This window comes from Pseudomonas sp. Z2-11 (assembly GCF_054161305.1).
Window position 1 is genome coordinate 2,159,176 of the sequence record NZ_CP096395.1, and the last position, 56,204, is coordinate 2,215,379.

Sequence of the window (56,204 nt, forward strand, 5' to 3'; positions counted from 1 at the left end):
GGCAGTTGCGCGGATTTACCGACAGCACCGCCCAGCAGCATCAGGGTCGCCAGGACGATCCAGAAATCACCGGCCTTGAAGTGCTCCGGAGCACGAACCAGCAGCTCCTGGATGTTCAGCGTGCCCAGTTGCTGGAACAGGATGAACAGGCCGATGGCCATGAACACGTCGCCGATGCGGGTCACGATGAATGCCTTGAGCGCGGCGTTACCGTTGTTGCGGTTGCTGTAGTAGAAACCGATCAACAGGTACGAGCACAGGCCCACGCCTTCCCAGCCGAAGTACAGGAACAACAGGTTATCGCCGAGCACCAGGAACAGCATGCTGGCGATGAACAGGTTGGTGTAGGCGAAGAAACGCGAGTAACCGGCTTCACCGCGCATGTACCAGGACGCGAACAGGTGGATCAGGAAACCCACGCCAACCACCACGCCAAGCATGGTCACTGACAGGCCGTCCAGGTAGAGGGCGAAGTTCGGCGTGAAGCCTTCCACCGCCATCCACTGCCACAGCACCTGCACGTACCGGCCACCTTCCGGTGGGGCGACGTTGAATTGCCAGATCACATAGGCGGTGACGAGGGCGGACAGGCCGATCGAGCCCACGCCGACCAGCGCCGAAAGGTTTTCTGACCAGCGTCCACGGGAGAACGACAGCAGCAGGAAACCGATGAGGGGAAATACGAAAGTCAGGAAGAGAAGGTTCATCCGCGCATCTCGCTGGCAGCGTCAATATCGAGAGTGTGGAAGCGGCGGTACAGCTGCAACAGGATCGCCAGGCCGATACTGGCCTCCGCGGCTGCCAGGCTGATCACCAGGATGAACATGATCTGTCCATCCGGTTGCGCCCAGCGCGCGCCCGCGACGATGAAGGCCAGGGCGGAGGCATTCATCATGACCTCCAGGCTCATCAGCACGAACAGAATGTTGCGGCGGACCATCAGGCCGACCAGACCGAGACAGAACAGGATGCCGGCAACCGCCAGACCATGCTCGAGAGGGATAGCAGGCATGTGATTACTCCTTCGCCTCGTTACGGCCCAAATGGAACGCCGTGACGACTGCGGCAAGCAGCAGCATCGAGGCGAGTTCGACCACCAGCAGGTACGGACCGAACAGGCTGATGCCCACGGCCTTGGCGCCTACGGTGGTGTGGCCGATGGCCTGGCCGCTCTGGTGGGCGAACAGCACATACAGCAGTTCACCCAGCAGCAGCGCGGAGAGAATCACCGGCCCGGCCCAGATGCCCGGCTTGAGCCAGGAGCGTTCCTGCTGGACGGCCGCCGGACCCAGGTTGAGCATCATCACCACGAATACGAACAGCACCATGATGGCGCCGGCGTAGGCGATCACTTCCAGGGCACCGGCGAACGGTGCTCCGAGAGCGAAAAAGGTCATGGCCACGGCGATCAGCGAAATGATCAGGTAGAGCAGGGCGTGCACGGGGTTGGTGTTGGTGACCACACGAAGCGTGGACACCACCGCGATACCCGATGCGAAATAGAAAGCGAATTCCATCTTTCTTCCTTAAGGCAGCAAGCTCTTCACGTTGATCGGTTCGGCTTCGTTCTGCGCGGCGCCTTTCGGCTTACCGGCAATGGCCATACCTGCAACACGATAGAAGTTGTAATCAGGGTTTTTACCGGGACCGGAAATCAGCAAGTCTTCTTTCTCGTACACCAGGTCCTGACGCTTGAAGTCGGCCATTTCGAAATCCGGCGTGAGCTGGATCGCGGTGGTCGGGCACGCTTCCTCGCACAACCCGCAGAAAATGCAGCGCGAGAAGTTGATACGGAAGAAGTCCGGGTACCAGCGACCGTCTTCGGTCTCGGCTTTCTGCAGCGAGATGCAACCTACCGGGCACGCCACGGCGCACAGGTTGCAGGCCACGCAGCGTTCCTCACCGTCGGGGTCGCGGGTCAGGACGATACGGCCGCGATAACGCGGCGCCAGGTAGACCGCTTCTTCCGGGTATTGCAGGGTGTCGCGCTTGCGAAAGCCATGGCCGAAGATCATGACCAGGCTTCGCAGTTGGGTACCGGTACCCTTAACGATGTCGCCAATATATTTGAACATGGGTCAAATCCTCACTGAACCGCGGCCGCGGGCGCGTTCATCAAAACGATCGCAGCGGTCACCAGCATGTTGATCAGGGTCAGCGGCAGGCAGAATTTCCAGCTGAAGTCCATCACCTGGTCATAGCGTGGGCGCGGGATCGAGGCGCGCAGCAGGACGAACAGCATGATGAAAAACGCGGTCTTCAGGGCGAACCAGACGAAGGACAGTTGCGGCAGGATGCCGAACGGACCGTGCCAGCCACCGAAGAACAGCGTTACCAGCAGCGCCGAGATCAGGATGATGCCGATGTACTCGCCAACGAAGAACATGCCCCATTTCATGCCGGCATATTCAATGTGGTAACCGTCGGCCAGTTCCTGTTCCGCTTCCGGCTGGTCGAACGGGTGACGGTGAGTCACGGCCACGCCGGCGATGAAGAACGTACAGAAGCCGAAGAACTGCGGAATGATGAACCACAGGTTCTGGGCCTGGTACTCGACGATGTCGCGCATGTTGAACGAGCCGGCCTGGATCACGATGCCCATCAGCGACAGGCCCATGAACACTTCATAGGACACGGTCTGGGCCGAGGCCCGCAGACTGCCGAGCAGGGCGAACTTGTTGTTGCTCGACCAACCGGCGAACAGCACCGCGTACACCGAAAGACCGGCCATGGCGAAGAAGAACAGCAGTCCGATGTTCAGGTCCGCCACGCCCCAGGTCGGGGTGATCGGGATAACCGCGAAGGCGATCAGCAAGGCGCTCATGGCCACGACCGGTGCCAGGGTGAAAATCACCTTGTCGGCAAACGGCGGGGTCCAGTCTTCCTTGAAGAACATCTTGATCATGTCGGCGGCGATCTGGAACATGCCGAACGGGCCGACGCGGTTCGGACCGTAGCGGTCCTGCCACCAGCCGAGCAGGCGACGTTCGACGAAGCTCAGCAACGCGCCGCAGACCACCACGGCCAGCAGGATCACGATGGCCTTGAGGACCGTCAGGATCACCGCGATCACTTCAGGGGTGAACCAGCTCATTGCGCTGCCTCCTGCAGACCGTCGACAGTCTTGCCGAAAATCGCCGGTGGAATGCCCGCCAGGCCAGCCGGCAGGGCCACCAGGCCGGCGCCCAGTTCTTCATTGATGCGCAGCGGCAGACGCAAGGTCCGGCCCGCAACGTTCAGGCTCAGCAAGGCGCCATCGTTGACGCCCAGGCGATCGGCTTCGGACTTGGCCAGCGACACGTAGGCCGCCGGGATGCGCTCCTGCACCGGCTCGGCCTTGGAAGAGTTCTCTTCACTGCCGAACAGGTGATGGAACGGCACGACCTGCCAGGTGCCCGGTGCCGGATTGAAGGCGCGTGGCACGCTGGCGAACCAGCCGAGGCCATCGCCCTGGCTTTCGATCAGGCGGGTGCCCGGATCACCGGCGCGCAGGTGACCGCCGACTTCGTCCTGGAACTTGTTCCAGGCTTGCGGCGAGTTCCAGCCCGGCGACCAGGCGAACGGCACCTGGGAGCGCGGTTCGGCGGAGCCCGAGTAACCTTCCATGGAGAAGGCGAACGCGGTGTCCTGGTCCTGCGGCATACGCGGTTCGTGCACGCTGATGTTCGCGCGCATCGCGGTGCGGCCGGAGTAGCGCAGCGGTTCGCGCGCCAGCTTCAGGCCCTTGATGCGGAACGCGGCGGACGGCGCGGCGTCGACGATGCGGTTCAACTGCGGGCTGCTCGAGGCAACAGCGGCGGTGACGTGGTCCAGCTGGGTCCAGTCGATCGGCTGGTTCAGCAGGGTCGCGCGCAACGCGTGCAGCCAGCGCCAGCCTTCGTGGACCAGGATGCTGGCGTCCAGGTATTGCGGGTCAAAGACCTGGAAGAAGCGCTGGGCGCGACCTTCCTGGCTGACCAGCGTACCGTCGCCTTCGGCGAAGCTCGCCGCCGGCAGCACCAGGTCGGCGCGGTCGGTGGTGGCGGTTTTCTGATGGTCGGCGACGATCACTACCTTGGCAGCGTTCAGCGCAGCATCGACCTTGGCATTGTCGGTGCGGGTGAACAGGTCGTTCTCCAGCACCACGATGGCATCGGCGCTGCCGTCGATCACTGCTTGCAGGGCGGCATCGACCGATTCGCCACCGAGCATGGCCAGGCCGAGGCTGTTGGCTTCCGGCACGACCAGGCTGATGGAACCGTTCTTCTCGCGCAGCTTCAGGGCCTTGGCGATGTTGGCGGCGGCTTCGATCAGCGCCTTGGAACCCAGCGAGGTGCCGGCGATGATCAGCGGGCGCTTGGCCGCCAGCAGGGCGTCGGCGATGCGCTGGGCCAGGCCGGCGGCTTCGCTGTCCAGGCCGTCGACGGCCGGGGCGCTGGCGTCCAGGGCGTGGGCGACGGCAAAACCGATGCGCGCGAGGTCGTCCGGAGCGGCGTGGACGCATTCTTCGGCGACGTCGTCGAGCTTGGTTTCAGCGAGGCTGGCGATGAACAGCGGGTTCAGTGCGTGCTGGCCGATGTTCTTCACCGCAGCGTCGAGCCATGGCTGGACGCGCATGGCGTCGGCCATGTCCTCGGCCTTGCCTTTTACCGACTGGCGCAGGGCCAGGGCCATGCGGGCGGCGGTCTGGGTCAGGTCTTCGCCGAGGACGAACACCGCGTCGTGATCTTCGATGTCGCGCATCGTCGGCACGGGCAGCGGGCTGTCCTTGAGCACTTGCAGCACCAGGCGAATACGTTCCAGCTCGCCGGCTTCGATGCCGCTGTAGAAGTGCTCGGCGCCGACCAGCTCACGCAGGGCGTAGTTGCTTTCCAGGCTGGCCCGTGGCGAACCGATGCCGACAATGTTGCGACCGCGCAGCAGTTCGGCGGCCTTGTCCAGGGCTTCGTCCAGGCTCAGCTTGGCGCCATTGGCGAGCAGCGGCTGGCGCGGGCGGTCCTTGCGATTGACGTAGCCATAGCCGAAACGGCCACGGTCACAGAGGAAATACTGGTTCACCGAACCGTTGTAGCGGTTCTCGATGCGACGCAGTTCGCCGTAGCGTTCGCCCGGGCTGATGTTGCAGCCGCTGGAGCAGCCGTGGCAGATGCTTGGCGAGAACTGCATGTCCCACTTGCGGTTGTAGCGCTCGGAGTGAGTCTTGTCGGTGAATACACCGGTCGGGCAGACCTCGGTGAGGTTGCCGGAGAACTCGCTTTCCAGGGTGCCATCTTCAACGCGACCGAAGTACACGTTGTCGTGGGCGCCGAACACACCCAGGTCGGTGCCGCCGGCGTAGTCCTTGTAGAAACGCACGCAACGGTAGCAGGCGATGCAGCGGTTCATCTCGTGGGAAATGAACGGGCCGAGGTCCTGGTTCTGGTGGGTGCGCTTGGTGAAGCGATAACGGCGCTCGTTGTGGCCGGTCATCACGGTCATGTCTTGCAGGTGGCAGTGACCGCCTTCCTCACAGACCGGGCAGTCGTGAGGGTGGTTGGTCATCAGCCATTCGACGACGCTGGCGCGAAACACTTTCGCTTCTTCGTCGTCGATGGAGATCCAGCTGCCGTCGGTGGCGGGGGTCATGCAGGACATGACGATCCGACCACGCTTGTCGTTTTCGTCGGTGTACTGCTTGACCGCGCACTGGCGACAGGCGCCAACGCTGCCAAGGGCGGGGTGCCAGCAGAAATAAGGAATGTCGAGGCCCAGCGACAGACATGCCTGTAACAGGTTGTCTGCGCCATCGACTTCGAGCTCTTTGCCGTCTACGTGGATAGTGGCCATGGTTCAAAGTTCTTCGTTGGCCCGGTGTCAGCGGGCGTGGCTAATGGAATCTTGTTGTTCGTCCGAATCCAAACAGCCTCGGTGAAAAGGCGTCATCGAACGAAAGGCGAAGGGCACGGACCCTTCGCCTTGTTAAGCGTCGTTACGCGCCGACCATGGTCGGCGTGACCACCTGATTGAGATCGCCCGCGCGGGTTGGCGCGATGCCGGCCTCGAACTCAGGGCGGAAGTATTTGATTGCGCTGCCCAACGGCTCCACGGCACCCGGTGCGTGAGCACAGAAGGTCTTGCCTGGGCCGAGGAAACCGACCAGCCCCAGCAGGGTCTCGATGTCACCGGCCTGGCCCTGGCCGTTCTCGAGGGCCATCAGCAGCTTGACGCTCCATGGCAGGCCATCGCGGCAAGGGGTGCAGAAACCGCAGGACTCGCGGGCGAAAAACTGCTCCATGTTGCGCAGCAGGGAGACCATGTTGACGCTGTCGTCCACCGCCATCGCCAGGCCGGTACCCATCCGGGTGCCGACCTTGGCGATGCCGCCGGCGTACATTTGTGCGTCCAGGTGTTCCGGCAACAGGAAACCGGTACCGGCGCCGCCGGGCTGCCAGCACTTGAGCTTGTAGCCGTCGCGCATGCCGCCGGCGTAGTCCTCGAACAGCTCGCGCGCGGTGACGCCGAACGGCAGTTCCCACAGGCCAGGGTTCTTGACCTTGCCGGAGAAGCCCATGAGCTTGGTGCCCATGTCTTCGCTGCCGTCACGGGCCAGGGATTTGTACCAGTCCACGCCGTCGGCGATGATCGCCGGCACGTTGCACAAGGTCTCGACGTTGTTCACGCAGGTCGGCTTGCCCCACACGCCAACAGCGGCGGGGAAGGGCGGCTTGGAGCGTGGGTTGGCGCGACGACCTTCCAGGGAGTTGATCAGCGCGGTTTCTTCACCGCAGATATAGCGCCCGGCGCCGGTGTGGACGAACAGCTCGAAATCAAAACCCGAGCCGAGGATGTTCTTGCCCAGCAGGCCGGCGGCCTTGGCTTCTTCGACGGCACGGTTCAGGTGCCTGGCGGCGGTGGTGTATTCGCCGCGCAGGAAGATGTAGCCACGGTAGGTTTTCAGCGCGCGAGCACTGATCAGCATGCCTTCGATCAGCAGATGGGGCAGTTGCTCCATCAGCATGCGGTCTTTCCAGGTGTTGGGCTCCATCTCGTCCGCGTTGCACAGCAGGTAGCGGATGTTGATGGACTCGTCCTTGGGCATCAGGCCCCACTTCACGCCCGTGGGGAAGCCCGCACCGCCACGGCCCTTGAGGCCGGCGTCTTTCACGGTCTGGACGATGTCGTCGGCAGCCATGTCGGCGAACGCCTTGCGCGCGGCGGCATAGCCGTTCTTCGCCTGGTATTCGTCCAGCCACACCGCCTCGCCATCGTCACGCAGGCGCCAGGTCAGGGGATGGGTTTCGGCCGAACGCTGGATGCGGTTGGCGGGCCCGAAGGAAGTCAGGGTCATACGTAGCCCTCCAGCAGTTTGGCGACGCCATCCGGCTTGACGTCACCGAAGGTGTCGTCGTCGATCATCAGCGCCGGTGCCTTGTCGCAGTTGCCCAGGCAGCACACCGGCAGCAGCGTGAAGCGGCCGTCGGCGGTGGTCTGGCCCAGGCCAATGCCCAGCTTGCCCTGGATTTCGCTGACCACCGACTCGTGGCCGCCGATGTAGCAGACCATGCTGTCGCAGACGCGAATGATGTGGCGGCCCACCGGCTGGCGGAAAATCTGGCTGTAGAACGTGGCGACACCTTCGACGTCGCTCGCCGGAATGCCGAGGATTTCGCCGATGGCGTAGAGCGCGCCATCGGGCACCCAGCCACGTTCTTTCTGGACGATCTTCAGGGCTTCGATCGACGCCGCGCGCGGGTCTTCGTAGTGATGCAGCTCGTGCTCGATGGCCGAGCGCTCGGTTTCGCTCAGGGCGAAACGGTCTGTCTGGATAAGCGTGCTGTTCATGCTTAGCGGTCCACGTCGGCCATAACGAAATCGATACTACCCAGGTACGCGATCAAGTCCGCGACCATGCTGCCTTTGATCACCGAAGGGATCTGCTGCAGGTGCGGGTAGCTTGGGGTGCGAATCCGGGTGCGGTAGCTCATGGTGCCGCCATCGCTCGTCAGGTAATAACTGTTGATGCCCTTGGTCGCTTCGATCATCTGGAAGGATTCGTTGGCCGGCATGACCGGGCCCCACGAAACCTGCAGGAAGTGCGTGATCAGGGTCTCGATGTGTTGCAGCGTGCGCTCTTTTGGCGGCGGCGTGGTCAGCGGGTGGTCCGCCTTGTACGGGCCTTCCGGCATGTTGCGCATGCATTGCTCGATGATCTTCACGCTCTGGCGCATTTCCTCGACGCGAACCAGGCAGCGGTCATAGGCATCGCCGCTGGACGCCAGCGGGACTTCGAACTCGAAGTTCTCGTAGCCGGAGTACGGGCGCGCCTTGCGCAGGTCGAAATCGAGGCCGGTGGCGCGCAGGTTCGGGCCGGTGACGCCCCATTCCAGTGCTTCCTTGGTGTTGTACGCGGCGACGCCGACGGTACGACCCTTGAGGATGCTGTTCTGCAACGCTGCCTTGGTGTATTCGTCCAGGCGCTTGGGCATCCACTCGACGAAATCCTTGACCAGCTTTTCCCAGCCGCGCGGCAGGTCATGGGCAACGCCACCGATGCGGTACCACGCCGGGTGCAGGCGGAAACCGGTGATGGCTTCGATCACGGTGTAGGCTTTCTGGCGGTCGGTGAAGGTGAAGAACACCGGCGTCATGGCGCCCACGTCCTGGATATAGGTACCCAGGAACAACAGGTGGCTGGTGATCCGGAAGAACTCGGCCATCATGATGCGGATCACGTTGACCCGGTCCGGCACCGTGATGCCCGCCAGTTTTTCCACCGACAAGACGTACGGCAGGTTGTTCATCACGCCGCCGAGGTAATCGATGCGGTCGGTGTATGGAATATAGCTGTGCCAGGACTGACGCTCACCCATCTTCTCGGCGCCACGGTGGTGGTAGCCGATGTCCGGGACGCAATCGACGATCTCTTCACCGTCCAGTTGCAGGATGATACGGAACGCACCGTGGGCCGAAGGGTGGTTCGGGCCCAGGTTGAGGAACATGTAGTCCTCGTTGGCGCCGGAACGCTTCATGCCCCAGTCTTCCGGCTTGAAACGCGCGGATTCTTCCTCGAGCTGCTGCTTGGCCAGGGTCAGGCTGTACGGGTCGAACTCGGTGGCGCGGGCCGGGAAGTCCTTGCGCAACGGGTGACCTTCCCAGGTCGGCGGCATCATGATGCGGGTCAGGTGCGGGTGGCCGGGGAAGTCGATGCCCAACATGTCCCAGACTTCACGCTCGTACCAGTTGGCGTTCGGCCAGATGCCGGTCACGGTCGGCACGCTGAGGTCGCTCTCGGACAAGGCGACCTTGATCATTACGTCACTATTACGCTCGATCGACAGCAGGTGGTAGAACACGGTGAAGTCGGCGCCCGGCAGCCCCTGGCGCTTGGTGCGCAGGCGCTCGTCCACGCCGTGCAGGTCATAGAGCATGACGTACGGCTTGGGCAGGTTGCGCAGGAAAGTCAGGACTTCGATGAGCCTGGCGCGGGCAACCCAAAGCACCGGCATGCCGGTGCGGGTGGCCTGGGCGGTGAACGCCTCGGCGCCAAAGCGGTTGTTCAGTTCGACGACCACATCCTGGTCGTCTGCCTTGTAAGGCGGGATGTACAGAGCACTGCCTGTAGTCATGGTTATTTATCGCTTTCGGTCAACGTAAAGAATGAAGCCAGGTTCTCGTTTCTTCTACAGAACAGAGCTGGATCAGACTTCGTCGGGGCTGCGCAGGTTGGTGACTGCGATTCGCTGTTCGCGGCGCTGTTCCTTTTGCGACGGCATGTCGGCGCGATAGACGCCTTGATCACCGACGACCCAGGACAGTGGGCGACGCTCCTGGCCGATGGATTCCTGCAGCAGCATCAGGCCTTGCAGGAACGCTTCGGGGCGGGGCGGGCAGCCGGGCACGTAGACATCCACCGGGAGGAACTTGTCGACTCCCTGGACCACGGAATAAATGTCGTACATGCCGCCGGAGTTGGCACACGCGCCCATGGAAATGACCCACTTGGGTTCCAGCATCTGTTCGTACAGGCGCTGGATGATGGGAGCCATTTTCAGGAACGGCGTACCGGCGATAACCATGAAATCCGCCTGGCGCGGCGATGCCCGGATCACCTCGGCGCCAAAGCGCGCGATGTCGTGGGGCGCCGTGAAGGCGGTGGTCATTTCCACGTAGCAGCACGAAAGGCCGAAGTTGTACGGCCACAGGGAGTTCTTGCGACCCCAGTTGACCGTGCTGTTCAGCACGTCTTCGAGCTTGCCCATGAAGATGTTCTTGTGAACTTGATCCTCTAACGGATCGGAAACGGTTTCCCGCTTGCCGATCGGATACTGCTCGTTAGGAGCATCGGGGTCGATCCTGGTGAGATTGTATTGCATTGCCAAAGCCTCATTGTTTCAGCTTCGCCTGCCGCTTGCGCCGAGCTTCCGGAGCCCAATCAAGAGCCCCCACCCGGTAAAGGTAGACAAGACCTGCCAACAGAATTGCTATGAAAACGAGAGCTTCGACGAATCCGGTCCAGCCGCTTTCGCGGACGGACACAGACCATGCAAAGAGAAAAAGGGCTTCGATATCGAAGATCACGAAGAGCATCGCGACCAGATAGAATTTGGCTGAGAGCCGCAAGCGGGCGCCACCGGTAGGCAGCATGCCGGACTCGAACGGTTCATTCTTGCTGCGGCCCCAGGCTTTTGACCCGAGCAGGCTCGACACGCCGAGCATGAAGGCACACAGGCCGACAACACCCAGAAGGAAAATGGCAAAGCCCCAGTTGTGGGCCATGAGTCCTGTCGCTTCGGGCATGCTGGAAATCCTTAACAGAGAGCAAAGGTCTCTGAGCTTGAAAAGAAATAACGCAGTGACGATATGTCGCAGCAATCAATCGCGGTGATTTTATGGCTAAACACCGGGCAAGTAAAATTCCTATAGCGAAATTATTTATTGGAATAAGGACATAGCGCGCCTCCACGACCTCGCGAGCCCGGCCCCGTGGGGATTGGCTGTCGAATCCACAATGGAATTTCGTTTTGGATGTAACAATGAAAACGCCCTTCAAATGATAATTATTATTGTTTGGCCCGCGATCGCCGTATGGGCTCGATGCAACAACTGAGAACATGTCTTATATAGCGGTGACCGCAGTTGTCAGCGCCGGCCGTTTTACTCTTTTTCAGACTGCCCGTTACTGCGTTCGATCAATCTTTTTGTTTTTTCTGCGGTAGTGCTTCCTTGAGGGCTGTCTGGATCCTTGTGGCGAGGGAGCTTGCTCCCGCTTGAGTGCGAAGCGCTCACAAAAAGGCTGCTGCGCAGCCAGCGGGAGCAAGCTCCCTCGCCACAATATCCTTTCATGTGACGACGTTGCTGCTAAAGCATAGGCAAAAAAAAGCCCCGAACCAGTCGGGGCTTCAAATCGTCGGCTTTGCGGTTAGCTTTTATTCGGTCCGCAAGGGCCGTTTACGCGTGCAATCAGTGGAACTGTTCTTCTTCGGTCGAGCCGGTCAGTGCGGTCACCGACGAGGTACCGCCCTGGATCACCGTGGTCATGTCATCGAAGTAGCCGGTGCCGACTTCCTGCTGGTGGGCCACGAAGGTGTAGCCTTTGGCGGCGTCAGCGAACTCCTGCTCTTGCAGCTTCACGTAGGCGGTCATGTCGTTGCGGGCGTAGTCGTGCGCCAGGTTGAACATGCTGTGCCACATGTTGTGGATGCCGGCCAGGGTGATGAACTGGTGCTTGTAGCCCATGGCGGACAGTTCGCGCTGGAACTTGGCGATGGTCGCGTCGTCCAGGTTCTTCTTCCAGTTGAAGGAAGGCGAGCAGTTGTACGACAGCAGTTGGTCCGGGTATTCCTTCTTGATCGCTTCGGCGAAGCGACGAGCTTCGTCCAGGTCCGGCTTGGCGGTTTCGCACCAGATCAGGTCGGCGTACGGGGCGTAGGCCAGGCCACGGGCGATGGCCTGGTCGAGACCGGCGCGCACCTTGTAGAAGCCTTCCTGGGTACGGGTGCCGGTGACGAACGGCTGGTCGTACGGATCGCAGTCGGAAGTCAGCAGGTCAGCGGCGTTGGCGTCGGTACGGGCCAGAATGATGGTCGGTACGCCGGCAACGTCGGCGGCCAGGCGCGCGGCGGTCAGCTTCTGTACGGCTTCCTGGGTGGGAACCAGTACCTTGCCGCCCATGTGGCCGCATTTTTTAACCGAGGCCAGCTGATCTTCGAAGTGCACGCCGGCGGCGCCTGCCTCGATCATGCTCTTCATCAGTTCGTAGGCGTTCAGTACGCCGCCGAAACCGGCTTCGGCGTCAGCCACGATTGGCGCGAAGTAGTCGATGTAGCCTTCGTCGCCCGGGTTCTTGCCGGCTTTCCACTGGATCTGGTCGGCACGACGGAACGAGTTGTTGATGCGCTTGACCACGGTTGGAACCGAATCCACCGGGTACAGCGACTGGTCGGGGTACATGGACTCGGCGGAGTTGTTGTCCGCGGCCACTTGCCAGCCCGACAGGTAGATGGCCTGGATGCCGGCCTTGACCTGCTGCACAGCCTGGCCGCCGGTCAGGGCGCCCATGCAGTTGACGAAGTCTTTCTCGGGACGGAAGGCTGGCTTGGCGCCCTGGGTGACCAGGTTCCACAGCTTCTCGGCGCCCATTTTCGCGAAGGTGTGCTCAGGTTGCACCGAGCCACGCAGACGGACGACGTCAGCAGCCGAATAATTGCGCGTCACGCCTTTCCAGCGCGGGTTTTCAGCCCAGTCTTTTTCAAGGGCTGCAATTTGCTGTTCGCGTGTCAGTGCCATGGAAATAAACCTCGTCGCGTCTTGTATGGATGGTCGTTCCGGGCTGGAAGGTTCCAGCTCGTCAATCGCACCAGTCATTGGTGTGAAGGGCTGCTCGCTGACCAGGAGGCTGGCGTACAAGTCGGTTCAGGCGGGGAGGCGACGGGATGAACGATGGGCTCGAGGGGAAAGTGAGCAGGTAGGGGCGAGCTGCGGGCGCATTCGGGCGTCGTGGGCCTTCATACGAACTCAGAGTGATGCCGGGTTACCTAGTTACGCTTCCGTCCCTCGGGACAACTTCGTTCCAGTCGCAACCTCGTCAAACACACCTTGTGGGCGGTACAGACACGAATCGGCTCGCAGGGTAGTTGCAAGCGTCGACCCGAAGGCCCTTGCCAGGGCCCCTGATTAGCGGGAGCGAGGCCATCATGCCTTCGGTTTTTTGGCTCGTCAAACGTTTTGTAGTGCTTTTTTTCAGGCACTACATCTTTGGTCTAATACGACTTATCAGTCAGTTTCTGGTGCTTCAGTTCAGCGTATCGACCTTGACCCGCAAAATCATGTCATCCCGGCCTTGGGTCGAGTAGCTGCGGGTCAGGCCTTGTTTATCGGCCTGATTCTGCCGATTCACCCCGGCCAGGGTGATCCACTCGCCCAGGCGCCCGCTGACGGTTGTGTCGGTGCTTTGCACGTTCACTACATCGGGACGTTCCTGGCTCATGCGGTCACGGTTGGTGCTGATGCTCAGATGAACGGTCTCGCCGGTGACGCTGGCCGTTACGTAAAAACCTTGGGTGACGTTGCGGTATTCGGTCTGGCTTTGCATGCGCCCATAGCCGTCGGTCTGGTTGCTGGTGAAGGGCACGCTCTGGCCCACCTGGATCAGCGCCGGCTGGCCCTCGCTGGCCTGGATCTGCTGCACGCCGCCGTCACGGCTGGCGGTGCTGCGGTTGATGATGCGGGTCTGGCTGGGTGCGGCTCCGTTGATCGAGTAACCCTGATCGCCTTGCAGGTTGTTTTCATTGGTGTCGACCGTGATCAGCAAGCGCTTGGGAGCCACGTCGAGCTGCGCCAGGAATTGTCGAAGTTCTTCGATCTTGCCGGGTTCGGCGTTGACGATCAGTTGGTTGCCGTAAGCGCTGACCTGGCCATCCTTGCCGATGAAGTTCTGCGCCACCGGCAGCAAGTCCGCGCTGGTGCGGTAGTTCAGCGGCACGATTTCGGTAGCCGCCATGACTGACAGGCTGCAACCGAGCAGCAGGGTGGTCAGCAGGGTACGTAGGGACATGTCCATTTCTCCGCGAGACAAAAGCTGGATATTGCCAGTTTGTCGGCCCCGGGTGGGGCAAGTTGAATGGTAGACGGCAAAACGCCCCGGCATCGGTGGATGGCGGGGCGTTTTGGGCGTTGCAGGATGTTGTTGCAGGCTGCCTTTGTGGCGAGGGAGCTTGCTCCCGCTGGGTCGCGAAGCGACCCCAAAAAGCGGGGGCCGCTGCGCAGCCCAGCGGGAGCAAGCTCCCTCGCCACAGGGGTATTAGGTCGAATGACGGACCATGTCCACGTGAGGAATCCCGGCTTCGAGGAACTCCTCGCTGACCACCGCAAACCCCAGTCGCTCGTAGAACGGCGTGGCGTGTACCTGGGCGCTGAGCATCTGCTGCTTGAGCCCGCGCTTCTCGGCCTCGGCGATTGCTGCGTGCATCAGCGCATCGCCGACTTTCAGGCCGCGCCAATCCTTCAGGACCGAGACGCGGCCGATATGGCCATCGGTCAGCAGGCGCGCGGTGCCGATGGGAAAGTCGCCTTCGAAGGCCAGGAAATGCACGGCATCCTGATCGTCCGAATCCCACTCCAACTCCGGCGGCACGGATTGCTCGGCAATGAATACCGCTTCACGAATGCGCCGGATCTCGGCGTTATCCTTTTGCCAGTCTGCGACACGAACGTGAATTTTATTCATCGGCGAACCCCAGGCTACCTTGCTTGACCAATTCATGAATGAGGCCGCGACCGTCCTCGTCGGCCAGCCATGGGCCGAGGTTCTCGATGTGCAGCGCGTCGGCGGCACAGATCATCTTCAACAGGTCGCGCAATTTGCCCGGCAAATAACGGCTCTGGCCGCTGGCGAACAGCAGCAGGTCGTCATCGACTTCCGACCAGGCCAGGCGAGCGCTCGGGTTGCGAATGATCACCGCGCCCTGTTCCAGGCCGGCCAGCAAATCGTCTTCTTCCAGCTCCGGGCCGACGACCAGTTCCGGATAGCGCGGCTCGGTCATGAACTGGCCGAACCAGGTCAGCAGCAGGCGCTCGTCGCTCATGTGCTCGGCCAGCAGGCCCTTGAGCCGGTCCAGGGCGTCATGCTGGATCTGATGCGGGTCGGCGACAGGCCGCGCGTCGGCGTCGGTGTAGCGCTCTTCGTCCGGCAGGAACTGGCTTAGGAAGTCGGTGAAATGGGTCAGCACCTCGGCGGCGCTCGGTGCGCGGAAACCCACCGAATAGGTCATGCAGTCATCCACGGCGACGCCGCAGTGGGCCAGGCGCGGTGGCAGGTAGAGCATGTCGCCAGGTTCAAGGACCCATTCCTCGGTCGCCTCGAAATCGGCGAGGATGCGCAGGTCCGCATGGGGCAGCAGCGAGCTTTCGGAGTTGCACATCTGGCCGATTTTCCAGTTGCGCTTGCCGTGGCCCTGCAGCAGGAACACATCGTAGTTGTCGAAATGCGGGCCGACGCCGCCACCTGGGGCAGCGAAGCTGATCATCACATCGTCGATGCGCCAGCTCGGCAAAAAGCGGAAATGCTCCAGCAGCTCGCTGACTTCCGGTACGAACTGGTCGACCGCCTGCACCAGCAGGGTCCACTCGCGCTCCGGCAGTTTGCTGAACTCGTCTTCGGCGAACGGGCCGCGACGCAATTCCCAGGGGCGCTCGCCGTGTTCGATCACCAGGCGTGACTCGATCTCTTCCTCAAGCGCAAGGCCGGCCAGTTCGTCGGCATCGATCGGGCTTTCGAAGTCAGGAATGGCCTGGCGGATCAGCAGGGGTTTCTTCTGCCAGTAGTCGCGCAGGAACTCCCGTGCCGTGATACCGCCCAGGAGTTGCAGTGGAATGTCAGAATTCATGTGTAACCTATTGAAAAAATATACTTTTCAGACGCGAATAAAAACGCCCGGCGCGGCCGGGCGTCTCAAAGGTGAAGCGATGTGTCAGATGCGCTTGGCTTGTGCCGCCGCGTTGCCGATGTAGCTGGCCGGGGTCAGCTTCTTCAGCTCTGCCTTGGCCTCGGCAGGCATGTCCAGGCCATCGATGAAAGTCTGCAACGCGTCCGGGCTGATGCCCTTGCCACGGGTCAGTTCTTTCAGCTTTTCATAGGGGTTTTCGATGTTGTAGCGACGCATCACGGTCTGGATCGGCTCGGCCAGGACTTCCCAGCAGGCATCCAGGTCGGCGGCGATTTTCTGCTCGTTCAGTTCCAGCTTGCTGATGCCCTTGAGGCTGGCCTCATAGGCGATGACGCTGTGGGCAAAACCTACGCCCAGGTTGCGCAGCACGGTGGAGTCGGTCAGGTCGCGCTGCCAGCGGGAAATCGGCAGCTTGCTCGCCAGGTGCTGGAACAGCGCGTTGGCGATGCCCAGGTTGCCTTCGGAGTTTTCGAAGTCGATCGGATTGACCTTGTGCGGCATGGTCGAGGAACCGATTTCGCCGGCGATGGTGCGCTGCTTGAAGTAACCCAGGGAGATGTAGCCCCAGATGTCACGGTCGAAGTCGATCAGGATGGTGTTGAAGCGCGCGATCGCGTCGAACAGCTCGGCGATGTAGTCATGCGGCTCGATCTGGGTGGTGTACGGGTTGAAGCTCAGGCCCAGCTCGTCTTCGATGAAGGCGCGGGCGTTGGCTTCCCAGTCGATGTCCGGGTAGGCCGACAGGTGGGCGTTGTAGTTGCCCACGGCGCCGTTGATCTTGCCCAGCAGTGGCACGGCGGCTACCTGGGCGATCTGGCGCTCCAGGCGATACACCACGTTCGCCAGTTCCTTGCCCAGGGTGGTCGGCGAAGCCGGTTGACCGTGGGTGCGCGACAGCATCGGCACGTCGGCGAAGCGGATCGCCAGTTCGCGGATGGCCTGGGCGGTCTGGCGCATCAGGGGCAGCATCACCTCGTCGCGGCCCTCGCGCAGCATCAGGGCGTGGGACAGGTTGTTGATGTCCTCGCTGGTGCAGGCAAAGTGAATGAACTCGCTGACGTTTGCCAGTTCCGGCAGCTTGGCCGCCTGCTCCTTGAGCAGGTATTCGATGGCCTTGACGTCGTGGTTGGTGGTGCGCTCGATCTCTTTGACGCGCTCGGCGTGCTCCAGCGCGAAATCGTCGGCCAGGGCGTTCAGTACCGCGTTGGCTTCGGCGGAAAAGGCCGGTACTTCGCCAATCCCAGGGTGAGCGGCCAGGCGCTGGAGCCAGCGCACTTCAACCAGAACGCGGGCACGGATCAGGCCGTACTCGCTGAAAATAGGGCGCAGGGCCTGGGTTTTGCCGGCGTAGCGGCCGTCTACAGGGGAAACCGCAGTGAGCGAAGAGAGCTGCATGGGGTGTTCTCGGACAGTCGGGCAACGAAATGGGGCGCGTATCATACATGAAATCCAGCGCCGGTCCGTTGCCAACTGACCGACGTGTTACGCGTATCGAGATAAAACTGTTCATTACCTGTGGCGAGGGCGCTTGCTCCCGCTGGGCTGCAAAGCAGCCCCTCAATGTCCACAAGCAGGTCGAGGCGACTTATTCGTTGCGCATCAACGGGTAAAGCTCTTTCAGCAATTTGCGCCGGCTGATCACCAGCTGCCAGCGATGCCCACCCAGTTGTCGCCACAGCCGCGCCGAGCGAATCCCGGCCAGCAACAGGGCGCGGATCTTCGAAGCGTTACTAGGCTGCTGCAGGTTACGCATGTCGCCATGCACCTGGATGCGCTGGCGCAGGGTACTCAAGGTGTCCTGGTACAGCGCGCCGCAAGCGGCGATTACGTTCTCGTGGGACGGGCCGAAGTGTTCGACCTGGGACTGGATCTGTGGCAAGCGTTTGCCAATGGTCTCCAGCAGATCGTCTCGCTTGGCCAGCTGGCGCTCCAGGCCCAGCATCGACAGGGCGTAGCGCAGCGGCTCGCGTTGCAGGGCGCTGGGGTCGCGCTCCAGGGCGCCGATCAGCGCGCGGTAGCCTTCGCGCAGGTTCAGGTCATCGCCACCATAGACTTCCAGGGTGTCCTTGGGGTCGCGCACCAGCAGGCTGCCGAGCATGCAGCCCAGGCCGGCTTCGGTGGCCTGGCCGGTCTTGGCGATCCGGTCCACCAGCACCGCGGCGAGAAACACCCCGCCGAGTGCCGTCAGTTGTTCCTGGATCGGCGTCATGCCTGGCTGCTCCATGGCTCGGCGACTTCTATCACGCCGCCGCCGAGGCAGACTTCACCGTCGTAGAACACCACGGACTGGCCGGGGGTGACCGCGCGCTGCGGATCATCGAACGTGGCGCGATAGCCGCTGGCGGTTTTTTCCAGGGTGCAGGGCTGGTCGCTCTGGCGGTAGCGAACCTTGGCCGTCAGGCGGCGCGGTTCGCTGAGGTCGATCGGGTTGACCCAATAGATGTCGGAGGCGAGCAGGGCACGGGAAAACAGCCATGGATGGTCATTGCCCTGGCCAACGATCAGCTCGTTGTGCTCCAGGTCCTTGACCAGCACGTACCACGGCTCTTCGCCGGCGTCTTTCAAGCCGCCGATGCCCAGGCCCTGGCGCTGGCCGATGGTGTGGTACATCAGACCATGGTGGCGGCCGATGACTTCGCCTTCGGTGGTCTTGATCTCGCCCGGCTGGGCCGGCAGGTATTGCTTGAGGAAATCGCTGAAGCGCCGTTCGCCAATGAAGCAGATCCCGGTGGAATCCTTCTTCTTCGCGGTGGCCAGCTCATGTTTCTCGGCAATTGCGCGCACTTCGGGTTTTTCCAGCTCGCCCACCGGGAACAGGGTCTTGGCGATCTGTTCACCGCCGACGGCGTGCAGGAAATAACTCTGGTCCTTGTTCGGGTCCAGGCCCTTGAGCAGCTCGGTACGACCGTCGATGTCGCGGCGGCGCACGTAGTGACCGGTGGCGATCAGGTCGGCGCCGAGCATCATGGCGTAGTCGAGGAACGCCTTGAACTTGATTTCGCGGTTGCAGAGGATGTCCGGGTTCGGCGTGCGACCGGCCTTGTATTCGGCGAGGAAGTGCTCGAACACATTGTCCCAGTATTCGGCGGCGAAGTTGGCGGTGTGCAGCTTGATGCCGATCCGGTCGCAGACGGCCTGAGCGTCCGCCAGGTCGTCCATGGCGGTGCAATATTCGGTTCCGTCGTCTTCTTCCCAGTTCTTCATGAACAGGCCTTCCACCTCATAACCCTGCTCGATCAGCAGAAGGGCGGAAACGGAAGAGTCCACGCCGCCGGACATGCCGACTATGACGCGTTGCTTGGGGGTGTTCGAAGAGGCTGGATCACGCATAGGAATTCAATGAGTGTCTTGAAAAAGGACGCGATTCTATCAGGCCCGGGCGTGCAAGGCTAAAGAGAAGGGCGGATAAGCTCCAGGCTGTGGCGATGGCCGGCCAGGTAATCGTCGATGCAGCGGATGACCAGCTCGCTGCGCCAGCGGTCGCGCTGTGTCAGTAATTCGTCGCGGGTCAGCCACTTGGCGCCGAGGATGCCGTCGTCCAGTTGATAATCCGGGTGGTGTTTCAGGGCTTTGGCGGCGAAGCAGACCCGCTGGTAGGTCACGCCGTTGCTCGGGGCGGTGTAGAGGTAGAGGCCGGTGACGCTGGTGGGTTCGACGTCCCAGCCGGTTTCTTCGAGGGTTTCGCGTATGGCGGCTTCGATCAGTGTTTCGTTCGGGTCCAGGTGGCCGGCGGGCTGGTTGAGCACTGCTCGTCCGCCTTTGGATTCTTCGACCATCAGGAAGCGGCCGTGGTCTTCGACGATGGTGGCGACGGTGATGTGGGGTTGCCAGTTCATGAGACTCCTCTATTTCTCGGATTTTGTTGGCTGGGTACATATCCATTGCTGCGGTCACGGCTGCTTGGGGTTCCGCCCTTACGGCGGGTCACTTTTTTCAGACGCCAAAAAAGTAACCAAAAAGGCTTTGGGGTATGACTCACCCACATAGGTTACAAATCAGTTCACTCACATAGGTAACAGTTTTTAACTGGCAGGGTCGGTTTTCGAGGATCTGACCATGCCATGGCGAGAGCTGAAACCTATGGACCTGAAACTGCTATTCATCGCGAACTACATCAAAGGCCTGCCCAGCTATACCCCCATCTAATTGTGGGAGCGAGCCTGCTCACTGGCCGGGTTTCGTTGATTGAGTACATATCCATTGCTGCGGTCACGGCTGCTTAGGGTTCCGCCCTTACGGCGGGTCACTTTTTTCAGACGCCAAAAAAGTAACCAAAAAGGCTTTGCCCCACCACTCGGTGCCTCGCCTGGGCTCGGCATGCCCTCACTCCGGCATTGCTCCGTGGGCCGCCGCGAAGGGCCATCCATGGCCCAGCGCGGCTAACCCGGCGTCCATGCCGGGTTGCCCACTGCGCAATGCCTGCGTTCGGCCATCGTGGTTAACGGGGCGCCCCAGATCAAGATCAAGATCAAGATCAAGATCAAAAGCGAGGCGGCCTGATAGCCGGCCTGTCTCTTCAGCTATACCCCGGTCTAATTGTGGGAGCGAGCCTGCTCGCGAAGGCGGCCTGATAGCTGGCCGGGATTTTGTTGGCTGGGTACATATCCATTGCTGCGGTCACGGCTGCTTAGGGTTCCGCCCTTACGGCGGGTCACTTTTTTCAGACGCCAAAAAAGTAACCAAAAAGGCTTAGCCGGTATGACTCACCCACATAGGTTACAAATCAGTTCACTCACATAGGTAACAGTTTTTAACTGGCAGGGTCGGTTTTCGAGGATCTGACCATGCCATGGCGAGAGCTGAAACCTATGGACCTGAAACTGCTATTCATCGCGGACTACATCAAAGGCCCGCCAAGCTTCAGTGCGCTTTGCCAGGCTTACGAGATCAGTCGCAAGACTGGCTATAAATGGGTCGAGCGGTATGAGAAGGAAGGGCCGGCGGGACTGGAAGAACATAGTCGTCGTCGGCTTACCCAGGAATGGGTAGTGCCCCTGGCTGTCCGTGAGGCGATCATTGAATTACGCGGTCGGGGTGAGACAGAGCCTGGCCCCAAGAAAATTCAGGCGGCTTTGCTCGAGCGTTTCCCTGACCAGACGCCGCCATCAAAGACGTCGATCTACAACATTCTAAAGAAAGCTGAGCTGGTCAAACCACGCCGATTGCGTCAACGGGTGGCGGTTTATCCCAAACCACTGCAGAAAGCAGAGGCTCCCAACCAGCTATTCAGCGCCGATTACAAAGGCCAGTTCCTGACAGGTGCGGGTGTCTGGTGCTATCCATTGACGATCATGGACCATGCCAGTCGTTTCTTGCTCGCTTGCCACAGCATGGCTAACACCAACTTCCAGGAAACCCAGGCGGTGTTTACTCAGGTGTTTCGTGAGCATGGTCTGCCGGAGCGCATTCGTACCGACAATGGTGTTCCGTTTGCGAGCAAAGGGCGTGCGGGCCTTTCCCAATTATCCATCTGGTGGTTGCGTCTAGGGATCATTCCTGAGCGGATCGCACCCGGCAGGCCGGAGCAAAATGGCCGGCATGAACGTATGCATCGAACGTTGAAAAGTACTCTTCCGTCACCACCAGCGGTAGCGTGGGAGGCCCAACAACGGCACTTTGATCGTTTCAGGCAACATTACAACTATGAGCGTTTCCACGAGGCTCTAAAGCAGAAGACACCCGCGTCCTGCTATGAGCCTTCGTCCCGCCAATACCCTGAGAAGCTTCCTGATATGACCTACCCGAGCCATATCGATAGCCTCCAAGCGGACTGCTCGGGCATCGTCAATCGTCGTGGTCTAAGGATCTACGTCGGCTATGTGCTCAAGCACCAGACCATTGGACTGGAGCAAATAGAGGACGGGATCTGGGATGTTATCTTCGGCCCAATCATCCTTGGACGGATTGACGTAAGAGATGCCATTGATGGCTACGTGACACTCCGGGTGTTACCTATGTGAGTGCACTTTTTTGTAACCCATGTGGGTGATCCGTATATAGCCCCACCACTCGGTGCCTCGCCTAGGCTCGGCATGCCCTCACTCCGGCATTGCTCCGTGGGCCGCCGCGAAGGGCCATCCATGGCCCAGCGCGGCTAACCCGGCATCCATGCCGGGTTGCCCACTGCGCAATGCCTGCGTTCGGCCATCGTGGTTAACGGGGCGCCTCAGATCAAGATCAAGATCAAAAGCGAGGCGGCCTGACAGCCGACCTGTCTCTGTCGGCTCTGCCTCAATCCCCCTGTGGGAGCGGGCTTGCTCGCGAAGGCGGCCTGATAGCTGGCCGGGATTTTGTTGGCTGGGTACATATCCATTGCTGCGGTAACGGCTGCTTAGGGTTCCGCCCTTACGGCGGGTCACTTTTTTCAGACGCCAAAAAAGTAACCAAAAAGGCTTTGCCCCACCACTCGGTGCCTCGCCTGGGCTCGGCATGCCCTCACTCCGGCATTGCTCCGTGGGCCGCCGCGAAGGGCCATCCATGGCCCAGCGCGGCTAACCCGGCGTCCATGCCGGGTTGCCCACTGCGCAATGCCTGCGTTCGGCCATCGTGGTTAACGGGGCGCCCCAAATCAGGATCAGGATCAAGATCAGGATCAAGATCAAGATCGAAAGCGAGGCGGCCTGATAGCTGGCCTGTCTCTTTGGCTATAACCCCGATCTAATTGTGGGAGCGAGCCTGCTCGCGAAGGCGGCCTGACAGCGACCTGTCTCTGCCGGCTCTGCCTCAATCCTTCCTGTGGGAGCGAGCTTGCTCGCGATAGCGGTGAGTCAGTCAGCGCCTGAATTGAATGATGAATCGCAATCGCGAGCAAGCTCGCTCCCACAGGGGGAAATGTTGCCAGGGGGGGAATGGTGGTGGCCCCGGAAACACAAACCCCGGCACAGGGCCGGGGTTTGTGGTGTTTCCTTGCGACCTTAAACCAGCGCAGCAATCGCCGCGTTGAAGGTGTTGCTTGGGCGCATGGCCTTGCTGGTCAGCTCAGGGTTGGCGAAGTAGTAGCCGCCGATGTCCACTGGCTTGCCTTGGACGGCGTTGAGCTCGGCAACGATTTTTTCTTCGTTGTCGGTCAGGGTCTTGGCCAGGGTGGTGAACTGCGCCTTCAGGGCTGCGTCGTCATCCTGGGCGGCCAGTGCCTGGGCCCAGAACAGGGTCAGGTAGAAGTGGCTGCCGCGGTTGTCGATGCCGCCGACCTTGCGCGAAGGCGACTTGTTGCGGTCCAGGAATTCGCCAGTCGCCTGGTCGAGAGTCTTGGCCAGCACTAGTGCTTTCGGGTTGTTGTAGGTCACGCCCAGGTGTTCCAGGGATGCGGCCAGGGCCAGGAACTCGCCCAGGGAATCCCAACGCAGGAAGTTCTCTTCCAGCAATTGCTGCACGTGCTTGGGTGCCGAGCCGCCGGCGCCGGTTTCGAACAGGCCGCCACCATTCATCAGCGGCACGATCGAGAGCATCTTGGCGCTGGTGCCCAGTTCCATGATCGGGAACAGGTCGGTCAGGTAGTCACGCAGTACGTTGCCGGTCACCGAGATGGTGTCCTTGCCTTCGCGGGTACGCGCCAGGGTGAACTTCATCGCGTCGACAGGCGACATGATGCGGATCTCCAGGCCGCTGGTGTCGTGATCCTTCAGGTAAGCCTGGACCTTCTCGATCATCACGCCATCGTGGGCGCGCATCGGGTCGAGCCAGAAGATTGCCGGGGTGCTGCTGGCGCGGGCGCGGTTGACGGCGAGCTTGACCCAGTCCTGGATCGGCGCGTCCTTGGTCTGGCACATGCGGAAGATATCGCCAGCCTCGACGTTCTGCTCCAGCAGGGTGCGACCGTTGTTGTCCGAGACGCGGACCACACCGTCAGTCTTGATCTGGAAGGTCTTGTCGTGGGAGCCGTACTCTTCGGCTTTCTTGGCCATCAGGCCGACGTTCGGCACGCTGCCCATGGTGGTCGGGTCGAAGGCGCCGTGTTGCTTGCAGTCTTCGATCACGGCCTGGTAGATGGTCGCGTAGCAGCGATCCGGGATCACGGCCTTGGTGTCGTGCAGCTGGCCGTCGGTGCCCCACATCTTGCCGGAGTCACGGATCATGGCTGGCATCGAGGCGTCGACGATGACGTCACTCGGCACGTGCAGGTTGGTGATGCCTTTGTCGGAGTTGACCATCGCCAGTGCCGGACGAACGGCATAGACCGCCTGGATGTCGGCTTCGATCTGCGCCTGCTGCTCGGCCGGCAGGGCCTTGATGCGGGCGTACAGGTCGCCGATGCCGTTGTTCAGGTTGAAGCCGATCTGCTCCAGTACCTGGGCGTGCTTGGCCAGCGCGTCCTTATAGTACTCAGCCACGATCTGGCCGAACATGATCGGGTCGGAGACCTTCATCATGGTCGCCTTGAGGTGAACCGACAGCAACACGCCTTTCTGCTTGGCGTCTTCGATTTCGGCGGCGATGAAATTGCGCAGGGCATTTTTGCTCATGACCGCGCAATCGAGGATCTCACCGGCTTGGACGGTGGTTTTTTCCTTCAGGACAGTGGCAGTACCGTCCTTGGCGATCAGCTCGATCTTCACGCTGCCCGCGGCGTCGATCAGGGCGGCTTTTTCGCTGCCGTAGAAATCGCCGGTGCTCATGTGGGCCACGTGGGATTTGGAATCGGCAGCCCAGGCGCCCATCTTGTGCGGGTGCTTGCGAGCGTAGTTCTTCACCGACAGCGGCGCGCGGCGGTCGGAGTTGCCTTCGCGCAGGACCGGGTTCACGGCGCTGCCCTTGACCTTGTCGTAACGGGCGCGGACTTCTTTCTCGGCGTCGGTGGTCACGGTTTCCGGGTAGTCCGGCAGTGCGTAGCCCTGGGCCTGCAATTCCTTGATCGCGGCCTGCAGTTGCGGCACCGAGGCGCTGATGTTCGGCAGCTTGATGATGTTGGCTTCAGGCGTGACGGCCAGGTCGCCCAGTTCGGCGAGGTGGTCGGCTACGGCTTTGTCACCCAGTTGCTCGGGGAAGCTGGCCAGGATGCGCCCTGCGAGGGAGATATCGCGGGTCTCCACGGCGATATCGGCCGAAGCGGTGAAGGCTTCGACGATCGGCAGCAGCGAATAGGTGGCGAGGGCAGGCGCTTCGTCGGTGAAGGTATAGATGATCTTCGAGCGGGTGGGCATATTCGGATTAACTCTCTTCTTTGCTAAAGCATGCGCAGAAACTCGAGGGGCGCCGGGTAAGCGCGTTCGTTCAAAGTCATCCGTGAGCCGAATGTCGAGGTTTCTTCGCGGTGATGTTGGGTGCATCAGTCGAGCGTCAAGCGGTCGGGCCGCGGTAACGGTCCGGCTTTCAAATTGGCGGAAAGTCTCGTGATAGAGCCGTCAGCCGTCGTGACCCTGTGGTCAGCGGCGGCATTATACATAGGTAGCTGGCGATCTGCCGACGGTTCATAGACTTCCGTACACGTCCATTGGTCTAAACGTCGCAGGCCGCGGGGCTGGACTATGCTCAAGTTTGGCGCTTTTCCCTTGGTTTTCAGGCTTGTACGCGGCGAACTCGGTTTATTTGCCGAGGACGGGCCGAACGTAGGGTTTGCGTGCCGATACAACTGGGGTACGCTCGAACGCAGCCAGATGTTCAATCCAAGCAATGGAGTTCAGCATGGGGTATCAAAAGATTCAGGTTCCAGCCGTCGGTGACAAAATCACCGTCAATGCAGACCATTCTCTTAATGTTCCCGACAATCCGATCATCCCTTTCATTGAAGGTGACGGCATTGGCGTTGATATCAGTCCGGTCATGATCAAGGTTGTCGACGCCGCGGTCGAGAAGGCTTATGGCGGCAAGCGCAAGATTTCCTGGATGGAAGTCTATGCCGGTGAAAAAGCCACCCAGGTCTACGACCAGGACACCTGGCTTCCCCAGGAAACCCTGGACGCGGTCAAGGACTACGTGGTTTCCATCAAGGGCCCGCTGACCACGCCGGTCGGTGGCGGTATCCGTTCGTTGAACGTCGCGCTGCGCCAGCAGCTGGACCTGTATGTCTGCCTGCGCCCGGTGCGCTGGTTCGAGGGTGTGCCAAGCCCGGTGAAGAAGCCTGGCGATGTCGACATGACAATCTTCCGCGAGAACTCCGAAGACATCTATGCAGGCATCGAGTGGAAGGCTGGTTCGGCCGAGGCCACCAAGGTCATCAAGTTCCTCAAGGAGGAAATGGGTGTCACCAAGATCCGCTTCGACGAAGATTGCGGTATCGGCGTCAAGCCGGTTTCCAAGCAGGGCACCAAACGTCTGGCGCGCAAAGCCTTGCAATATGTTGTCGACAATGACCGCGATTCGCTGACCATCGTACACAAAGGCAACATCATGAAGTTCACCGAAGGTGCCTTCAAGGAATGGGCCTACGAAGTGGCGGCCGAAGAGTTCGGCGCGACCCTGCTCGACGGCGGGCCCTGGATGCAGTTCAAGAATCCGCGGACCGGCAAGAATGTCGTGGTCAAGGATGCCATCGCCGACGCCATGCTCCAGCAGATCCTGCTGCGCCCGGCCGAGTACGACGTGATCGCAACCCTGAACCTCAACGGCGACTATCTCTCCGACGCTCTGGCGGCCGAAGTGGGCGGTATCGGTATCGCGCCGGGCGCCAACCTGTCGGACACCGTGGCGATGTTCGAGGCCACCCACGGCACCGCGCCCAAATATGCCGGCAAGGACCAGGTCAACCCGGGTTCGCTGATCCTGTCGGCGGAAATGATGCTGCGTCACATGGGCTGGACCGAAGCGGCCGACCTGATCATCAAGGGCACCAACGGCGCGATCTCGGCCAAGACCGTGACCTATGACTTCGAACGCCTGATGGACGGAGCCAAGCTGGTATCGTCTTCCGGCTTTGGTGATGCACTGATTTCGCACATGTAGGCGGATCGTTACGCAACTGGAAACGCCCGGCTCGAGTGATCGATCCGGGCGTTTTGCCTGAGGAGGGGCGGGTGTGTCAGCCTTTTTCGGAGGCGCTGACGTGCTCCAGGGCGTTGACGGATTCGGGCGTGGCGTCGGCGTTGTCCTGCGCGACGGGCGTGATGGCGACTGCGTGTACGCCCTTGGGACCCTGGATCATGCTGAACGACACGGTTTGCCCGGCCTTCAAGGTCTTGTAGCCGTCCATCAGGATCGCCGAGTAGTGAGCGAACAGGTCTTCCTTATTCGGATCGCCATCGCGATTGATAAACCCGAAGCCCTTGGAGTTGTTGAACCATTTGACCTTGCCCTTGAATGTCATCCCGGTACCCGGCATACCAATATCCCTCTGCAACACACCCCGCCATGGGAGTATCATCCTGACCATCCGCCGTCGATCATTGAAATCGGATTGACTTCACGGACCTTTTTAACCCACGGTGGGCTCTATTGGTTGTAACACCGATTTGCCGATAGTCAAGGTGATCGGGCAGTAGCGGTTGAAATCGCCTGCAAGCGGCCCCATCACTGTATTCGCCAACTAAACGAACCTTTCTTTCCATGCATGCAATCAGCCAGATTCGACTAACATTCAATCAGGATCGCCCGGATCTACATGACGACGATTCAGCGGGTATTGCTGTTCAGGAATCAAAGCCCGCTTTACAGGCTCCACCGATGTACAAGGTGGTTTTGTTCAACGATGACTACACACCGATGGATTTCGTCGTCGAAGTGCTCGAGGTGTTTTTTAACCTGAATCGCGAGCTGGCGACCAAGGTCATGCTGGCCGTCCATACAGAGGGACGGGCAGTATGTGGAGTGTTTACCCGCGACATCGCCGAGACAAAGGCCATGCAGGTCAACCAGTACGCCCGGGAAAGCCAGCATCCGCTACTCTGTGAAATCGAGAAGGACGGTTAACGCCGACCACTTGGGTATGAGGTGAAGCTATGTTAAACCGCGAGCTCGAAGTCACCCTCAATCTTGCCTTCAAGGAGGCTCGTTCGAAGCGTCATGAATTCATGACCGTCGAACACCTGCTGCTGGCCCTATTGGATAATGAGGCTGCCGCCACCGTTTTGCGTGCCTGCGGCGCAAACCTCGATAAACTCAAGCATGATCTGCAGGAGTTCATCGACTCCACCACGCCATTGATCCCCGTTCATGACGAGGATCGCGAAACCCAGCCAACCCTGGGCTTCCAGCGTGTATTGCAACGTGCTGTCTTTCACGTACAGAGCTCGGGCAAGCGCGAAGTCACCGGCGCCAATGTCCTGGTCGCGATTTTCAGCGAGCAGGAAAGCCAGGCGGTCTTCCTGCTCAAGCAGCAGAGCGTGGCGCGTATCGATGTCGTCAACTACATCGCCCATGGCATCTCCAAGGTGCCCGGGCATGGCGATCATTCCGAGGGTGAGCAGGACATGCAGGACGACGAGGGCGGTGAGTCTTCTTCTTCAGGCAATCCCCTGGATGCCTATGCCAGCAACCTGAACGAACTGGCGCGCCAGGGCCGTATCGACCCGCTGGTCGGGCGCGAGGCGGAAGTCGAGCGCGTGGCGCAGATCCTGGCCCGGCGTCGCAAGAACAATCCGCTGCTGGTAGGCGAGGCGGGCGTGGGCAAGACCGCGATCGCCGAAGGCCTGGCCAAGCGCATCGTCGATAACCAGGTGCCGGACCTGCTGGCCAACAGTGTCGTGTATTCCCTCGACCTGGGTGCCTTGCTGGCCGGTACCAAATACCGCGGCGACTTCGAGAAACGCTTCAAGGCGCTGCTCGGCGAGCTGAAGAAACGTCCGCAGGCGATCCTGTTCATCGACGAGATCCACACCATCATCGGTGCCGGTGCTGCGTCGGGTGGCGTCATGGATGCCTCGAACCTGCTCAAGCCGTTGCTGTCTTCGGGTGATATCCGTTGCATCGGCTCGACCACGTTCCAGGAATTCCGTGGCATTTTCGAGAAAGACCGTGCTTTGGCCCGGCGTTTCCAGAAAGTCGACGTCTCGGAGCCGTCGGTGGAAGACACCATCGGCATCCTGCGCGGCCTGAAAGGGCGTTTCGAGCTGCACCACAGCATCGAATACAGCGATGAAGCGTTGCGCGCCGCCGCCGAGCTGGCCTCGCGCTACATCAATGACCGGCACATGCCGGACAAGGCCATCGATGTCATCGACGAGGCGGGTGCCTACCAGCGCCTGCAACCGGTGGAGAATCGCGTCAAGCGCATCGACGTGCCGCAGGTCGAGGACATCGTCGCGAAGATCGCGCGGATTCCGCCAAAACACGTCACCAGTTCCGACAAGGAGCTGCTGCGTAACCTGGAGCGCGACCTGAAGCTCACGGTGTTCGGCCAGGATGCGGCCATCGACTCGCTGTCGACCGCTATCAAGCTGTCGCGCGCCGGTCTCAAGTCGCCGGACAAACCGGTCGGTTCGTTCCTGTTCGCCGGGCCTACCGGTGTCGGCAAGACCGAGGCGGCACGGCAGTTGGCCAAGGCGCTGGGGATCGAGCTGGTGCGCTTCGACATGTCCGAGTACATGGAGCGTCACACCGTATCGCGGCTGATCGGTGCGCCTCCAGGTTATGTCGGCTTCGACCAGGGCGGCCTGTTGACCGAGGCGATCACCAAGCAGCCGCACTGCGTGCTGTTGCTCGATGAGATCGAGAAGGCGCATCCGGAAGTCTTCAACCTGCTGCTGCAGGTCATGGACCACGGTACGCTGACCGACAACAACGGACGCAAGGCGGATTTCCGCAACGTGATCATCATCATGACCACCAACGCCGGCGCTGAAACCGCTGCGCGCGCTTCGATCGGTTTCACCCATCAGGACCACTCGTCCGATGCGATGGAAGTGATCAAGAAGAGCTTCACGCCTGAGTTCCGTAACCGCCTGGACACTATCATCCAGTTTGGTCGCCTCAGCCATGAAGTCATCAAGAGCGTGGTGGACAAGTTCCTTACCGAACTTCAGGCGCAGCTCGAAGACAAGCGGGTGTTGCTGGAGGTTACCGATGCGGCCCGCAGTTGGCTCGCCGAAGGTGGCTACGATGTGACGATGGGAGCGCGGCCAATGGCTCGCCTGATCCAGGACAAGATCAAGCGTCCACTGGCGGAGGAAATCCTCTTTGGCGAACTGGCCGAGCATGGCGGTGTGGTCCACATCGACATCAAGGATGGCGAGCTGACGTTCGACTTCGAAACCACGGCGGAAATGGCCTGATCGTTACCTGCAGCAAAGTAAAAAGGCGCCGAGAGGCGCCTTTTTGCTATATGCGACACCGCAAACCCATGTGGGAGCGAGCTTGCTCGCGATGGCTGCGGCACATTCGACAACGATGCAAACTGACCCACCGCTATCGCGAGCAAGCTCGCTCCCACAGTGTTTCGGGGGGCAGCCATCAAATCGCGGGCAAACAAAAACGCCCGACATGAGCCGGGCGTTTTGTATTGACTTGTTAGCGAGCGCGGTAAGTGATGCGCCCTTTGCTCAAGTCATAGGGCGTCAGCTCGACGCGCACTTTGTCACCGGTAAGAATACGAATGTAGTTCTTGCGCATCTTGCCGGAGATATGCGCGGTTACGACGTGCCCATTTTCCAACTCCACACGAAACATGGTGTTGGGCAGGGTGTCGACGACAGTGCCTTCCATTTCGAAGCTGTCTTCTTTCGACATGCAGTAAAGCCCTCGGTATCCAGTGAATGGCCCGGTGCAACTGCGCCAGGCAAAAGCGGCGTGCATTGTGCCCGAAAAAGGGGGGGCAAGCCAAGGGGTTCTTGGGATACTCGACGAGTCGGGTACTTGCATCGGGGCACTCATTGCGAGCGAGCCCTTAGTTCAGGACAACCCACCGCTGGTTGATCAGCAATTCAATGGGCCGATATTGGGTCTTGTAGTTCATTTTTTTGCAGTTCTTGATCCAGTAGCCCAAGTACACCGCATCCAGGCCCAGGCGCCGGCACTCGTTGATCTGCCAGAGAATCGCAAAACGTCCCAGGCTGCGTTTTTCTTCGTCGGGCTCATAGAACGTGTACACCGCCGAAAGCCCATTGGGCAGCAGGTCGGTGACGGCGATGGCGACCAGTCGGCCGTCGAGGCGGAACTCGTAGAAGCGCGAGAACGGCAGGTCGCGCACCAGGAACGTCGAGAATTGATCCCGGCTGGGCGGGTACATGTCGCCATCGGCGTGGCGTTGCTCGATATAGCGCTGGTACAGGTCAAAATATTCTTCGGTAAATTGCGGCTTGGCCGGGCGCACCTGCAAGTCGGCGTTGCGCTTGAAAATACGCTTTTGCTGGCGATTGGGTGTGAATCGCGCCACGGGAATGCGCGCCGGAACGCACGCATTGCAGTGTTGGCAATGGGGCCGGTAAAGATGATCGCCACTGCGCCGAAAGCCCATTTCCGACAGGTCTGCGTAGACATGCACATCCATGGGCTGGCTCGGGTCGAGGAACAGGGTCGTGGCCTGCTCCTCCGGCAGATAACTGCAAGAGTGAGGTTGAGTGGCATAGAACTTCAAGCGCGCCAACTCGGTCATGATCAACCCTCGGGATAAAACTTCAATTCAAGTGTAAGCCAGTCGCGCGAATATCGCTCAGCAAAGCCAGGTGGCCTGGTTGGGCTGGTCCAGGTGTGCCTTCAAGTAATCGGCAAACGCCACGCGGGGAATCGACCGGGCGCCCAGGCTGTGCAGGTGCTCGGTGGGCATCTGGCAGTCAATGAGCACGAAACCCGCTTCCTTGAGATGTTGGACCAGGGTTGCGAAGCCGAATTTCGACGCATTGTCGGCCCGGCTGAACATCGACTCGCCGAAAAACAGCTGCCCCATCGCCAGGCCATACAAACCGCCCACCAACTGGTCCTGGTCCCAGACCTCCACCGAATGGGCGAAGCCACGCCGGTGCAGTTCCAGATAAGCGTTCTGCATGGCGTCGGTGATCCAGGTGCCGTCGGCATAATCGCGGGGTGCGGCGCAGGCTTTGATGACCGCGGCGAAGTCCCGGTCGAACGTCACTTGATAGCGCTGCTTGCGCAACAGCTTGTTCAGGCTACGGGAAACATGCAGTTCGTCGGGAAACAGCACGGTGCGCGGGTCCGGTGACCACCACAGGATCGGCTGCCCCTCCGAGAACCATGGAAAGCAGCCGTGGCGATAGGCCTGGATCAACCGATCGGCGCAAAGGTCTCCGCCGGCGGCCAGCAAGCCATTGGGGTCGCGCATGGCTTTTTCCAGCGGTGGGAAATCGAACGTGTTGCGTTGTAACCAGGTCAGCATCGTTATCCGGACTTGCAGAAGGGGAGGGGAGCGGGCCCTGTCATAGGCCCGCCCTAGAGGTTAACCGTCAAACGGCCGGGATGTCATCGAGATACTTCTCTGCGTCCAGCGCGGCCATGCAGCCGGCGCCAGCGGACGTAATGGCCTGGCGATAGACGTGGTCAGCCACGTCGCCGGCGGCAAAAACACCTTCGATGTCAGTGGCGGTGGCATTGCCTTCGCTGCCGCCACGCACAATCAGGTAGCCGTCGCGCATCTGCAACTGGCCCTGGAACAGATCGGTGTTGGGTTTATGTCCGATGGCGATGAACACTCCGGCCAGGGATAACGTGCTGGTATCGCCCGTCTCGCTGTGCCGCAGGCGCGCGCCGGTCACGCCGCTGGCGTCACCCAGCACTTCATCCAGGTTCTGGTTCCAGTGCAGGCGGATATTGCCGTTGGCTGCCTTTTCGAAGAGCTTGTCCTGCAATATCTTTTCCGCGCGCAGCTTGTCGCGGCGGTGAATCAGGTGAACTTCCCTGGCGATGTTCGACAGGTACAAGGCTTCTTCAACCGCCGTGTTACCGCCACCGATAACGGCCACCACCTGGTTTCGATAAAAGAAGCCATCGCAGGTCGCGCAGGCGGACACGCCTTTGCCGGCGAAGGTTTCCTCCGACGGCAGGCCCAGGTATTGAGCCGAGGCGCCAGTGGCGATGATCAATGCGTCGCAGGTATAGGTGCCGCTGTCGCCGACCAGTTCGAACGGTCGCTGTTGCAACTTGGCGGTATGGATATGGTCGTAGACGATCTGCGTGTCGAAGCGCTCGGCGTGCCGCTGCATGCGCTCCATGAGTACGGGGCCGGTCAGGCCTTCGACATCGCCGGGCCAGTTATCGACTTCGACCGTGGTGGTGAGCTGGCCACCGGCCTGTATGCCGGTAATGACAACGGGTTTGAGGTTGGCGCGGGCCGCATAGACAGCCGCGCTGTACCCTGCAGGGCCGGAACCGAGAATGATCAGGCGTGAATGCTTCGCTTCGCTCATAAAAAACACCTCATAAGCCTTTGTCACAAAAGAGAATGCATGCTCAAATTGGCGCCCGATGACCCATTTCTGGCCAGGTTGTCGCCGGGCGCGCGGGCAATGCCTCGGGCAAGACAAACCCGTACAATGCTTGAGTTTTGAACGCAGGACGGGCAAAAGGTCAAATCTTCGGCAACACCTGCGGTTTTCCGGACGCATGCCACAGTGGTAAAACATGCCTCAGTGGTAAAAGTAGTACCGGTTGAGCACATTCACTTTTTTTACCTGCTCCCCGTGGGCAGTTTTTATAGTCATTCAACAGATGGACGCGCCATTGGCGCAGGAAAAGAAGCGTTTTGAAGAAATCCACCGCAGCACCCAAGACAGTCGTTCCGCTCTGGCGTCAACAATTGCACTACCGGCTCAAGGAAGGTGCGTTGATCGCCATTGGGGCCTTGTGCCTGTTCCTGATGATGGCCTTGCTGACCTACGGCAAGGACGATCCGGGCTGGAGCCACAACAGCAAGATCGAAGACGTGCAGAATTTCGGCGGGCCGGCCGGTTCCTACAGCGCTGACATCCTGTTCATGGTGCTGGGCTATTTCGCCTATATTTTCCCGCTGCTGCTGGCGATCAAGACCTATCAGATTTTCCGCCAGCGCCATGAGCCCTGGCAGTGGAGCGGCTGGCTGTTCTCCTGGCGCCTGATTGGCCTGGTGTTCCTGGTGTTGTCAGGCGCCGCGCTGGCGCATATCCATTTCCACGCACCCACCGGCCTGCCGGCCGGGGCGGGTGGTGCGCTGGGCGAGAGCCTTGGTGATCTGGCGCGCAATGCCCTGAATATCCAGGGCAGCACGCTGCTATTCATCGCACTGTTCCTCTTCGGCCTGACGGTGTTCACCGACCTGTCCTGGTTCAAGGTCATGGACGTGACCGGCAAGATCACGCTCGACCTCATCGAATTGATCCAGGGTGCGCTGAACCGCTGGTGGGCGGCGCGCAACGAACGCAAGCAACTGGTGGCGCAACTGCGTGAAGTGGACGATCGGGTCCATGACGTCGTGGCGCCCACCGTTCCGGACAAACGCGAGCAGGCCAAGGTCAAGGAACGCCTGATCGAGCGTGAGCAGGCCCTGAGCAAGCACATGTCCGAGCGCGAAAAGCAGGTGCCGCCGGTCATCACCATGGCCCCGGCCAAGCCGCCGGAGCAGAGCAAGCGCGTGCAGAAGGAAAAACAGGCGCCGCTGTTCGTCGACAGCGCGGTGGAAGGGACCTTGCCACCGATTTCGATCCTCGATCCTGCCGAAAAGAAACAACTCAATTATTCCCCCGAATCCCTGGCGGCCGTCGGTCACCTGCTGGAGATCAAGCTCAAGGAGTTCGGTGTCGAGGTGTCGGTGGATTCGATCCATCCGGGTCCGGTCATCACCCGTTACGAAATCCAGCCGGCCGCCGGCGTCAAGGTCAGCCGTATCGCCAACCTCGCGAAGGACCTGGCGCGCTCCCTGGCGGTCACCAGCGTGCGGGTGGTGGAAGTGATCCCGGGCAAGACCACCGTGGGCATCGAGATTCCCAACGAGGATCGCCAGATCGTGCGCTTCTCCGAGGTGCTCTCGACCCCCGAGTACGATAATCACAAGTCACCGGTCACCCTGGCCCTGGGCCACGACATCGGTGGCAAGCCGGTCATCACCGACCTGGCGAAGATGCCTCACCTGCTGGTGGCCGGTACCACCGGTTCGGGTAAGTCGGTGGGGGTGAACGCGATGATCCTGTCGATCCTGTTCAAGTCCGGCCCGGAAGACGCCAAGCTGATCATGATCGACCCGAAGATGCTCGAATTGTCGATCTACGAAGGCATCCCGCACTTGCTGTGCCCGGTGGTCACCGACATGAAGGACGCGGCCAACGCCCTGCGCTGGAGCGTTGCCGAGATGGAGCGCCGCTACAAGCTGATGGCGAAGATGGGCGTGCGCAACCTGTCGGGCTTCAACGCCAAGGTCAAGGAGGCCGAGGAAGCCGGCACGCCGTTGAGCGACCCGCTGTACCACCGCGAAAGCATCCACGACGAAGCACCGCTGTTGCACAAGCTGCCGACCATCGTGGTGGTGGTGGACGAATTCGCCGACATGATGATGATCGTCGGCAAGAAGGTCGAAGAACTGATCGCCCGTATCGCCCAGAAAGCCCGTGCGGCCGGTATTCACCTGATCCTCGCCACGCAACGTCCGTCGGTGGACGTGATCACCGGTCTGATCAAGGCCAACATCCCGACCCGCATGGCGTTCCAGGTGTCGAGCAAGATCGACTCGCGGACCATCATCGACCAGGGCGGCGCCGAGCAATTGCTCGGCCACGGTGACATGCTCTACATGCCGCCCGGCACCAGCCTGCCGATCCGTGTCCACGGTGCGTTCGTCTCCGATGAGGAAGTGCACCGCGTGGTCGAAGCCTGGAAGTTGCGTGGCGCGCCTGAATACAACGACGACATCCTCAACGGTGTCGAAGAGGCCGGCAGCGGTTTCGAGGGCAGCAGTGGCGGCGGTGACGACGATGCCGAGACCGATGCGCTCTATGACGAAGCGGTGCAGTTCGTCCTGGAGAGTCGCCGTGCCTCGATTTCCGCCGTACAGCGCAAGCTGAAGATCGGCTACAACCGCGCCGCACGCATGATCGAGGCCATGGAAATGGCCGGGGTCGTGACGGCCATGAACACCAACGGCTCGCGCGAAGTGCTGGCGCCGGGCCCGATGCGCGACTGACAACCCGGGCGGCGTGATGACGCGCCGCTCGCCCCCCACGAATTCATGAGGACTCCCATGCGCCTGATTCGCATGCTGTTGTTGCCCGTATTGGCCTTGTCCACGTTGTCGGTCCATGCCGATGATAAAGACGTGGCGCGCCTGACCCAGTTGCTGGAGAAATCCCAGACCCTCACGGCACGTTTTTCCCAATTGACCCTTGATGGCAGCGGTACTCAGTTGCAGGAAACCGCAGGCGACATGGCCTTGCAGCGTCCGGGCCTGTTCTACTGGCATACCGATGCACCCGCCGAACAGCTGATGGTCTCTGATGGCAAGAAAGTCTCCCTATGGGACCCGGACCTCGAACAGGTGACCATCAAGACCCTCGACCAGCGCCTGACCCAGACGCCGGCGCTGCTGCTTTCCGGTGATATTTCCAAGATCAGCCAGAGCTTCGACATCAGTTCCAAGGAAGCCGGTGGCGTGATCGACTTCACTCTCAAGCCGAAGACCAAGGACAGCCTGTTCGACAGCCTGCGCCTGTCGTTCCGCAACGGCCTGGTCAACGACATGCAACTGATCGACAGTGTCGGCCAGCGCACCAACATCCTGTTCACCGGGGTCAAGGCCAACGAGCCGATCGCCGCGTCCAAGTTCAAGTTCGACATCCCCAAGGGTGCGGATGTGATCCAGGAATAACGCTGTAACCCTTGTGGGAGCGAGCCTGCTCGCGAAGGCGGCGGATCAGTTGACAATGACGTAGCTGACACACCGCTTCGCGAGCAGGCTCGCTCCCACAAGGGATCGTGGTGTTCAATTGTTCAACTGATCGGCAACAGGACCCAGCGGAGGTTGTGTAAGTAATCATGGACCTGTTTCGAAGCGCCCCGATTGCCCAGCCATTGGCCGCCCGCCTGCGGGCCACCAACCTGGATGAGTACGTCGGCCAGGAACATGTGCTCGCCCGCGGCAAGCCCCTGCGCGAAGCCCTGGAGCAGGGCGCCCTGCATTCGATGATCTTCTGGGGCCCGCCGGGGGTCGGCAAGACCACCCTGGCGCGGTTGCTGGCGGAAGTCTCGGACGCGCATTTCGAAACGGTGTCGGCCGTGCTGGCCGGGGTCAAGGAGATTCGCCAGGCGGTGGAAATCGCCAAGCAGCAGGCCGGCCAGTACGGCAAGCGCACCATCCTGTTCGTCGATGAAGTGCATCGCTTCAACAAGTCGCAGCAGGACGCCTTCCTGCCCTATGTCGAAGACGGCACGCTGATTTTCATCGGTGCCACCACCGAGAACCCTTCGTTCGAACTCAACAACGCCTTGCTGTCCCGCGCGCGGGTCTACGTGCTCAAGAGCCTCGACGAGGCGGCGATGCGCAAGCTGGTGCATCGCGCGCTTACCGAAGAGCGCGGCCTGGGCAAGCGCCACCTGAGCCTCAGCGACGAAGGTTTCCAGATCCTGTTCAGCGCTGCCGACGGAGATGGTCGGCGCCTGCTCAACCTGCTGGAAAACGCTTCGGACCTGGCCGAAGACGACAGCGAGATCGGTGTCGAGCTGCTGCAAAGCCTGCTGGGCGATACCCGGCGCCGCTTCGACAAGGGCGGCGAGGCGTTCTACGACCAGATTTCGGCGCTGCACAAGTCGGTGCGCGGCTCCAACCCGGACGGCGCGTTGTACTGGTTTGCGCGGATGATCGATGGCGGTTGTGATCCGCTGTACCTCGCGCGCCGTGTAGTACGCATGGCCAGCGAAGACATCGGCAATGCCGATCCGCGCGCGCTGAGCCTGTGCCTGGCAGCCTGGGACGTGCAGGAACGCCTCGGCAGCCCGGAAGGCGAGCTCGCCGTGGCCCAGGCCATTACCTACCTGGCCTGCGCGCCGAAAAGCAACGCCGTCTACATGGGCTTCAAGGCGGCGATGCGCAGCGCCGCCGAGCACGGCTCTCTGGAAGTGCCGTTGCACCTGCGCAACGCGCCGACCAAGCTCATGAAACAGTTGGGCTACGGCGAGGAATACCGTTACGCCCATGACGAGCCTGACGCTTACGCCGCCGGCGAAGACTATTTTCCCGAGGAACTCGACCCCCAGCGGTTCTATCAGCCGGTGCCCCGTGGCCTGGAGCTGAAGATCGGCGAGAAGCTCAACCACTTGGCGCAATTGGACCGATTGAGTCCACGGCAGCGGAGAAAACCGTGATCCCCTTGATTCTCGCAGTCTCCGCCGGCGGCGTTGCCGGTACATTGTTGCGTTTCGCCACGGGCAACTGGATCAGCGCAAATTGGCCGCGGCACTTCTATACCGCGACGCTGGCCGTTAATATCGTGGGCTGTCTGCTGATCGGCGTCCTATACGGCCTGTTTCTGATTCGCCCCGAAGTGCCCATCGAGGTGCGCGCGGGGTTGATGGTCGGCTTTCTTGGCGGCCTGACGACTTTTTCATCCTTTTCACTGGATACGGTGCGCCTGCTGGAAAGCGGGCAGGTGCCGCTGGCCCTGGGCTATGCGGCCATCAGCGTGTTCGGCGGGCTGCTCGCCACCTGGGCCGGCCTGTCCCTGACCAAACTTTGATAACGAGAGACCGACATGCTCGATTCCAAACTGTTACGTAGCAACCTTCAGGACGTAGCGGACCGCCTGGCATCCCGTGGCTTTGCCCTGGATGTCGCGCGCATCGAAGCGCTGGAAGAACAGCGCAAGACCGTCCAGACCCGCACCGAAGCCCTGCAGGCTGAACGTAACGCGCGCTCCAAGTCCATCGGTCAGGCCAAGCAGCGCGGCGAAGACATCGCGCCGCTGATGGCCGATGTCGAGCGCATGGCGGGCGAGTTGAGTGCCGGCAAGACCGAACTGGACTCGATCCAGAGCGAGCTTGATTCGATCCTGCTGGGCATCCCGAACCTGCCTCACGAATCGGTGCCGGTGGGTGAAGACGAAGACGGCAACGTCGAAGTACGTCGCTGGGGCACGCCGAAAGCCTTCGATTTCCCGGTACAGGACCACGTCGCCCTGGGCGAGAAATTCGGTTGGCTGGATTTCGAAACCGCCGCCAAGCTGTCGGGCGCGCGTTTCGCCCTGCTGCGCGGGCCGATCGCCCGTCTGCATCGCGCACTGGCGCAGTTCATGATCAACCTTCACGTCACCGAGCACGGCTACGAAGAGGCCTACACACCTTACCTGGTCCAGGCGCCGGCGCTGCAAGGCACCGGTCAGTTGCCGAAGTTCGAGGAAGACCTGTTCAAGATCGCTCGCGACGGCGAAGCCGATCTGTACCTGATCCCGACCGCCGAAGTCTCGCTGACCAACATCGTTGCCGGCGAAATCGTCGACGCCAAGCAACTGCCGATCAAGTTTGTCGCCCACACGCCGTGCTTCCGCAGTGAAGCCGGCGCATCTGGCCGTGACACCCGCGGGATGATCCGCCAGCACCAATTCGACAAGGTCGAGATGGTGCAGATCGTCGAGCCGTCGAAATCCATGGAAGCCCTGGAAAGCCTGACCGCCAACGCCGAGAAGGTCCTGCAACTGCTCGAGCTGCCGTATCGCACCCTGGCGCTGTGCACCGGCGACATGGGCTTCAGCGCGGTCAAGACCTATGATCTGGAAGTCTGGATCCCGAGCCAGGACAAGTACCGCGAGATTTCCTCGTGCTCCAACTGCGGTGATTTCCAGGCCCGCCGCATGCAGGCGCGCTTCCGCAACCCGGAAACCGGCAAGCCGGAACTGGTCCATACCCTCAACGGCTCCGGCCTGGCGGTGGGTCGTACGCTGGTCGCCGTGTTGGAAAACTATCAGCAGGCCGACGGTTCGATCCGGGTGCCTGAAGTGCTGAAGCCGTACATGGGCGGCATCGAGGTCATCGGCTAAATGGACTATCTGCCACTGTTCCACAACCTGCGCGGCAGCCGCGTGCTGGTGGTCGGCGGCGGCGAGATTGCCCTGCGCAAGTCTCGCCTGCTGGCGGATGCCGGTGCGCTGCTGCGGGTGGTCGCACCCGACATCGAACCGCAGTTGCGGGAACTGGTCAGTGGCAGCGGCGGCGAATGCGTGCTGCGTGGCTACGTCGAAGCGGATATGGACGGCTGCGGCCTGGTCATCGCCGCCACCGATGACGAGCCGCTCAATGCCCAGGTTTCGGCCGACGCCCACAAGCGCTGCGTACCGGTCAACGTGGTGGACGCGCCTGCGCTGTGCAGCGTGATCTTCCCGGCGATCGTCGACCGCTCGCCTCTGGTTATTGCGGTGTCCAGCGGCGGCGACGCGCCGGTGCTGGCACGGCTGATCCGCGCCAAGCTGGAAACCTGGATTCCATCGACCTACGGGCAACTGGCCGGCCTGGCGGCGCGCTTTCGCAATCAGGTCAAGCAACTGTTTCCCGATGTGCAGCAACGGCGGGCATTCTGGGAAGAGGTTTTCCAGGGCCCGATCGCCGACCGTCAACTGGCCGGGCAGGGCGCCGAGGCCGAGCGGTTGCTGCGCGAGAAGATCGACGGCCAGGCGCCGAACGCGCCGGGCGAAGTCTATCTGGTAGGCGCCGGGCCGGGTGACCCTGACCTGCTGACCTTCCGCGCGCTGCGCCTGATGCAGCAGGCGGATGTGGTGCTTTACGACCGTCTGGTGGCCCCGGCGATCCTCGAGCTGTGCCGGCGCGACGCCGAGCGGGTTTACGTCGGCAAGCGCCGGTCCGAGCACGCGGTGCCCCAGGACCAGATCAACCAGCAATTGGTCGACCTGGCCCGGCAGGGCAAGCGTGTGGTGCGGTTGAAGGGCGGCGATCCGTTCATCTTCGGTCGTGGCGGCGAAGAAATCGAAGAACTGGCGGCCCATGGCATCCCGTTCCAGGTGGTCCCGGGCATTACGGCGGCCAGTGGTTGCGCGGCTTACGCCGGGATCCCGCTGACCCATCGCGACTACGCCCAGTCGGTGCGTTTCATCACCGGCCATCTCAAGGACGGCAGCAGCGATCTGCCCTGGGCGGACCTGGTATCGCCAGCGCAGACCCTGGTGTTCTACATGGGCCTGGTGGGGCTGCCGGTGATTTGCAACGAATTGATCAAGCACGGACGCGCGGCAGACACGCCGGCGGCGCTCATCCAGCAAGGCACGACTTCAAACCAGCGGGTGTTCACCGGTACCTTGGCGGACCTGCCGCGGCTGGTGGCCGAGCACGAGGTGCATGCGCCGACATTGGTGATCGTCGGGGAAGTGGTGCAGTTGCGCGAGAAGCTGGCTTGGTTTGAAGGGGCACAGGGGCAGGTCTGAAGACCGCGCCGCGCCCTTCGCGAGCAGGCTCGCTCCCACAGGGGACTGTGTGTAACCACGGATTGTGGCCAACACTGATCAACTGTGGGAGCGAGCCGGGACTGTCAGAAATTTTGTGTTCGGGCATAACATGCTGAAGAGGTGCATGTATGCCAACCAAAAAGAAGACGGCCTTGGAGGCCAAAGCCGAGCTCCCTTCGATCCCGAAGGAGCTGATTGATCAGTTCGTCAAAGGCCCAATGACTGCCGAGGCGATTCAGGATGCGTCGATGGCCTTCAAGAAGGCGCTTATCGAGCGAGCCCTGGGCGCAGAGCTGGGCCACCATCTTGGCTATCCTCAGGGCGCGGAGCGTCCCGAGGAGTCGAGTAACCAGCGCAACGGTAAAAGCGGCAAGACCGTTCTGACAGACGACGGTCCGCTTCGTCTGGAGATTCCCCGTGATCGCGATGGCAGCTTTGCGCCGATCCTGATTCCCAAGCATGAGCGGCGCTTTACCGGGTTCGATGACAAGATCATCGCCATGTACGCTCGGGGCATGACGGTTCGCGAGATTCGCGCGTTTCTCTTGGAACAGTACGGGACAGATGTCTCGCACGACTTCATCAGTTCGGTCACCGACGCGGTGATGGAGGAGATCGGCGCCTGGCAGCAACGACCGCTTGAGCAGATGTATCCGGTCATCTTCTTCGACGCGTTGCGGGTCAAAATCAGGGAAGAAGGACTGGTCCGCAATAAGGCCATCTACTTGGCCTTGGGCGTATTACCGGACGGAACCCGCGATATCTTGGGCATCTGGATCGAGACAACGGAAGGCGCCAAGTTCTGGATGAAGGTCTTCAATGACCTCAAGACACGCGGAGTCGAAGATGTGCTGATTGCCGTGACCGATGGTCTCAAAGGCATGCCAGAAGCCCTGAGCGCGGTGTTTCCTGAGACGACTTTGCAAACCTGCATCGTACATCTGATCCGCAACAGCCTCGACTATGCAGCCTGGGACAAACGTCGGGAACTGGCCAAAGCGCTTAAGCCGATCTATCAAGCGATCAACGCCGAGGCCGCCGAAGCGGCTTTGGACTCGTTCGAAAATGGCCCCTGGGGCAAACAGTACCCAACCATCGTAGCTGCCTGGCGACGCGCCTGGGATCGAGTCATCCCGTTTTTTGTCTTTCCGCCCGCCATCCGGAAAGTGATTTACACGACCAATGCAATCGAGAGCATCAACGCTCAACTGCGCAAGATCATTAAAACGAGGGGGCACTTCCCAACCGATGAAGCTGCCACCAAGTTAATCTGGCTGGGCTTGCGCAATATAACCGCAAACTGGGGCAGTGCAGCCCATGACTGGAAAAGCGCCATGAATCAGTTCGCGATCCTGTACGGGGATCGGTTCATCAGGCCGACGTGGTAAATGAAGGTCTGCCTAACGGCAGGCCGTTACCGGCCCGCACACAAAAAATCTGACACTCCCAGCGAGCCTGCTCGCGAAGAGGCCCTCAACGATTACACAGATTCCAGATCAATCCCGGGCCCCGCGCCAGATCCCTTTCCCACTCAACCTCCCTCTATCATGCGCCACCATGAAGTCCTGCTTCGGCCCCTTGGGCACGATCCCATTGGGGTTGATGGTCTTGTGGCTGCCGTAGTAATGCCCCTGGATATGCGTGAAATCCACTGTCTCGGCAATGCCTGGCCACTGATACATCTCCCGCAGCCAGTTCGACAGGTTCGGATAATCGGCGATGCGTCGCAGGTTGCATTTGAAGTGACCGAAGTACACCGCGTCGAAACGGATCATCGTCGTGAACAAGCGGATGTCGGCCTCGGTCAGGTACTCGCCAGCCAGGTAGCGGCGGGTGTCCAGCAGGGCTTCCAGATGGTCCAGCTCGGCAAACAGCTGATCAAAGGCTTCTTCGTAAGCCGCCTGGGTGGTGGCGAAGCCGGCGCGGTAGACGCCGTTGTTCACCGCCGGATAGATGCGCTCGTTCAACCCATCGATTTCGCCGCGCAGGTGCTCTGGATAGAGATCCAGGTCGTTGCCGGTCAGGCCATCGAAGGCGCTGTTGAACATGCGGATGATTTCCGCTGACTCATTGTTGACGATGCGCTGCTGCTGTTTATCCCACAGCGCCGGCACAGTGACACGACCGGTGTAGTCCGGTGTATCGGCGGTGTAGCGCTGGTGCAGGAAGTCGAAGTGGTCGAGCTTGTCGCCCGTCGAGCCGTGAGCCTGATCGAAGGTCCAGCCGTTTTCCAGCATCAGGTAGCTGACCACTGAAACATCGATCAGGTCTTCCAGGCCCTTGAGCTTGCGCAAGATCAGCGTGCGATGCGCCCAGGGGCAGGCCAGGGATACATAAAGATGATAACGACCGGCTTCGGCGGCGAAACCGCTCTCGCCGAAAGGGCCGGCGCTGCCGTCGGCGGTTATCCAGTGGCGGCGTTGCGCCTGTTCACGCTGGAAACTGCCGTCCTTGCTCTCATACCACTGGTCCTGCCAGCGGCCCTCGACCAACAAACCCATCTCGATCTCCTCAGCCTGATAAACGTTGGAGAAGAGTCTATGCCGATAGGTTCGAACAAAAAGCGCAAAGGTTGGGCGCTGATGATCGACTAAATCGATCTGTTCCGCGCGTCCCAATATTGCCGGGCTTTGTCGAACGCGTCTTCGCGCGACAACCCCAGGCCGCGCAAGGCCAAAGCCATCGTGGCGATCAACGCCAGTTGCGGGTAGCTGTCCTCGACGTCGCCGCGCCAGACGGCTTTCAAATGCTCAGGGTCGAGGCGCTCCGGCTTGACGTGGCGCTGCTCCGACAGGCGTGGCCATTCTTCGTCCCAACTGGCGCCACCGGTGGTGCCGTACAGATGGCTGTCGGCGTCCGGATTGATTTCGATCTCGCCGCCGTCGCCCTTGATCACGATGGCGGTGTCGCCCAGCAACCCGCTGGCCTCGCGATGCACGGCCTGGTAGCCAGGATGGAAGATGCTTTGCAGACCGCAACGCGCGCCCAGTGGATTGAGAATCCGCGCCAGGGAATGGATCGGCGAGCGCAGGCCGAGGGTGTTGCGCAGGTCGATCATCCGTTGCATCTGCGGTGCCCAGTCCACCAGCGGCATGAAAGCCAGGCCGCCGTTGTCCAGCGCCGTGCCGACCTGTTGCCAGTCGCGGCACAAGGGAATATCCAGTAAACCAAGCAACTGTTCGGTGTAGAGCCGACCCGCCGTGTGGGCGCCGCCGCCGTGCATGAAGATCCGCACGCCGTTCTGCCCCAGGCATTTGGCCGCCAGCAGATACCACGGCAGGTGGCGCTTCTTCCCGGCGTAGGTCGGCCAGTCGAGGTCTACCGCCAGTTGTGGAACCACCAGGCGTTGACGCAGGGCGTCGGTGAAGCCGGCCATTTCCTCGGCGCTTTCTTCCTTGTGCCGCAACAGCATCAGGAAGGCGCCGAGCTGGGTCTCTTCGACCTGCTCATCGAGCACCATGCCCATGGCCTCGCGGGCTTCTTCACGGGTGAGGTTGCGGGCGCCGCGCTTGCCTTTGCCAAGGATGCGCACGAATTGGGCGAACGGATGTTCGGCCGGGGTCTCGAGGGTCAGCGAAGGAAAGTCGGTCATAAGCAATTCGTCGGTTTGGGCAGGCCCGCCAGCTTGGCGGCGAGTTTGGCGGGAGTGCCTTTGAACAATCGGTTCAGGTGCAGGCTGTTGCCCTTGTCCGCGCCGAGTTTCAGCGCGGTGTACTTGATCAGCGGCCGAGTGGCGGGGGACAGCTGGAATTCATCGTGGAAGGCCCGGAGCAGTTCGAGGATTTCCCAGTGCTCGGGGCTCAGCTCGATGTCTTCGGCGGCGGCCAGGGCCGTGGCCACTTCCGTTGACCAGTCATTGAGATCGGCCAGGTAGCCGTCCTTGTCCAGCGCGATGCTGCGCGCGCCCACGGTCAGCACGTTCATAGCCAGGAGTTGACCTTGTCATGCTCGATTGAGAGCTCGACGAAGGCTGGGTAATCAATGGCTTCGGCCCAGTCCGGGATGTGCAAGGCACGGGCTTGAGCGTCTTCGGCGAGGATGAACAATTTACTACCGACGGCCTGGAGTGCAGCGAACGGTTCGGTGCCAGGTTGCAGCGCGTAAGTCGCGTCGCCGCACAGCAGCAGCGCATCCTGGCTCCCCAGTATCCGCAGGCAACTGGCGAGGCGGTTATCACCGAACGGTGAATGGGACAACACATGCAAAGTCGACATCAGAGGGTGATCACCTGGTCGTAACGGTCAATGAGCGCGGCGATGTCCGCTGCGCCCAGCACTTTCAAAGCGTCCACTGCCAGGGTATCGGTGGCGATGCCACGCTCGGCGGCGCTGTCGGCGCAGACAAACAGGTCTTCGACGCCGAACATCGGCAATGCCTGCAAATTGGCGCTCAGGTCTTTTTGCTGGAGGGCCTTGGCGTTTTGCCCGGCGCTGAGCTGGAACACGCCGTCATCGAGAAACAGCAGGCCAATGGGCAGGTCGAACGCACCGCCGGCCAGCACGATGTCCAACGCTTCCCGGGCTCCGGGGCCAGACCACGGAGACTGACGGCTGATGAGCAATACCGACTTGGCCATCATGCGCCTCCAAAACAGATCAAGCGGTCGGCGTCCTGGATCGCATCGTGCAGCTGACCCAGTCCGGAAAGGGCCCAAGGCGCTTCGACGCTGATTGCCGAACGCTGATAGCGCTGGGCCTCTTCAGCGTTGAGCACACCACGGCGCAACGCCGCCGCGATGCAGACGACGCCGTCGAGCTGATGGTCGCTGACGAAGGTTCGCCATTGCCGGGGCAGATCCTGCTCATCCTGAGGCGTGACGATGCTGTTATCGGCGTTATAGACGCCGTCCTGGTAGAAAAACAGCCGCACGATCTCATGCCCACCGGCCAGCGCGGCTTGCGCAAACAGCAAGGCGCGGCGCGAGGAGGGCGCATGGGCGGCGGAAAACAGCGCGATGGCGAACTTCATGACAGACCCGATCCGTAAAACTGCGGCCATGATAAAGCTTTATGGGCGGTGGGGCGATTCTCGGAAACGGCGTGAGCTTTCGTGGCGAGGGAGCTTGCTCCCGCTGGGCTGCGAAGCGGCCCCAGGATCGTGCAACTCGGTGTGTCAGGTGAGTTGAGTCGCCTTTTTGGGCCTGCTGCGCAGGCCAGCGGGAGCAAGCTCCCTCGCCACGGGGTTCACTTCAGTCCATGAGACCATTTAACTGGCAATACTCAGCCCACTCCATTCCCGCCATCTCCGCGACTTCCCTGTGCACTTCCATGCGCTGGGCCTGGTAGTCCTCGGCGGAGGCCGCTGTCAGCGACAGCGTCAGCTCCCAGGCAAACAGACCCAGGCGCTCGGCCTCGGCTTCGAACGCCTCATGCAAGCGCTCGGCGCGATACTGCGCGGCGGTTTCGCCCTTGGCCTGGGCCAGCAGGGGGTTGAGGTTGTCCAGCTCGACACGCAACTGCGGGCGTTCGTCGAGAAAGATCTCCAGGGCTCGTTCGTGCTGCTGTCCGGTTGCCGCCATGGTTGCTCCTTGAGTCAATGTCCCGACAGGTTGCGTGAATCGATAGCCATTGTCGCGGGCAAATTTCAGTAAAGCCGCACGTAGGCGCGGATCGCAGTGCTAAAGTCGGTTTTTTTCTCGATGAGTGAACGCGATGCGAATGCTGATGGTGGCCGTGGCCGCAACCCTGCTGGCCGGCTGCGCGGGTTCGGCGATGGAACAGGCCCGGACCCAAGCCCCCTACAAGACCCTGGCCTCGGACAAGCCGGAGCAGAATGTCGCCCAATGCGTGAAGTTCGCCTGGGAAGACGAAGCGGTGTTCGGCGTCGATGCCGGTGCCTACCTGCAACCCGGCAAGCAGGGTGGCTCGACGGTGTACACCCGCTCGGCCGAATCGTTTGTCGATATACAAGCCAGTGCCACCGGCACGGCGTTGAACTACTACGCCAAGCAGGATGATTTTGTCGCCAAGCGCCGGTTGGCGGCGTTGGCGACTTGCCTCTGAACCCCTGATCACAATGTGGGAGCGAGCCTGCTCGCGAAAGCCGTTTATCTTCTTGCATAGCATTTGACTGACCCACCGCTTTCGCGAGCAGGCTCGCTCCCACAGGGGATGTCCCACAGGGGATATGTGGTCAGTCAGCGTTCGGCAGGCGTTTCTGGAAAAAGAAACGCTGATGTCCCGGCGGGTAGTCGTCGATCTGCCCGCACTCGGTAAAGCCATGCCGGCGGTAGAAGTCCGGCGCCTGGAAGTCGAAGGTGTCGAGCCAGATACCTACGCAGTCTTTTTCCCTGGCCAGCTGTTCGGCCATCTGCATCAGCTGCGAACCCGTGCCTTGGCCCCGGGCCTGTTCAGGCACTACCAGCAGTTCGATATAGAGCCAACGAAAAAATATTCGGCCGTAGAGTCCGCCGACGATTTCGCCGTGCTCGTCGCGCACCAGCCAGGCGACCAGTTCCGGTGTGCTTCCGCCCGTCTGGGCAACGTTATAGGCGCGTAGCGGCGCGAGGATGGCCTGGCGTTGTTCATCGGTGGGAGCGTCCGTGCGCTCGATTCTTAACGTCATCGGCGATGTCCTTGTGCGGTGAGGTGATCGAGCGCCCGAGCCTATCGCAACGAGAGCGATGGCGTAAGCCGCCCGGCGGGAAACAGGCACATTGCGTAAACCGAGCCATACTGCCTAGGCTTTGTACGAAAAGTGCCTGCGCGACGATCATGCTGCGTTGAAAACAGGCTCGGAATGCTCATTGACAACCGTCAAGTCGAGCGCGACCCCGGCCGTTCCTCGCCTGTTTTCGCCTTGCCTGATCGCCGCTCGGCGACTTTTCGTACAAACCCTAATGCTTGAAGCGATCCCGACCCTAAAACAAGAAGAGACCGACTCATGAAGTTCGAATCCCTGGCCCGGACCCTCATCGCCACTTCGCTCTCCCTTTGCTGCCTGACTGCCCACGCTGCATCCCAGGCCCCGGTTGCCGCCGAGAACGGCATGGTCGTCACCGCCCAGCACCTGGCGACCCACGTCGGCGTCGATGTGCTCAAGAACGGTGGCAACGCGGTGGATGCGGCAGTCGCGGTGGGCTACGCCCTGGCGGTGGTCTACCCGGCGGCGGGCAACCTTGGCGGTGGCGGCTTCATGACGCTGCAGATGGCGGATGGCCGCAAGACATTCCTGGATTTCCGCGAAAAAGCGCCATTGGCCGCCACCGCCGACATGTACCTGGACAAGGACGGCAACGTCATTCCCGAGCTCAGCACCCGCGGCCACCTGGCGGTAGGCGTGCCCGGCACCGTGTCCGGCATGGAGCTGGCGCTGAAGAAATACGGCAGCAAGCCCCGGGAGGAACTGATCGCCCCGGCGATCAGGTTCGCCGAGGAGGGTTTTGTCCTTGAGCAAGGTGATGTCGACCTGCTGGAGACCGCCACGGACGTGTTTAAAAAGGACATGCGCGATTCCGGCGCGATCTTCCTGCACAGCGGCGAGCCGATGCAGGCCGGCCAGAAACTGGTGCAGAAAGACCTCGCCAGGACCCTGCGGGAAATTTCCGCCAAAGGCGCCGACGGCTTCTACAAAGGCTGGGTGGCCGACGCCCTGGTGACTTCCAGCCAGGCCAACAAGGGCATCATCACCCAGGCCGACCTGGACAAATACAAGACCCGCGAGCTGGCCCCGGTGGAATGCGACTATCGCGGTTATCACATCATTTCCGCACCACCGCCCAGTTCCGGTGGTGTGGTGCTGTGCCAGATCATGAATATCCTCGACGGGTATCCGATGAAAGACCTGGGCTTCCATTCGGCCCAGGGCATGCACTACCAGATCGAAGCCATGCGTCACGCCTATGTCGATCGCAACAGCTACCTGGGCGACCCGGACTTTGTGCAGAACCCCATCGACCATCTGCTGGACAAGAACTATGCGGCAAAACTGCGCGCCGCGATCGAGCCGCAAAAGGCCGGCGACTCGCACAAGATCAAACCCGGCGTGGCGCCTCACGAGGGCAGCAACACCACCCACTATTCGATCGTCGACCAATGGGGCAACGCCGTCTCTGTCACCTACACCCTCAACGACTGGTTCGGCGCCGGCGTGATGGCGAGCAAGACCGGGGTGATCCTCAACGATGAAATGGACGATTTCACCGCCAAGGTCGGCGTGCCCAACATGTACGGCCTGGTACAGGGCGAGGCCAACGCCATCGCACCGGGCAAGGCGCCGCTGTCGTCCATGAGCCCGACCATCGTCACCAAGGACGGCAAGACCGTGATGGTCGTCGGCACGCCGGGCGGCAGCCGCATCATTACCGCGACCCTGCTGACCATTCTCAATGTGATCGACTACGGCATGAACCTGCAGGAAGCGGTGGACGCACCGCGCTTCCACCAGCAGTGGATGCCGGAGGAGACCAACCTGGAAACCTTCGCCGCCAGCCCCGATACGCTCAAGCTGCTGGAAAGCTGGGGCCACAAGTTCGCCGGCCCGCAGGACCCCAACCACATTGCCGCGATCCTGGTGGGCGCGCCGTCACTGGGTAGCAAGCCCGTGGGCAAGAATCGCTTCTACGGTGCCAACGATCCGCGCCGCAACACCGGGTTATCGTTGGGCTACTGAGCGCTCGGAGAGGCAAGCATGAGCAGCGCATTGCTGATTATCGACGTCCAGGCCGGGCTGTGCACGGGCGAAGAGGAATGCTTCGACAGCCCACGCCTGCTCTGCACTATCAATGACCTCAGTGCCAGGGCTCGGGCTGTCGGCTTGCCGGTGATCCTGGTCCAGCACGAAGAACTTGAGGGCTCGTTGGCTTATGGCAGTGCCGCCTGGCAATTGGCCGACGGCCTGCTCACCGCCGCGGATGACTTGCGCGTGCGCAAGACCACCGCGGACGCGTTCTACCAGACCGACCTGCTGGCGCTGTTGCAGGCCAGAAGCATCGATCGCGTGGTGATCTGCGGGCTGCAGACCGATTACTGCATCAATGCCTCCGTGCGTCAGGCCCATGCCCTGGGGTACGAAGTGGTGTTGGCCGCCGATGCGCATTCGACGGTGGACAATGGCAGCCTGTCGGCCGAGCAGATCATTGCCGATCACAACCAGCGACTGGGGCGGCTGAGCAGCGCGGTGTCGCGCATCGATGTGGTGCGGGCCGCCGAGATTCGCCTGTAGCGATACTCACTGCCTGGCCTGAGGAGCAGGCCGGGCTGGCGCTCCAGTGCGCAGCGACTGCAAGATTTTCAGGCCCGCTTCGCAGGCCAGCGGGAGCAAGCTCCCTCGCCACAAAGGCCGTCGTTTTATGGATTACGCGATCAGCATAGCAGCGCGAGCATTGGCGGCGGGCGATCCAGTGGCGGCGCTCAATCGCATCGCCTTGCGCACCGATGCCCCGGCCCTCGCGCTGCGCGGCATCGCCATGGCGCAGCTGGGGGACCTGGACAAAGCCAGGAACCTGATGCGCCGGGCAAGTACGGCGTTCGGGCCCAAGGCGGCCGTGGCGCGGGCACGGTGTATCGTGGCGGAGGGCGAAATCGCCTTGGCTTCCCGTGACCTGGCGTGGCCCATGAAGCGCCTCGACGCCGCGCGGACGGTACTCGAAGCCTGCGGTGACCGGGCGAACGTCGGTCATGCTCATGCGATCGAAATCCGCCGCCTGCTGTTGCTCGGTCACCTTGGCGAGGCCGAGGGCAAGCTTGCTGATCTGAATCTTTCCAGCTTGCCTGTGGCGTCTCGAGCCGCTTGTGAACTGGTGGCGGCGGGGATCGCCATGCGGCGCCTGCAAGCGCAAACCGCCCACGCCGCTCTGGAAAGGGCCGGGCAGGCCGCACGGCAAACGGGCATCAGCGCGCTGAACGCCGAAATCGAAAGCGCCTGGCGCATGCTGAGCTCACCGGCGGCGCGTCTGATCGGCCGGAACGAAGAGCGCTTGCTGATTCTTGAAGAGGTACAGGTGCTGCTGGCCGGTGCGGCGCTGGTAGTAGATGCATGCCGGTATGGCGTCAGTAGCGCTGGCAGCCAGGTTTCCCTCGCCCGGCGCCCGGTGTTGTTCGCCCTGGCCAGAGGGCTGGCCCAAGCCTGGCCGGGCGATGCATCGAGGGAAGCGCTCGTGGCCGAGGCCTTCGGCTTGAAACTGACGGATGAGTCCCACCGCGCCCGGCTGCGGGTCGAGATGGGGCGGTTGCGGGTGGCGCTGCGGTCATTGGCCGAGGTGAAGGCAACCCGGCGCGGCTTTATCCTGATTCCCAACCAGGCCGACGAGGTCGTGGTGCTGGCGCGCGTCATCGAAGAACCTCACGGCGCGGTGCTGGCGCTGCTTGCCGATGGCGAAACCTGGTCCAGTTCGGCCCTGGCGCTTGCCTTGGGCAACAGCCAGCGCAGCGTGCAGCGGGCCTTGGAAACCCTCGCCGCCTGCGGCAAGGCGCAAGCGTTCGGTCGTGCCAGGGCCCGGCGCTGGATGGCGCCAACGATGCCTGGATTCGCGACGGCATTGTTACTCACTGCGTTGCCAGTGGCTGGTTAGGATGCAATCACACCCCACTGATGAGGCGAGTGAAATGAAACGTTCGGAAGCACAGATCCTGCGTGAGTACGGCCCTTTTCCGGGCGTCGAGTGTGTCCACGGCGTAAGCCATGACGGTGAGCGCGTCTGGTTCGCCTCAGGCGAGAAGCTCCACGCACTTGATCCCGCCAGTGGCCAGACCGTGCACTCGCTCGACGTGCCGGCGAACGCTGGCACGGCGTTCGACGGTGAGCACCTGTTCCAGATTGCTGGCGACAGCATCAGCAAGATCGATCCACGCACCGGCGAGGTATTGGCGACGATTCCGGCGCCCAACAGCGGTGATGATTCAGGGTTGGCGTGGGCCGAAGGATCGCTCTGGGTCGGCCAGTACAAGGCGCGCAAAATCCTCCAGATCGACCCGGCCGATGGAAAAGTCCTGCGCACCATTAAATCCAATCGCTTCGTCACGGGCGTGACCTGGGTCGACGGAGAGCTTTGGCACGGGACGTGGGAAAACGATGAGAGTGACCTGCGGCGTATTGATCCGCAGACGGCACAAGTGCTGGAAAGCGTGACGATGCCGCCCGGGACCGGTGTGTCGGGGCTGGAATCCGATGGGGCCGAACGGTTTTTCTGTGGCGGCGGTGGCAGCGGGAAGGTGAGGGCGGTGCGTCGGCCGGTGTGAGGATGCCAGGCTCGTATAAACCTCCATGGCGCGGGAGCAAGCTCCCTCGCCACGGGATACCCGTCCGTTACATCACGGGGCGCCAAGCACCATTGTCCAATACACTCCGGCATCGCTGCGCGAGTCACTGGCCGACGCCGCACCGACCTGGGTGAACATCGGGTTCATCAGGTTGGCGCAATGCCCGGGGCTGGCGAGCCAATCGTGCATGGCCTGGCTTGGCGAACGTTGTCCGGCGGCAATGTTCTCGCCGAGTTTGCGTCCGCGAAAACCGGCGCTCCTGGCCCGCTCGGATGTGGAGCGACCGTCCGGGTCGCGATGGGCAAAATAGTTGCCGCGGGCCATCGACCGACTGTGGCCCTGGGCAGCGCTTCCCAGCGCGGCGTTCCAGCTCAGCGGCCGAGCCGCCGCAAAGCGCTGGCGCCCGCACATGCGGGGCTTGGCCCTGGCGGCATTGACCTGGGCCAGCAGCGTTTTGTCCGGCGCGTCGATGTCGCGCGTGTCGCTGATCCGCGTTCCGCCCATGGGTTGTGCGAGCACCACGCGCCATTCATCCCCGACCCGATTGACGCCAATGTCGGCGTACTGGCCGTCCAGCAGCGCTGCGCAATGCTCGTCCGCCAGTCTCTCGAACGCTTCTTCGGCGTCCCGCGCATCGGTCAGGCGAATGCTGCGCACTGACCGGGCCTGATAGCCGGATCTGCTCAGGGTTTCGCGCAAGCCACCGCTGAAGCCGATGGGCAAGGCCAGGCTGGAGCGCAACACCAAGGGTTGGGCAGCACGCACTGTTTGCCATTCACAGCGGTGGGGCTGGCTGCGGTAGTCGTTGATGGCACTCACCAGTTGTCCTTCGCCTCGGGCGTGAGCCGGGCTGGGGAACAACGGAAACAGGATCGTGAGGCACAGCGCAGCGAAACGGCGAGAGCGAACGAGGTGGCGCATGGATGGACAGCTCTGGAAGGGAATTGCCTGAGCGCCGGGAGACGGCGCCAATCAGCCTGAAACGCTTCGTTCAGGGCTGGGGTAGGACTGTGGCTTTTGAAACTAGTTTCCGGCGCACCCAGACATAAACGCCTGACCGCACAATGCTTTTGTGGCGAGGGAGCTTGCTCCCGCTGGCCTGCGAAGCAGGACCAAGAAATTCGCGACTGCGTCGCAGCCGAGCGGGAGCAAGCTCCCTCGCCACAAAAGAGCGTTCAGTCAGTTCAATTGCGTGCAGCCACCGGCGCCTTGACCCGCTCAGCCTTGCGCCAGGTCAGCAACACAATGCCCGTCACCACGATGGCGCCGCCGAGCACCTGGCCCGGGTTGAGCATCTGGTCCAGCACCAGCCAGCCGATCAGCAGGGTCGCCAGCGGTTCGATATTCATCACCGGGGCGTTGCGTGGCATGTCCAGGCGTGGCACGCACATGAACAACACGATGAACCCGGTGCCGTAAAGCACCACCAGGGTGGCGAGCGCGAGCCAGCCGGTGTTGCTGGCTGGCAGGTCGAGGCCGCCGGGCAGGGCGCCGGTCAGGCCTGCGAGGTTGACGCTGCTGAACACAATGAAAATCGTCAGCAGGCTGCGCACCGAGCCGCGTACCTGGGACAGCTTGTGATCGGTGATCCACAACGCGCAAGCGAACACGCACGCGGCACAGAATGCCAGTCCAACCCCCAATAGCCATTGCGGGCCGACATCCGCCTGCGACGATAACCGCGCCGGCACTTCCAGTACGAACACCAGGCCGACCAGGATCATCCCCATCAACATCGCCGTACGCGCAGTGGGGCGCGGCCCGCCGAGCGCCCAGGTCAGCAGCGCCAACAGGATCGGGAACACGTTACCCACCAACAGCGCCAGCGCCACCGGCACCCGCGCCACGGCCGAATACAGGCACAGGCTCTGGGCGCCGATCAACAGGCCCAACACCAACTGCCAGCGCCAGGCCCCGGCGGGCAGGCGCAGGCTCTGGCGTTGCCACAAGACCATCGCCGCCAGCACCAGCAACGTCCCGCCCGAGCGCAGCAGGATCGCCAGCAGCACGCCGGCACCGTCATCGAACGCCGCCCGCGCGGCGACGTGGTTACCGGCGAAAGCGCAGCCCATGCAGAGCAGGATGAGCACAGCGACAGGGCGGGAAAAAGGAATAGGAACATCGGCGGCAACGGTGGGGCGGGTCATGGCAGCAATCTCAAAGGTGTACCATCGCAGCAGCGAGGCTTCGGTGGTTTATTTTTAGTTATAGGTTGTCGTACAACAACGGAAGATTTGTACCGGATCCAGCAGAGAGAGACAAGCGCCGGCTCCCGCCCGTCAACCCGTTCTCCCCAGATGTTCGCAGCTCACCCGTGGTGAGGGAGCCTGCTCCCGCTCGGCTGCAAAGCAGCCGCCAGCTCCACCAGCTCAACCAATCCAGAGACTGGCGTACATCCCCCAGCGATTTGCTGTACAACAGCTGACCGCTGTGTTGTTTCCGGCACCGATCCCCCTGAGTTTCCCGCGGAGCAACCCATGCGCCTGGCTGACTTCATTGTCGACAACATCGAACCGATCCTCCAGGCGTGGGAAGACTTCGCCAGGACCATCACCCCGGCCTCCATCGGCATGGATGCGGTAGCGCTGCGCGACCATGCCGAGCAGATGCTGCGCACCATCGCCATTGATCTGCGCACCTCTCAGACCCCGGAGGAGCAGATCGCCAAATCCCAGGGCGAAGCCCCGGCGGCGGAGGCCGAGACCGCGGCGGAAACCCACGCTGTCATTCGCCAGTCTTCCGGTTTTACCGTGGAACAGATGGTCTCGGAATACCGTGCGTTGCGCACCAGCGTGCTGGTGTTGTGGATGCCCCATGCCCAGCTGGACCAGGCGCAGGCGATGTCGGATGTGATCCGCTTCAATGAAGCCGTCGACCAGGCCCTGGCGGAATCGGTGGTCAGTTATTCCGGCGCGGTCGATGCGGCGCGCAATATCTTCCTCGGGATCCTGGGACACGATCTGCGCAGCCCGCTGGGGGCAATCCTGCTGAGTTCCGAAGTGCTCCTGCGCGCCGGCGATCTGCCTGCCAAGGCCACCAAGATTTCCTCGCGCATCTATACCAGCGTCAAACGGGCGAACAAGATTGTTGGCGACCTGCTGGACTTCACCCGTACCCAGCTGGGCGCAGGCATACCGGTACAGCGCTTCAACGGCGACCTGGTGGCAGCGTGCGAAGGCATGGTGGAAGAGGCACGGGCCTATCATCCGGAAAGCAGCATACTCTTCGAGCCGCACGGTCCGCTTGAAGGACTGTTCGATCCGGCGCGGATGGAACAGGTGTTTTCCAACCTGATCGGCAATGCCGTGCAACATGGCGCGGAGGGCGCGCCGATCACGGTATCGTTGAGCCGCGAAGGGGATGAAGCCGTCATCGCGATCAACAACCAGGGCAAGCCTATCGCGAAGGACGCCATCGCCAGCATCTTCAATCCCTTGATCCGGCAACTGCGCAGCGGCGACCTGCAATACGGCCCCACGGCTGGCCTGGGACTGGGCCTCTACATCGCCTCGGCGATCGTCGCGGCTCACCAGGGGACCATCGAAGTCCACTCGAAGGCGCGCGGAGGCACCACGTTCACCGTTCGGATCCCACTCCATCCCGAGTGATAGGGCCGGGCGAGGATAATAACTTGTACGATGTCCTATCAGAGGGTAAAACAAACGTCCCCGTCCAATAATAATTAACGGAGACGTACTATGGATGCTTCGCAACCTGCAACCGCCGATCAGGCGCGCCGGACCTTCCTCAAGAAATCCCTGGTGGTCTCGGCCGCCGCCGCGACCCTTGGCAACCTGCCCGGCCTGACCCAGGCCGAACCGCTGAGCCAGCGTTATCCGGACCCTCTGGTCAATATCCTCGACCCCAGCTTCATGGACCTG

General features: G+C 61.5%; 53 protein-coding genes (2 of these 53 only partly in view). 18 read left to right on the forward strand and 35 right to left on the reverse strand.

Annotated features, from left to right (window positions below):
- The 19 genes from nuoL to M1E16_RS09780 form a co-directional block, all read right to left on the reverse strand.
- A protein-coding gene (nuoL, locus tag M1E16_RS09690; RefSeq protein WP_458129755.1) for an NADH-quinone oxidoreductase subunit L crosses the window boundary here: on the reverse strand, positions 1-707 show its beginning. It extends 1,147 nt beyond the left edge of the window; only the first 707 of its 1,854 coding nucleotides appear in the window; the start codon lies at positions 705-707; its stop codon lies off the left edge, out of view.
- Entirely contained in the window at positions 704-1,012 is a 309-nt protein-coding gene (nuoK, locus tag M1E16_RS09695; protein WP_003180046.1) for an NADH-quinone oxidoreductase subunit NuoK, read from the reverse strand. Before nuoK ends, nuoL begins: the two co-directional genes overlap by 4 nt.
- A gap of 4 nt (positions 1,013-1,016) precedes the next feature.
- A complete protein-coding gene (nuoJ, locus tag M1E16_RS09700; RefSeq protein ID WP_030141317.1) occupies positions 1,017-1,517 on the reverse strand; it encodes an NADH-quinone oxidoreductase subunit J in 501 nt (166 codons plus the stop codon).
- A gap of 9 nt (positions 1,518-1,526) precedes the next feature.
- On the reverse strand, positions 1,527-2,075 hold the full coding sequence (nuoI, locus tag M1E16_RS09705) for an NADH-quinone oxidoreductase subunit NuoI (protein ID WP_072392816.1): 549 nt from the start codon (positions 2,073-2,075) through the stop codon (positions 1,527-1,529).
- An 11-nt stretch (positions 2,076-2,086) separates the two neighbouring features.
- A complete protein-coding gene (nuoH, locus tag M1E16_RS09710; protein ID WP_186609329.1) occupies positions 2,087-3,094 on the reverse strand; it encodes an NADH-quinone oxidoreductase subunit NuoH in 1,008 nt (335 codons plus the stop codon).
- Positions 3,091-5,805 (reverse strand): NADH-quinone oxidoreductase subunit NuoG, encoded by a 2,715-nt coding sequence (gene nuoG / locus M1E16_RS09715; protein WP_434569025.1) that lies wholly within the window; start codon positions 5,803-5,805, stop codon positions 3,091-3,093. The genes nuoH and nuoG overlap by 4 nt, the downstream gene beginning before the upstream one ends.
- A 142-nt stretch (positions 5,806-5,947) precedes the next feature.
- Positions 5,948-7,306, reverse strand: a complete 1,359-nt coding sequence (gene nuoF / locus M1E16_RS09720) for an NADH-quinone oxidoreductase subunit NuoF (protein WP_434624706.1) — start codon at positions 7,304-7,306, stop codon at positions 5,948-5,950.
- Positions 7,303-7,800, reverse strand: a complete 498-nt coding sequence (gene nuoE / locus M1E16_RS09725; RefSeq protein ID WP_003180060.1) for an NADH-quinone oxidoreductase subunit NuoE — start codon at positions 7,798-7,800, stop codon at positions 7,303-7,305. Before nuoE ends, nuoF begins: the two co-directional genes overlap by 4 nt.
- A 2-nt stretch (positions 7,801-7,802) precedes the next feature.
- Positions 7,803-9,584, reverse strand: coding sequence for an NADH-quinone oxidoreductase subunit C/D (gene nuoC, locus M1E16_RS09730; protein ID WP_458129756.1), 1,782 nt, complete (start codon positions 9,582-9,584; stop codon positions 7,803-7,805).
- 72 nt (positions 9,585-9,656) lie between these two features.
- Positions 9,657-10,331: a NuoB/complex I 20 kDa subunit family protein gene (locus tag M1E16_RS09735; RefSeq protein ID WP_186609323.1), complete on the reverse strand. Its 675-nt coding sequence runs from the start codon at positions 10,329-10,331 to the stop codon at positions 9,657-9,659.
- 10 nt (positions 10,332-10,341) lie between these two features.
- Positions 10,342-10,755, reverse strand: a complete 414-nt coding sequence (locus M1E16_RS09740) for an NADH-quinone oxidoreductase subunit A (protein WP_030141323.1) — start codon at positions 10,753-10,755, stop codon at positions 10,342-10,344.
- 663 nt (positions 10,756-11,418) lie between these two features.
- A complete protein-coding gene (gene aceA / locus M1E16_RS09745; protein WP_135846088.1) occupies positions 11,419-12,744 on the reverse strand; it encodes an isocitrate lyase in 1,326 nt (441 codons plus the stop codon).
- 505 nt (positions 12,745-13,249) lie between these two features.
- Entirely contained in the window at positions 13,250-14,011 is a 762-nt protein-coding gene (locus M1E16_RS09750) for a secretin N-terminal domain-containing protein (RefSeq protein ID WP_434569022.1), read from the reverse strand.
- 246 nt (positions 14,012-14,257) lie between these two features.
- Positions 14,258-14,683 carry a GNAT family N-acetyltransferase gene (locus M1E16_RS09755; RefSeq protein ID WP_434603710.1) on the reverse strand — a complete coding sequence of 142 codons (426 nt, stop codon included), beginning with the start codon at positions 14,681-14,683 and terminating at the stop codon, positions 14,258-14,260.
- On the reverse strand, positions 14,676-15,842 hold the full coding sequence (locus M1E16_RS09760) for a ribosomal protein uL16 3-hydroxylase (protein WP_458129757.1): 1,167 nt from the start codon (positions 15,840-15,842) through the stop codon (positions 14,676-14,678). The genes M1E16_RS09755 and M1E16_RS09760 overlap by 8 nt, the downstream gene beginning before the upstream one ends.
- Before the next feature lie 84 nt (positions 15,843-15,926).
- Entirely contained in the window at positions 15,927-17,297 is a 1,371-nt protein-coding gene (gene purB, locus M1E16_RS09765; protein ID WP_434603714.1) for an adenylosuccinate lyase, read from the reverse strand.
- A 190-nt stretch (positions 17,298-17,487) separates the two neighbouring features.
- The gene (gene hflD, locus M1E16_RS09770) at positions 17,488-18,111 is read right to left on the reverse strand and encodes a high frequency lysogenization protein HflD (protein ID WP_305495552.1); all 624 of its coding nucleotides are present in this window, start codon (positions 18,109-18,111) and stop codon (positions 17,488-17,490) included.
- Positions 18,108-19,232, reverse strand: a complete 1,125-nt coding sequence (gene mnmA / locus M1E16_RS09775) for a tRNA 2-thiouridine(34) synthase MnmA (RefSeq protein ID WP_458129758.1) — start codon at positions 19,230-19,232, stop codon at positions 18,108-18,110. Before mnmA ends, hflD begins: the two co-directional genes overlap by 4 nt.
- 59 nt (positions 19,233-19,291) lie before the next feature.
- Entirely contained in the window at positions 19,292-19,738 is a 447-nt protein-coding gene (locus M1E16_RS09780) for an NUDIX hydrolase (protein WP_434652797.1), read from the reverse strand.
- A gap of 948 nt (positions 19,739-20,686) precedes the next feature.
- On the opposite strand from M1E16_RS09780, the gene M1E16_RS09785 reads away from it, so the two are divergent.
- Positions 20,687-21,862 (forward strand): integrase core domain-containing protein, encoded by a 1,176-nt coding sequence (locus tag M1E16_RS09785; protein ID WP_458129049.1) that lies wholly within the window; start codon positions 20,687-20,689, stop codon positions 21,860-21,862.
- Positions 21,863-22,816: 954 nt separating this feature from the next.
- On the opposite strand, the gene M1E16_RS09790 is transcribed toward M1E16_RS09785, so the two are convergent.
- Positions 22,817-25,042 carry an NADP-dependent isocitrate dehydrogenase gene (locus M1E16_RS09790; protein WP_434603720.1) on the reverse strand — a complete coding sequence of 742 codons (2,226 nt, stop codon included), beginning with the start codon at positions 25,040-25,042 and terminating at the stop codon, positions 22,817-22,819.
- 481 nt (positions 25,043-25,523) lie between these two features.
- Between M1E16_RS09790 and icd the strand changes: the two genes are divergently transcribed.
- Positions 25,524-26,780 carry an NADP-dependent isocitrate dehydrogenase gene (gene icd / locus M1E16_RS09795; protein ID WP_305495545.1) on the forward strand — a complete coding sequence of 419 codons (1,257 nt, stop codon included), beginning with the start codon at positions 25,524-25,526 and terminating at the stop codon, positions 26,778-26,780.
- Between the two features lie 76 nt (positions 26,781-26,856).
- Here icd and M1E16_RS09800 read toward each other — a convergent pair whose 3' ends face one another.
- Positions 26,857-27,156, reverse strand: a complete 300-nt coding sequence (locus tag M1E16_RS09800; protein ID WP_434624690.1) for a cold shock domain-containing protein — start codon at positions 27,154-27,156, stop codon at positions 26,857-26,859.
- Positions 27,157-27,380: 224 nt separating this feature from the next.
- On the opposite strand from M1E16_RS09800, the gene clpS reads away from it, so the two are divergent.
- Positions 27,381-27,743 (forward strand): ATP-dependent Clp protease adapter ClpS, encoded by a 363-nt coding sequence (clpS, locus tag M1E16_RS09805; RefSeq protein WP_305495541.1) that lies wholly within the window; start codon positions 27,381-27,383, stop codon positions 27,741-27,743.
- Positions 27,744-27,772: 29 nt separating this feature from the next.
- The gene (clpA, locus tag M1E16_RS09810; RefSeq protein ID WP_305495539.1) at positions 27,773-30,043 is read left to right on the forward strand and encodes an ATP-dependent Clp protease ATP-binding subunit ClpA; all 2,271 of its coding nucleotides are present in this window, start codon (positions 27,773-27,775) and stop codon (positions 30,041-30,043) included.
- Between the two features lie 235 nt (positions 30,044-30,278).
- Here the strand turns inward: clpA and infA are convergent, their stop codons facing one another.
- The 4 genes from infA to trxB all read right to left on the reverse strand — a co-directional run bounded on the left by infA (position 30,279) and on the right by trxB (position 33,127).
- The gene (gene infA / locus M1E16_RS09815) at positions 30,279-30,497 is read right to left on the reverse strand and encodes a translation initiation factor IF-1 (protein ID WP_002553999.1); all 219 of its coding nucleotides are present in this window, start codon (positions 30,495-30,497) and stop codon (positions 30,279-30,281) included.
- A 157-nt stretch (positions 30,498-30,654) separates the two neighbouring features.
- The gene (locus M1E16_RS09820; protein ID WP_305495537.1) at positions 30,655-31,362 is read right to left on the reverse strand and encodes an arginyltransferase; all 708 of its coding nucleotides are present in this window, start codon (positions 31,360-31,362) and stop codon (positions 30,655-30,657) included.
- Positions 31,363-31,419: 57 nt separating this feature from the next.
- Positions 31,420-32,100, reverse strand: coding sequence for a leucyl/phenylalanyl-tRNA--protein transferase (aat, locus tag M1E16_RS09825; RefSeq protein ID WP_458129759.1), 681 nt, complete (start codon positions 32,098-32,100; stop codon positions 31,420-31,422).
- A gap of 67 nt (positions 32,101-32,167) precedes the next feature.
- Positions 32,168-33,127: a thioredoxin-disulfide reductase gene (gene trxB, locus M1E16_RS09830; protein ID WP_434603730.1), complete on the reverse strand. Its 960-nt coding sequence runs from the start codon at positions 33,125-33,127 to the stop codon at positions 32,168-32,170.
- 335 nt (positions 33,128-33,462) lie between these two features.
- On the opposite strand from trxB, the gene M1E16_RS09835 reads away from it, so the two are divergent.
- The 7 genes from M1E16_RS09835 to M1E16_RS09865 all read left to right on the forward strand — a co-directional run bounded on the left by M1E16_RS09835 (position 33,463) and on the right by M1E16_RS09865 (position 42,513).
- Positions 33,463-35,868, forward strand: coding sequence for a DNA translocase FtsK (locus tag M1E16_RS09835; RefSeq protein WP_305495532.1), 2,406 nt, complete (start codon positions 33,463-33,465; stop codon positions 35,866-35,868).
- Positions 35,869-35,925: 57 nt separating this feature from the next.
- Positions 35,926-36,549, forward strand: coding sequence for an outer membrane lipoprotein chaperone LolA (gene lolA, locus M1E16_RS09840; protein ID WP_458129760.1), 624 nt, complete (start codon positions 35,926-35,928; stop codon positions 36,547-36,549).
- Positions 36,550-36,716: 167 nt separating this feature from the next.
- Positions 36,717-38,042, forward strand: a complete 1,326-nt coding sequence (locus M1E16_RS09845) for a replication-associated recombination protein A (RefSeq protein WP_434603736.1) — start codon at positions 36,717-36,719, stop codon at positions 38,040-38,042.
- Complete coding sequence (gene crcB, locus M1E16_RS09850; RefSeq protein ID WP_207961507.1) at positions 38,039-38,413, forward strand: fluoride efflux transporter CrcB; 375 nt, start codon at positions 38,039-38,041, stop codon at positions 38,411-38,413. Before M1E16_RS09845 ends, crcB begins: the two co-directional genes overlap by 4 nt.
- 15 nt (positions 38,414-38,428) lie before the next feature.
- A complete protein-coding gene (gene serS / locus M1E16_RS09855; protein ID WP_458129761.1) occupies positions 38,429-39,709 on the forward strand; it encodes a serine--tRNA ligase in 1,281 nt (426 codons plus the stop codon).
- The gene (cysG, locus tag M1E16_RS09860; protein ID WP_434569007.1) at positions 39,710-41,104 is read left to right on the forward strand and encodes a siroheme synthase CysG; all 1,395 of its coding nucleotides are present in this window, start codon (positions 39,710-39,712) and stop codon (positions 41,102-41,104) included.
- Positions 41,105-41,253: 149 nt separating this feature from the next.
- Positions 41,254-42,513: an IS256 family transposase gene (locus M1E16_RS09865; RefSeq protein WP_434577927.1), complete on the forward strand. Its 1,260-nt coding sequence runs from the start codon at positions 41,254-41,256 to the stop codon at positions 42,511-42,513.
- A 108-nt stretch (positions 42,514-42,621) separates the two neighbouring features.
- Here the strand turns inward: M1E16_RS09865 and M1E16_RS09870 are convergent, their stop codons facing one another.
- The 7 genes from M1E16_RS09870 to M1E16_RS09900 form a co-directional block, all read right to left on the reverse strand.
- On the reverse strand, positions 42,622-43,626 hold the full coding sequence (locus tag M1E16_RS09870) for a glutathione S-transferase family protein (RefSeq protein WP_458129762.1): 1,005 nt from the start codon (positions 43,624-43,626) through the stop codon (positions 42,622-42,624).
- Between the two features lie 89 nt (positions 43,627-43,715).
- Positions 43,716-44,717 carry a glycosyl transferase family protein gene (locus tag M1E16_RS09875; RefSeq protein WP_458129763.1) on the reverse strand — a complete coding sequence of 334 codons (1,002 nt, stop codon included), beginning with the start codon at positions 44,715-44,717 and terminating at the stop codon, positions 43,716-43,718.
- The gene (locus M1E16_RS09880) at positions 44,714-45,049 is read right to left on the reverse strand and encodes a TusE/DsrC/DsvC family sulfur relay protein (protein ID WP_305495521.1); all 336 of its coding nucleotides are present in this window, start codon (positions 45,047-45,049) and stop codon (positions 44,714-44,716) included. The genes M1E16_RS09875 and M1E16_RS09880 overlap by 4 nt, the downstream gene beginning before the upstream one ends.
- The gene (gene tusB / locus M1E16_RS09885) at positions 45,046-45,339 is read right to left on the reverse strand and encodes a sulfurtransferase complex subunit TusB (protein ID WP_458129764.1); all 294 of its coding nucleotides are present in this window, start codon (positions 45,337-45,339) and stop codon (positions 45,046-45,048) included. The genes M1E16_RS09880 and tusB overlap by 4 nt, the downstream gene beginning before the upstream one ends.
- Positions 45,339-45,701: a sulfurtransferase complex subunit TusC gene (tusC, locus tag M1E16_RS09890; protein WP_458130300.1), complete on the reverse strand. Its 363-nt coding sequence runs from the start codon at positions 45,699-45,701 to the stop codon at positions 45,339-45,341. The genes tusB and tusC overlap by 1 nt, the downstream gene beginning before the upstream one ends.
- Positions 45,701-46,093: a sulfurtransferase complex subunit TusD gene (tusD, locus tag M1E16_RS09895; protein WP_434603751.1), complete on the reverse strand. Its 393-nt coding sequence runs from the start codon at positions 46,091-46,093 to the stop codon at positions 45,701-45,703. Before tusD ends, tusC begins: the two co-directional genes overlap by 1 nt.
- A 220-nt stretch (positions 46,094-46,313) precedes the next feature.
- Complete coding sequence (locus M1E16_RS09900; protein ID WP_458129765.1) at positions 46,314-46,643, reverse strand: DUF6388 family protein; 330 nt, start codon at positions 46,641-46,643, stop codon at positions 46,314-46,316.
- Between the two features lie 133 nt (positions 46,644-46,776).
- On the opposite strand from M1E16_RS09900, the gene M1E16_RS09905 reads away from it, so the two are divergent.
- Positions 46,777-47,127, forward strand: coding sequence for a hypothetical protein (locus M1E16_RS09905; protein ID WP_434569000.1), 351 nt, complete (start codon positions 46,777-46,779; stop codon positions 47,125-47,127).
- Between the two features lie 130 nt (positions 47,128-47,257).
- Here M1E16_RS09905 and M1E16_RS09910 read toward each other — a convergent pair whose 3' ends face one another.
- Positions 47,258-47,689 carry a GNAT family N-acetyltransferase gene (locus M1E16_RS09910; RefSeq protein WP_458129766.1) on the reverse strand — a complete coding sequence of 144 codons (432 nt, stop codon included), beginning with the start codon at positions 47,687-47,689 and terminating at the stop codon, positions 47,258-47,260.
- Between the two features lie 318 nt (positions 47,690-48,007).
- On the opposite strand from M1E16_RS09910, the gene ggt reads away from it, so the two are divergent.
- The 4 genes from ggt to M1E16_RS09930 all read left to right on the forward strand — a co-directional run bounded on the left by ggt (position 48,008) and on the right by M1E16_RS09930 (position 52,302).
- The gene (gene ggt / locus M1E16_RS09915) at positions 48,008-49,735 is read left to right on the forward strand and encodes a gamma-glutamyltransferase (protein ID WP_458129767.1); all 1,728 of its coding nucleotides are present in this window, start codon (positions 48,008-48,010) and stop codon (positions 49,733-49,735) included.
- An 18-nt stretch (positions 49,736-49,753) separates the two neighbouring features.
- Positions 49,754-50,287: a cysteine hydrolase family protein gene (locus M1E16_RS09920; protein ID WP_458129768.1), complete on the forward strand. Its 534-nt coding sequence runs from the start codon at positions 49,754-49,756 to the stop codon at positions 50,285-50,287.
- A 127-nt stretch (positions 50,288-50,414) separates the two neighbouring features.
- Positions 50,415-51,635 (forward strand): helix-turn-helix domain-containing protein, encoded by a 1,221-nt coding sequence (locus M1E16_RS09925; RefSeq protein ID WP_458129769.1) that lies wholly within the window; start codon positions 50,415-50,417, stop codon positions 51,633-51,635.
- Positions 51,636-51,669: 34 nt separating this feature from the next.
- On the forward strand, positions 51,670-52,302 hold the full coding sequence (locus tag M1E16_RS09930; protein WP_458129770.1) for a Vgb family protein: 633 nt from the start codon (positions 51,670-51,672) through the stop codon (positions 52,300-52,302).
- 72 nt (positions 52,303-52,374) lie between these two features.
- On the opposite strand, the gene M1E16_RS09935 is transcribed toward M1E16_RS09930, so the two are convergent.
- Together M1E16_RS09935 and M1E16_RS09940 are read right to left on the reverse strand one after the other, a co-directional pair.
- A complete protein-coding gene (locus tag M1E16_RS09935; RefSeq protein ID WP_458129771.1) occupies positions 52,375-53,244 on the reverse strand; it encodes a CAP domain-containing protein in 870 nt (289 codons plus the stop codon).
- Between the two features lie 263 nt (positions 53,245-53,507).
- The gene (locus tag M1E16_RS09940; RefSeq protein ID WP_434568993.1) at positions 53,508-54,470 is read right to left on the reverse strand and encodes an EamA family transporter; all 963 of its coding nucleotides are present in this window, start codon (positions 54,468-54,470) and stop codon (positions 53,508-53,510) included.
- Positions 54,471-54,800: 330 nt separating this feature from the next.
- Between M1E16_RS09940 and M1E16_RS09945 the strand changes: the two genes are divergently transcribed.
- Entirely contained in the window at positions 54,801-55,931 is a 1,131-nt protein-coding gene (locus M1E16_RS09945; protein ID WP_434624654.1) for a sensor histidine kinase, read from the forward strand.
- A gap of 90 nt (positions 55,932-56,021) precedes the next feature.
- Positions 56,022-56,204 carry the beginning of an SMP-30/gluconolactonase/LRE family protein gene (locus M1E16_RS09950; RefSeq protein ID WP_458129772.1) on the forward strand. Its footprint extends 906 nt past the window's final position, so the window shows 183 of its 1,089 coding nt (coding positions 1-183); its start codon is at positions 56,022-56,024; the stop codon falls past the right edge of the window.

What these genes read in the sequence shown, in the direction of transcription:
- nuoK (WP_003180046.1), bottom strand. Translation starts at nt 1,012, where the DNA reads ATGCCTGCTATCCCTCTCGAGCATGGTCTGGCGGTTGCCGGCATCCTG.
- nuoJ (WP_030141317.1), bottom strand. Translation starts at nt 1,517, where the DNA reads ATGGAATTCGCTTTCTATTTCGCATCGGGTATCGCGGTGGTGTCCACG.
- nuoI (WP_072392816.1), bottom strand. Translation starts at nt 2,075, where the DNA reads ATGTTCAAATATATTGGCGACATCGTTAAGGGTACCGGTACCCAACTG.
- nuoH (WP_186609329.1), bottom strand. Translation starts at nt 3,094, where the DNA reads ATGAGCTGGTTCACCCCTGAAGTGATCGCGGTGATCCTGACGGTCCTC.
- nuoG (WP_434569025.1), bottom strand. Translation starts at nt 5,805, where the DNA reads ATGGCCACTATCCACGTAGACGGCAAAGAGCTCGAAGTCGATGGCGCA.
- nuoF (WP_434624706.1), bottom strand. Translation starts at nt 7,306, where the DNA reads ATGACCCTGACTTCCTTCGGGCCCGCCAACCGCATCCAGCGTTCGGCC.
- nuoE (WP_003180060.1), bottom strand. Translation starts at nt 7,800, where the DNA reads ATGAACAGCACGCTTATCCAGACAGACCGTTTCGCCCTGAGCGAAACC.
- nuoC (WP_458129756.1), bottom strand. Translation starts at nt 9,584, where the DNA reads ATGACTACAGGCAGTGCTCTGTACATCCCGCCTTACAAGGCAGACGAC.
- M1E16_RS09735 (WP_186609323.1), bottom strand. Translation starts at nt 10,331, where the DNA reads ATGCAATACAATCTCACCAGGATCGACCCCGATGCTCCTAACGAGCAG.
- M1E16_RS09740 (WP_030141323.1), bottom strand. Translation starts at nt 10,755, where the DNA reads ATGCCCGAAGCGACAGGACTCATGGCCCACAACTGGGGCTTTGCCATT.
- aceA (WP_135846088.1), bottom strand. Translation starts at nt 12,744, where the DNA reads ATGGCACTGACACGCGAACAGCAAATTGCAGCCCTTGAAAAAGACTGG.
- M1E16_RS09750 (WP_434569022.1), bottom strand. Translation starts at nt 14,011, where the DNA reads ATGTCCCTACGTACCCTGCTGACCACCCTGCTGCTCGGTTGCAGCCTG.
- M1E16_RS09755 (WP_434603710.1), bottom strand. Translation starts at nt 14,683, where the DNA reads ATGAATAAAATTCACGTTCGTGTCGCAGACTGGCAAAAGGATAACGCC.
- M1E16_RS09760 (WP_458129757.1), bottom strand. Translation starts at nt 15,842, where the DNA reads ATGAATTCTGACATTCCACTGCAACTCCTGGGCGGTATCACGGCACGG.
- purB (WP_434603714.1), bottom strand. Translation starts at nt 17,297, where the DNA reads ATGCAGCTCTCTTCGCTCACTGCGGTTTCCCCTGTAGACGGCCGCTAC.
- hflD (WP_305495552.1), bottom strand. Translation starts at nt 18,111, where the DNA reads ATGACGCCGATCCAGGAACAACTGACGGCACTCGGCGGGGTGTTTCTC.
- mnmA (WP_458129758.1), bottom strand. Translation starts at nt 19,232, where the DNA reads ATGCGTGATCCAGCCTCTTCGAACACCCCCAAGCAACGCGTCATAGTC.
- M1E16_RS09780 (WP_434652797.1), bottom strand. Translation starts at nt 19,738, where the DNA reads ATGAACTGGCAACCCCACATCACCGTCGCCACCATCGTCGAAGACCAC.
- M1E16_RS09785 (WP_458129049.1), top strand. Translation starts at nt 20,687, where the DNA reads ATGCCATGGCGAGAGCTGAAACCTATGGACCTGAAACTGCTATTCATC.
- M1E16_RS09790 (WP_434603720.1), bottom strand. Translation starts at nt 25,042, where the DNA reads ATGCCCACCCGCTCGAAGATCATCTATACCTTCACCGACGAAGCGCCT.
- icd (WP_305495545.1), top strand. Translation starts at nt 25,524, where the DNA reads ATGGGGTATCAAAAGATTCAGGTTCCAGCCGTCGGTGACAAAATCACC.
- M1E16_RS09800 (WP_434624690.1), bottom strand. Translation starts at nt 27,156, where the DNA reads ATGCCGGGTACCGGGATGACATTCAAGGGCAAGGTCAAATGGTTCAAC.
- clpS (WP_305495541.1), top strand. Translation starts at nt 27,381, where the DNA reads ATGCATGCAATCAGCCAGATTCGACTAACATTCAATCAGGATCGCCCG.
- clpA (WP_305495539.1), top strand. Translation starts at nt 27,773, where the DNA reads ATGTTAAACCGCGAGCTCGAAGTCACCCTCAATCTTGCCTTCAAGGAG.
- infA (WP_002553999.1), bottom strand. Translation starts at nt 30,497, where the DNA reads ATGTCGAAAGAAGACAGCTTCGAAATGGAAGGCACTGTCGTCGACACC.
- M1E16_RS09820 (WP_305495537.1), bottom strand. Translation starts at nt 31,362, where the DNA reads ATGACCGAGTTGGCGCGCTTGAAGTTCTATGCCACTCAACCTCACTCT.
- aat (WP_458129759.1), bottom strand. Translation starts at nt 32,100, where the DNA reads ATGCTGACCTGGTTACAACGCAACACGTTCGATTTCCCACCGCTGGAA.
- trxB (WP_434603730.1), bottom strand. Translation starts at nt 33,127, where the DNA reads ATGAGCGAAGCGAAGCATTCACGCCTGATCATTCTCGGTTCCGGCCCT.
- lolA (WP_458129760.1), top strand. Translation starts at nt 35,926, where the DNA reads ATGCGCCTGATTCGCATGCTGTTGTTGCCCGTATTGGCCTTGTCCACG.
- M1E16_RS09845 (WP_434603736.1), top strand. Translation starts at nt 36,717, where the DNA reads ATGGACCTGTTTCGAAGCGCCCCGATTGCCCAGCCATTGGCCGCCCGC.
- serS (WP_458129761.1), top strand. Translation starts at nt 38,429, where the DNA reads ATGCTCGATTCCAAACTGTTACGTAGCAACCTTCAGGACGTAGCGGAC.
- cysG (WP_434569007.1), top strand. Translation starts at nt 39,710, where the DNA reads ATGGACTATCTGCCACTGTTCCACAACCTGCGCGGCAGCCGCGTGCTG.
- M1E16_RS09865 (WP_434577927.1), top strand. Translation starts at nt 41,254, where the DNA reads ATGCCAACCAAAAAGAAGACGGCCTTGGAGGCCAAAGCCGAGCTCCCT.
- M1E16_RS09870 (WP_458129762.1), bottom strand. Translation starts at nt 43,626, where the DNA reads ATGGGTTTGTTGGTCGAGGGCCGCTGGCAGGACCAGTGGTATGAGAGC.
- M1E16_RS09875 (WP_458129763.1), bottom strand. Translation starts at nt 44,717, where the DNA reads ATGACCGACTTTCCTTCGCTGACCCTCGAGACCCCGGCCGAACATCCG.
- M1E16_RS09880 (WP_305495521.1), bottom strand. Translation starts at nt 45,049, where the DNA reads ATGAACGTGCTGACCGTGGGCGCGCGCAGCATCGCGCTGGACAAGGAC.
- tusB (WP_458129764.1), bottom strand. Translation starts at nt 45,339, where the DNA reads ATGTCGACTTTGCATGTGTTGTCCCATTCACCGTTCGGTGATAACCGC.
- tusC (WP_458130300.1), bottom strand. Translation starts at nt 45,701, where the DNA reads ATGGCCAAGTCGGTATTGCTCATCAGCCGTCAGTCTCCGTGGTCTGGC.
- tusD (WP_434603751.1), bottom strand. Translation starts at nt 46,093, where the DNA reads ATGAAGTTCGCCATCGCGCTGTTTTCCGCCGCCCATGCGCCCTCCTCG.
- M1E16_RS09900 (WP_458129765.1), bottom strand. Translation starts at nt 46,643, where the DNA reads ATGGCGGCAACCGGACAGCAGCACGAACGAGCCCTGGAGATCTTTCTC.
- M1E16_RS09905 (WP_434569000.1), top strand. Translation starts at nt 46,777, where the DNA reads ATGCGAATGCTGATGGTGGCCGTGGCCGCAACCCTGCTGGCCGGCTGC.
- M1E16_RS09910 (WP_458129766.1), bottom strand. Translation starts at nt 47,689, where the DNA reads ATGACGTTAAGAATCGAGCGCACGGACGCTCCCACCGATGAACAACGC.
- ggt (WP_458129767.1), top strand. Translation starts at nt 48,008, where the DNA reads ATGAAGTTCGAATCCCTGGCCCGGACCCTCATCGCCACTTCGCTCTCC.
- M1E16_RS09920 (WP_458129768.1), top strand. Translation starts at nt 49,754, where the DNA reads ATGAGCAGCGCATTGCTGATTATCGACGTCCAGGCCGGGCTGTGCACG.
- M1E16_RS09925 (WP_458129769.1), top strand. Translation starts at nt 50,415, where the DNA reads ATGGATTACGCGATCAGCATAGCAGCGCGAGCATTGGCGGCGGGCGAT.
- M1E16_RS09930 (WP_458129770.1), top strand. Translation starts at nt 51,670, where the DNA reads ATGAAACGTTCGGAAGCACAGATCCTGCGTGAGTACGGCCCTTTTCCG.
- M1E16_RS09935 (WP_458129771.1), bottom strand. Translation starts at nt 53,244, where the DNA reads ATGCGCCACCTCGTTCGCTCTCGCCGTTTCGCTGCGCTGTGCCTCACG.
- M1E16_RS09940 (WP_434568993.1), bottom strand. Translation starts at nt 54,470, where the DNA reads ATGACCCGCCCCACCGTTGCCGCCGATGTTCCTATTCCTTTTTCCCGC.
- M1E16_RS09945 (WP_434624654.1), top strand. Translation starts at nt 54,801, where the DNA reads ATGCGCCTGGCTGACTTCATTGTCGACAACATCGAACCGATCCTCCAG.